General features: G+C 44.9%; 47 protein-coding genes and 5 pseudogenes (1 of these 52 only partly in view). 32 read left to right on the plus strand and 20 right to left on the minus strand.

Annotated elements, in window-relative coordinates:
- Together ONZ52_RS14045 and ONZ52_RS14050 are read left to right on the plus strand one after the other, a co-directional pair.
- Positions 1-642: the final stretch of an ABC transporter ATP-binding protein gene (locus ONZ52_RS14045; RefSeq protein ID WP_265219310.1), read on the plus strand. The gene continues 1,245 nt to the left of window position 1, outside the view; only the last 642 of its 1,887 coding nucleotides appear in the window; the start codon falls outside the window, past its left edge; its stop codon occupies positions 640-642.
- A gap of 35 nt (positions 643-677) precedes the next feature.
- Positions 678-1,007 carry a DMT family transporter gene (locus ONZ52_RS14050; RefSeq protein ID WP_111607737.1) on the plus strand — a complete coding sequence of 110 codons (330 nt, stop codon included), beginning with the start codon at positions 678-680 and terminating at the stop codon, positions 1,005-1,007.
- Positions 1,008-1,169: 162 nt separating this feature from the next.
- On the opposite strand, the gene ONZ52_RS14055 is transcribed toward ONZ52_RS14050, so the two are convergent.
- From ONZ52_RS14055 to ONZ52_RS14080, 6 genes and pseudogenes are all read right to left on the minus strand, one after another.
- Positions 1,170-1,391, minus strand: a complete 222-nt coding sequence (locus tag ONZ52_RS14055) for a hypothetical protein (protein WP_265219313.1) — start codon at positions 1,389-1,391, stop codon at positions 1,170-1,172.
- A gap of 1 nt (position 1,392) precedes the next feature.
- Entirely contained in the window at positions 1,393-2,037 is a 645-nt protein-coding gene (locus ONZ52_RS14060; RefSeq protein ID WP_265219315.1) for an ABC transporter substrate-binding protein, read from the minus strand.
- Between the two features lie 155 nt (positions 2,038-2,192).
- A pseudogene (locus ONZ52_RS14065) lies at positions 2,193-3,930 on the minus strand (alpha-amylase family glycosyl hydrolase); the annotation flags it as partial.
- Positions 3,931-4,053: 123 nt separating this feature from the next.
- Positions 4,054-5,282, minus strand: a pseudogene (locus tag ONZ52_RS14070) (glycosyltransferase family protein).
- A gap of 52 nt (positions 5,283-5,334) precedes the next feature.
- The gene (locus tag ONZ52_RS14075; protein ID WP_265219316.1) at positions 5,335-5,871 is read right to left on the minus strand and encodes an HAD-IIB family hydrolase; all 537 of its coding nucleotides are present in this window, start codon (positions 5,869-5,871) and stop codon (positions 5,335-5,337) included.
- Positions 5,828-6,157: an HAD-IIB family hydrolase gene (locus tag ONZ52_RS14080; RefSeq protein ID WP_265219318.1), complete on the minus strand. Its 330-nt coding sequence runs from the start codon at positions 6,155-6,157 to the stop codon at positions 5,828-5,830. Before ONZ52_RS14080 ends, ONZ52_RS14075 begins: the two co-directional genes overlap by 44 nt.
- A 138-nt stretch (positions 6,158-6,295) precedes the next feature.
- Between ONZ52_RS14080 and ONZ52_RS14085 the strand changes: the two genes are divergently transcribed.
- Both ONZ52_RS14085 and ONZ52_RS14090 read left to right on the plus strand, forming a co-directional pair.
- Positions 6,296-7,189, plus strand: coding sequence for a DMT family transporter (locus tag ONZ52_RS14085; RefSeq protein ID WP_265219320.1), 894 nt, complete (start codon positions 6,296-6,298; stop codon positions 7,187-7,189).
- A gap of 490 nt (positions 7,190-7,679) precedes the next feature.
- Positions 7,680-8,252 carry a GNAT family N-acetyltransferase gene (locus ONZ52_RS14090; RefSeq protein ID WP_265219321.1) on the plus strand — a complete coding sequence of 191 codons (573 nt, stop codon included), beginning with the start codon at positions 7,680-7,682 and terminating at the stop codon, positions 8,250-8,252.
- A gap of 274 nt (positions 8,253-8,526) precedes the next feature.
- Here the strand turns inward: ONZ52_RS14090 and ONZ52_RS24785 are convergent, their stop codons facing one another.
- On the minus strand, positions 8,527-9,744 hold the full coding sequence (locus ONZ52_RS24785; RefSeq protein WP_321160325.1) for a methyl-accepting chemotaxis protein: 1,218 nt from the start codon (positions 9,742-9,744) through the stop codon (positions 8,527-8,529).
- A gap of 451 nt (positions 9,745-10,195) precedes the next feature.
- Between ONZ52_RS24785 and ONZ52_RS14105 the strand changes: the two genes are divergently transcribed.
- Positions 10,196-10,426: a hypothetical protein gene (locus ONZ52_RS14105; RefSeq protein ID WP_265219324.1), complete on the plus strand. Its 231-nt coding sequence runs from the start codon at positions 10,196-10,198 to the stop codon at positions 10,424-10,426.
- Positions 10,427-10,443: 17 nt separating this feature from the next.
- On the opposite strand, the gene ONZ52_RS14110 is transcribed toward ONZ52_RS14105, so the two are convergent.
- A complete protein-coding gene (locus ONZ52_RS14110; protein WP_321160326.1) occupies positions 10,444-11,247 on the minus strand; it encodes an oxidoreductase in 804 nt (267 codons plus the stop codon).
- Positions 11,248-11,364: 117 nt separating this feature from the next.
- Here ONZ52_RS14110 and ONZ52_RS14115 point away from each other — a divergent pair, with 117 nt between their 5' ends.
- On the plus strand, positions 11,365-12,258 hold the full coding sequence (locus ONZ52_RS14115; RefSeq protein ID WP_265219325.1) for a LysR family transcriptional regulator: 894 nt from the start codon (positions 11,365-11,367) through the stop codon (positions 12,256-12,258).
- 112 nt (positions 12,259-12,370) lie between these two features.
- Here the strand turns inward: ONZ52_RS14115 and ONZ52_RS14120 are convergent, their stop codons facing one another.
- Positions 12,371-12,808 carry a DUF3010 family protein gene (locus ONZ52_RS14120; RefSeq protein ID WP_265219326.1) on the minus strand — a complete coding sequence of 146 codons (438 nt, stop codon included), beginning with the start codon at positions 12,806-12,808 and terminating at the stop codon, positions 12,371-12,373.
- A gap of 298 nt (positions 12,809-13,106) precedes the next feature.
- Here ONZ52_RS14120 and ONZ52_RS14125 point away from each other — a divergent pair, with 298 nt between their 5' ends.
- Positions 13,107-14,345, plus strand: a complete 1,239-nt coding sequence (locus ONZ52_RS14125; protein WP_265219327.1) for a pyridoxal-phosphate-dependent aminotransferase family protein — start codon at positions 13,107-13,109, stop codon at positions 14,343-14,345.
- A gap of 52 nt (positions 14,346-14,397) precedes the next feature.
- Here ONZ52_RS14125 and yddG read toward each other — a convergent pair whose 3' ends face one another.
- Positions 14,398-15,333 (minus strand): aromatic amino acid exporter YddG, encoded by a 936-nt coding sequence (gene yddG / locus ONZ52_RS14130; RefSeq protein WP_265219328.1) that lies wholly within the window; start codon positions 15,331-15,333, stop codon positions 14,398-14,400.
- Positions 15,334-15,609: 276 nt separating this feature from the next.
- On the opposite strand from yddG, the gene ONZ52_RS14135 reads away from it, so the two are divergent.
- The 7 genes and pseudogenes from ONZ52_RS14135 (at position 15,610) to ONZ52_RS14160 (ending at position 22,006) form a co-directional block, all read left to right on the plus strand.
- Positions 15,610-16,602: a Bug family tripartite tricarboxylate transporter substrate binding protein gene (locus ONZ52_RS14135; protein WP_265219329.1), complete on the plus strand. Its 993-nt coding sequence runs from the start codon at positions 15,610-15,612 to the stop codon at positions 16,600-16,602.
- A 99-nt stretch (positions 16,603-16,701) separates the two neighbouring features.
- Entirely contained in the window at positions 16,702-17,142 is a 441-nt protein-coding gene (locus ONZ52_RS14140; RefSeq protein WP_265219330.1) for a tripartite tricarboxylate transporter TctB family protein, read from the plus strand.
- A gap of 1 nt (position 17,143) precedes the next feature.
- The gene (locus ONZ52_RS14145; protein ID WP_265219332.1) at positions 17,144-18,664 is read left to right on the plus strand and encodes a tripartite tricarboxylate transporter permease; all 1,521 of its coding nucleotides are present in this window, start codon (positions 17,144-17,146) and stop codon (positions 18,662-18,664) included.
- A gap of 158 nt (positions 18,665-18,822) precedes the next feature.
- A pseudogene (locus tag ONZ52_RS24790) lies at positions 18,823-19,094 on the plus strand (response regulator); the annotation flags it as partial.
- A gap of 228 nt (positions 19,095-19,322) precedes the next feature.
- Positions 19,323-19,454, plus strand: a complete 132-nt coding sequence (locus tag ONZ52_RS24795) for a hypothetical protein (protein WP_321160340.1) — start codon at positions 19,323-19,325, stop codon at positions 19,452-19,454.
- A 12-nt stretch (positions 19,455-19,466) separates the two neighbouring features.
- A complete protein-coding gene (locus ONZ52_RS14155; RefSeq protein WP_265219334.1) occupies positions 19,467-20,945 on the plus strand; it encodes a sensor histidine kinase in 1,479 nt (492 codons plus the stop codon).
- Positions 20,942-22,006, plus strand: coding sequence for an ABC transporter substrate-binding protein (locus ONZ52_RS14160; RefSeq protein WP_265219335.1), 1,065 nt, complete (start codon positions 20,942-20,944; stop codon positions 22,004-22,006). Before ONZ52_RS14155 ends, ONZ52_RS14160 begins: the two co-directional genes overlap by 4 nt.
- Here ONZ52_RS14160 and ONZ52_RS14165 read toward each other — a convergent pair.
- The gene (locus ONZ52_RS14165) at positions 22,003-22,731 is read right to left on the minus strand and encodes a helix-turn-helix domain-containing protein (RefSeq protein WP_265219337.1); all 729 of its coding nucleotides are present in this window, start codon (positions 22,729-22,731) and stop codon (positions 22,003-22,005) included. The genes ONZ52_RS14160 and ONZ52_RS14165 overlap by 4 nt on opposite strands.
- Positions 22,732-22,867: 136 nt before the next feature.
- Between ONZ52_RS14165 and ONZ52_RS14170 the strand changes: the two genes are divergently transcribed.
- The 6 genes from ONZ52_RS14170 to ONZ52_RS14195 all read left to right on the plus strand — a co-directional run bounded on the left by ONZ52_RS14170 (position 22,868) and on the right by ONZ52_RS14195 (position 25,845).
- Positions 22,868-23,200, plus strand: a complete 333-nt coding sequence (locus tag ONZ52_RS14170) for a cupredoxin domain-containing protein (RefSeq protein ID WP_265219338.1) — start codon at positions 22,868-22,870, stop codon at positions 23,198-23,200.
- Positions 23,181-23,495: a cupredoxin domain-containing protein gene (locus tag ONZ52_RS14175; protein ID WP_265219340.1), complete on the plus strand. Its 315-nt coding sequence runs from the start codon at positions 23,181-23,183 to the stop codon at positions 23,493-23,495. The genes ONZ52_RS14170 and ONZ52_RS14175 overlap by 20 nt, the downstream gene beginning before the upstream one ends.
- Before the next feature lie 30 nt (positions 23,496-23,525).
- On the plus strand, positions 23,526-24,395 hold the full coding sequence (locus tag ONZ52_RS14180) for a DUF3034 family protein (RefSeq protein WP_265219341.1): 870 nt from the start codon (positions 23,526-23,528) through the stop codon (positions 24,393-24,395).
- Positions 24,389-24,820, plus strand: a complete 432-nt coding sequence (locus ONZ52_RS14185) for a group I truncated hemoglobin (RefSeq protein ID WP_265219342.1) — start codon at positions 24,389-24,391, stop codon at positions 24,818-24,820. The genes ONZ52_RS14180 and ONZ52_RS14185 overlap by 7 nt, the downstream gene beginning before the upstream one ends.
- A gap of 159 nt (positions 24,821-24,979) precedes the next feature.
- Entirely contained in the window at positions 24,980-25,378 is a 399-nt protein-coding gene (locus tag ONZ52_RS14190) for a VOC family protein (RefSeq protein WP_265219344.1), read from the plus strand.
- A gap of 125 nt (positions 25,379-25,503) precedes the next feature.
- Positions 25,504-25,845, plus strand: coding sequence for a carboxymuconolactone decarboxylase family protein (locus ONZ52_RS14195; RefSeq protein ID WP_265219347.1), 342 nt, complete (start codon positions 25,504-25,506; stop codon positions 25,843-25,845).
- 233 nt (positions 25,846-26,078) lie between these two features.
- Here ONZ52_RS14195 and ONZ52_RS14200 read toward each other — a convergent pair whose 3' ends face one another.
- Positions 26,079-27,557: a RimK family ATP-grasp domain-containing protein gene (locus tag ONZ52_RS14200; RefSeq protein ID WP_265219349.1), complete on the minus strand. Its 1,479-nt coding sequence runs from the start codon at positions 27,555-27,557 to the stop codon at positions 26,079-26,081.
- Positions 27,558-27,874: 317 nt separating this feature from the next.
- Between ONZ52_RS14200 and ONZ52_RS14205 the strand changes: the two genes are divergently transcribed.
- From ONZ52_RS14205 to ONZ52_RS14220, 4 genes are all read left to right on the plus strand, one after another.
- Complete coding sequence (locus ONZ52_RS14205; RefSeq protein ID WP_265219350.1) at positions 27,875-29,017, plus strand: GNAT family N-acetyltransferase/peptidase C39 family protein; 1,143 nt, start codon at positions 27,875-27,877, stop codon at positions 29,015-29,017.
- A gap of 127 nt (positions 29,018-29,144) precedes the next feature.
- Positions 29,145-29,765 carry a GNAT family N-acetyltransferase gene (locus ONZ52_RS14210; RefSeq protein ID WP_265219351.1) on the plus strand — a complete coding sequence of 207 codons (621 nt, stop codon included), beginning with the start codon at positions 29,145-29,147 and terminating at the stop codon, positions 29,763-29,765.
- A 92-nt stretch (positions 29,766-29,857) separates the two neighbouring features.
- The gene (locus ONZ52_RS14215; protein WP_265219353.1) at positions 29,858-30,058 is read left to right on the plus strand and encodes a beta-eliminating lyase-related protein; all 201 of its coding nucleotides are present in this window, start codon (positions 29,858-29,860) and stop codon (positions 30,056-30,058) included.
- Positions 30,025-30,927: a threonine aldolase family protein gene (locus tag ONZ52_RS14220; protein ID WP_265219355.1), complete on the plus strand. Its 903-nt coding sequence runs from the start codon at positions 30,025-30,027 to the stop codon at positions 30,925-30,927. Before ONZ52_RS14215 ends, ONZ52_RS14220 begins: the two co-directional genes overlap by 34 nt.
- Before the next feature lie 83 nt (positions 30,928-31,010).
- Here ONZ52_RS14220 and ONZ52_RS25420 read toward each other — a convergent pair.
- The 4 genes and pseudogenes from ONZ52_RS25420 to ONZ52_RS14240 form a co-directional block, all read right to left on the minus strand.
- A pseudogene (locus tag ONZ52_RS25420) lies at positions 31,011-32,605 on the minus strand (BCCT family transporter).
- A gap of 53 nt (positions 32,606-32,658) precedes the next feature.
- On the minus strand, positions 32,659-33,279 hold the full coding sequence (locus ONZ52_RS14230; protein WP_265219356.1) for an HD domain-containing protein: 621 nt from the start codon (positions 33,277-33,279) through the stop codon (positions 32,659-32,661).
- A 13-nt stretch (positions 33,280-33,292) separates the two neighbouring features.
- Positions 33,293-34,072 carry a TauD/TfdA family dioxygenase gene (locus tag ONZ52_RS14235; RefSeq protein ID WP_265219427.1) on the minus strand — a complete coding sequence of 260 codons (780 nt, stop codon included), beginning with the start codon at positions 34,070-34,072 and terminating at the stop codon, positions 33,293-33,295.
- A 105-nt stretch (positions 34,073-34,177) separates the two neighbouring features.
- Positions 34,178-34,354: pseudogene (locus tag ONZ52_RS14240) on the minus strand (gamma-butyrobetaine hydroxylase-like domain-containing protein); the annotation flags it as partial.
- Positions 34,355-34,508: 154 nt separating this feature from the next.
- On the opposite strand from ONZ52_RS14240, the gene ONZ52_RS14245 reads away from it, so the two are divergent.
- Positions 34,509-35,417 carry a LysR family transcriptional regulator gene (locus ONZ52_RS14245; protein ID WP_265219357.1) on the plus strand — a complete coding sequence of 303 codons (909 nt, stop codon included), beginning with the start codon at positions 34,509-34,511 and terminating at the stop codon, positions 35,415-35,417.
- A gap of 4 nt (positions 35,418-35,421) precedes the next feature.
- Here the strand turns inward: ONZ52_RS14245 and ONZ52_RS14250 are convergent, their stop codons facing one another.
- Positions 35,422-36,054, minus strand: coding sequence for an AraC family transcriptional regulator (locus tag ONZ52_RS14250; RefSeq protein ID WP_265219428.1), 633 nt, complete (start codon positions 36,052-36,054; stop codon positions 35,422-35,424).
- Complete coding sequence (locus ONZ52_RS25425; RefSeq protein WP_428981171.1) at positions 36,023-36,244, minus strand: AraC family ligand binding domain-containing protein; 222 nt, start codon at positions 36,242-36,244, stop codon at positions 36,023-36,025. Before ONZ52_RS25425 ends, ONZ52_RS14250 begins: the two co-directional genes overlap by 32 nt.
- 184 nt (positions 36,245-36,428) lie before the next feature.
- On the opposite strand from ONZ52_RS25425, the gene ONZ52_RS14255 reads away from it, so the two are divergent.
- Both ONZ52_RS14255 and ONZ52_RS14260 read left to right on the plus strand, forming a co-directional pair.
- Positions 36,429-37,367: an SPFH domain-containing protein gene (locus ONZ52_RS14255; protein WP_265219358.1), complete on the plus strand. Its 939-nt coding sequence runs from the start codon at positions 36,429-36,431 to the stop codon at positions 37,365-37,367.
- Positions 37,368-37,369: 2 nt separating this feature from the next.
- Positions 37,370-37,831, plus strand: a complete 462-nt coding sequence (locus ONZ52_RS14260) for an NfeD family protein (protein WP_265219359.1) — start codon at positions 37,370-37,372, stop codon at positions 37,829-37,831.
- 90 nt (positions 37,832-37,921) lie between these two features.
- On the opposite strand, the gene ONZ52_RS14265 is transcribed toward ONZ52_RS14260, so the two are convergent.
- Positions 37,922-38,275, minus strand: coding sequence for a universal stress protein (locus ONZ52_RS14265; RefSeq protein ID WP_265219360.1), 354 nt, complete (start codon positions 38,273-38,275; stop codon positions 37,922-37,924).
- 4 nt (positions 38,276-38,279) lie between these two features.
- The gene (locus tag ONZ52_RS14270; RefSeq protein ID WP_265219361.1) at positions 38,280-38,771 is read right to left on the minus strand and encodes a universal stress protein; all 492 of its coding nucleotides are present in this window, start codon (positions 38,769-38,771) and stop codon (positions 38,280-38,282) included.
- A gap of 264 nt (positions 38,772-39,035) precedes the next feature.
- On the opposite strand from ONZ52_RS14270, the gene ONZ52_RS14275 reads away from it, so the two are divergent.
- The 5 genes from ONZ52_RS14275 to ONZ52_RS14295 form a co-directional block, all read left to right on the plus strand.
- The gene (locus ONZ52_RS14275) at positions 39,036-42,395 is read left to right on the plus strand and encodes a retention module-containing protein (RefSeq protein WP_265219362.1); all 3,360 of its coding nucleotides are present in this window, start codon (positions 39,036-39,038) and stop codon (positions 42,393-42,395) included.
- Positions 42,382-42,708, plus strand: a complete 327-nt coding sequence (locus tag ONZ52_RS14280; protein WP_265219363.1) for an Ig-like domain-containing protein — start codon at positions 42,382-42,384, stop codon at positions 42,706-42,708. Before ONZ52_RS14275 ends, ONZ52_RS14280 begins: the two co-directional genes overlap by 14 nt.
- The gene (locus ONZ52_RS14285) at positions 42,695-43,645 is read left to right on the plus strand and encodes an Ig-like domain-containing protein (RefSeq protein ID WP_265219365.1); all 951 of its coding nucleotides are present in this window, start codon (positions 42,695-42,697) and stop codon (positions 43,643-43,645) included. Before ONZ52_RS14280 ends, ONZ52_RS14285 begins: the two co-directional genes overlap by 14 nt.
- Complete coding sequence (locus ONZ52_RS14290) at positions 43,632-43,958, plus strand: Ig-like domain-containing protein (RefSeq protein WP_265219363.1); 327 nt, start codon at positions 43,632-43,634, stop codon at positions 43,956-43,958. Before ONZ52_RS14285 ends, ONZ52_RS14290 begins: the two co-directional genes overlap by 14 nt.
- Positions 43,945-44,151 (plus strand): Ig-like domain-containing protein (locus tag ONZ52_RS14295; RefSeq protein ID WP_265219366.1); only part of this gene is annotated, 207 nt, incomplete at its 3' end. The genes ONZ52_RS14290 and ONZ52_RS14295, both read left to right, overlap by 14 nt.

The raw sequence follows: 44,151 nt of genomic DNA on the forward strand, positions 1-44,151 counted from the left end.
TCCGGTCAAATTCGCATTGACGGGCAAGACATCAGCGCGGTTAAACAAGACTCTTTACGTGCGCAAATTGGTATGGTGACTCAAGATACTTCCTTGTTACACAGAACGGTGCGGGAAAACCTACTATACGGCCGTCCCGATGCTACGGAAGAAGAGATGATTGCGGCGGCGAAAAAAGCCGAAGCTCATGAGTTTATTCAGGGACTAACCGACCCATTTGGTAATTCTGGCTACGATGCCATGGTAGGCGAGCGTGGGATCAAATTGTCTGGTGGTCAGCGTCAGCGTATTGCCATTGCTCGTGTCTTGTTAAAAGATGCGCCTTTATTGGTATTGGATGAAGCAACGTCGGCATTGGATTCTGAAGTGGAAGCTGCTATTCAGGACAGCTTGTACAAATTGATGCAGGGCAAAACGGTTATCGCCATTGCTCATCGCTTGTCGACCATTGCAGCCATGGATCGCTTAATTGTGTTGGACAAAGGCAACATTGTAGAGCAGGGCAGTCATGAAGAGTTGATTCAACATGCGGGGATTTATGCGTCACTGTGGGCGCATCAGACCGGCGGCTTCTTAGCAGAGGATATTGATTTAGACGAGGTTGATCTGGATGCGATTAAGCAAGAAGAGCCAATCAAATAGCCGTATTCGTTGAAAATCTAAGGCAGAGAAAGGTCATGACGTATTTAATTTTGTTTCTGGCGATATTGGCGGAAGTCATTGCAACCACGGCTTTAAAGGCGTCTGATTCTTTTACTAAATTAGGCCCTAGCATCGTTCTGGTTGTTGGTTATGGTGTGTCATTTTATCTATTAACCATTGTGATGCGCTCCATGCCAACGGGTGTGACTTACGCGATTTGGTCAGGTTTAGGGATTGTGTTGATTTCGGTATTTGGTTATCTATTTAATCATGAAAAACTCGACTTGGCGGCTTGCCTTGGCATGTCCCTGATTGTCGCTGGTGTGGTAGTGATTAATGTCTTCTCTAAAACGGTAAGCCATTAAAATACGGCCAAGCCGTTGCTGAGCTAATGTGATTTTAAAAGCACGACTGTACTTTGACATAAAAAGAACCCCCAATGTTGTTTGTCCAACAATTGGGGGTCACTTCATTGATCTTGGTCAGCGAGGGATTTTTTACATCGTTTGAGGTGGTTAAACGCGTAATTACAATGCGTCGGTGATTTCTTTGATTTGCATGTTAAGGCTTTGCAAGCCATTGCCTGACAAGTACCAAAGTTTCGGTGATAAATACGCGACCTTGATGGATTGACCACCTTGAGCGGCTAAGTCTGCTTTGAATTTTTCAATATCGAGCGCCTCTTTTGTGTTGCCAATGGCGGCACTGCGATCAATGATGAACAAAGTGGTGAGTGTCATTTCAGCCATATCAGCTTACGGTAAGCGAGGTAAAGGTCCGAGTGCCACGTTGTTGAGGCTTCACTTGGGCCGGAAGGGGGGACGTTGTTAAGCCCAATAGCTGGGTTGCAATGGGTTCATCGCGTAATCCAAAAGAACCATTATTATGGGTGACAAACAGTACAGTGGGTGCCCCTTCTATCGCCATTTTGCTGGTTTCTATGCTTGTGTTCAACGCAGCAAGGGCCGTGTCTGCTGAGGCTTTTGCATCAAATAAGGCTGCCAGTGAGGTCACGTTGTTACGTAAGCTTTGCCAGTAATCATCACTAGAAGCGTCCACTTGTTTCACCGTACTAACGGTTGCCAGTTCGGCTTTGCTGGCGGCTTGGCGACCGGTGATCACAACAATATCTGGGCTTAAGGCTTTTAGGGTCTCCATGTCTGGCGTCTTTAAGCCGCCAACATCAGTATAGCGTGCGTCTTTAAATTGCGTTAAATAATCCGGCAGTGTTTGTTTCGGGACGCCAACCACATGAGCCTCTAATCCAAGCGCCGCCATGGTGTCTAAGCTGCCAAGATCGAAGATGGCTGCCGTTGGTGAAGACGTTGCGGCTGTATTGAGTTGGCTGAAAGCCAGCAAGGTGCCAACAGCGAGTATTTTCCGTAAATTCATCATGTTCACAATTACCTATGTCCTGAAATAAAAATAACCATTATCAAGTTATGATAATGGTTATCATTGTCTCATCTTTAATGCTGAGTTTCTTGACCATAAGCTGGCACGATGTGTTGCTCAATGTGAAACAAAATTAATTGTCTTTGATTTTTCCCTTTTTTATTGGCAAGCCAAACGAATTGGTAAGGCATGAGCGTTACCTTGCCTAAATGATCTTCGTATACTTGTTCTGAGACGAGATCTGTCCAATCATCGGTGGCAATGAGATTGAGTTCTGATAGATTAAAGCTTTGCGGCTGGTCAGTCATGTTATACACGGCAAACAGGCTTTGTCTTCGGTCCAAACTTTGGCGCCAGAAAGCGAATAGGTTTTCTCCCATGTGTAATACATATTGAGTGGCATTGGGGTGAAAAGCTGGTTGAGCACGGCGAATTTTGGTTAACTTAGTGACATTCTGGAAGACTTTTTGATGATGCGTTGGCGTGTTTAACACATGTTCTAAATCTTCCATATCCCAAATATGTCGATTAATGGAGCGGAATTGTCCTGTATTTTCGACACGTTCTACATCGTTTTCGGTGCCAAACAAGCTGTGAATGTAAAAGGCGGGGACGCCTTCTAACGCCATCATCACACCAGCGGCACACAGAAAACGGGCAAACTGCCATTGATCAGGTCCTTGTTGTGCTGAACCTGACAACGCATTCCATAGACTGATATTAATTTCATAGGGTTTGGCTTCCCCTTGTGGCGTGGTACGAGAGCTAATTTTGCCACCAAAACGCTTCATGGTATTGATCAGCGTTTCTAGTTCCCATTCAGTCAGCAAACCTTCCGTTGGGCGCAGGCCAATACCGTCGTGGGAAGCAATAAAGTTGAGGTACGTTGTGCCTTGTTGGGCTGGGGTCATGCTCATTAGCCATTGTTTTAAATGGCGGCAATTGCCTGTCACCAAGCTATTGATTAACAGCGGAGGTAAAGAAAAGTTGTAGATCAAATGGGCTTCGTTGGCGTTGCCGAAGTAGGTTAAGTTTTCCTGATTCGGTATGTTGGTTTCGGTGATGATAACGGCTTCTGGTGCATAATGTTCAATCAGTAAGCGCAACAGACGAATCATTTCGTGAGTCTGCGGTAAGTTGATGCAGCTGGTACCGGGAATCTTCCATAAGAAAGCCACAGCGTCTAAACGAAACCAACGGATGCCTTTCTCAAGGTACAAATGAATAATGCGCAAAAACTCCAACAGCACGTCTGGGTTTTCGAAATTCAAATCTATTTGATCATGACTAAAGGTACACCAAACATGCTTGGTGCCATTTTTAGTTTGCACTTCTCTCAGCAGTGGCGAAGTTCTGGGTCGAACAACGGCACTTAAGTCCGCATTCGGGTCGGCCTCATAAAAAAAGCGTGAGCCGGGATCAACACCCGCTTTGTAATTTTCAAACCACATGCTTCGGCTGGAGCAGTGGTTAATCACCAGATCTCCCATTACCTTAAAGTCTTTTGATAAGTTGACAATATTGGCCCAGCGTCCACAGGATGGGTTAACGGTGGTGTAGTCCATCACACTAAAACCATCGTCTGAGCTGTAGGGGAAAAAAGGCAATAAATGCACCGCAGAAATACAATCCGATAACGTGCTTTTTACGAACTGGTGCAGTGTTTCCAGTGGTGCTTCTTCTTTTCTTCGTAAGGTATCCGCGTAGGTAATCAGCATGATGTCTGACTGATCCCACAGGTTTCTATGGGGGCGAGGGGATTCCGTCGCGGGATCGAGTTGAAAGGTGGTTAGGCATTTCTGAGCGAGCCTCTTTGTGATCTAAGTTCGGGTAAATGACGTGTAAATGAGCAATGATTCGCTGCTCTAAGGGCGATAAAGGCGCATTTTCCATGGTTACCTACTTATGTCTCGTTGAGTGAAAACCACGTAAAGGCGTCGACAAGGACGACGCTTTACGTTGACTGGGCGAATTTTTTTAGAGCCACCGTTTTGCAGGGGCTATTTTTATAGTGCGTTATTTTTTCGGCCCGTATTGGGCCATATCCAATTCAACTGCTTGGGCGAGTTGGCTCATCACACCCGGAAACGCACTGACAACACGGTTCCAGCTTGGAATAAAGGGCGTTTCCATTGGGTTATCTAAATATTGGTTGCCCGCTTTCATGATATTACTGGCAAACAATTCAACCGCTTGTTCTTCGGTATGAACATCTAATTTTAGACCATTTATTTCCGCATCGTTTTTATAGGTTTCAATGAAATCCAGCGCAACACGATAATAGGTGGCCTTGATGGTACGGAAGGTTTCTTGATTGAAAATAGTGCCATTGGTCGCGAGCTTTCTGAAAATGGCTTTGGTAATGTCGATGGACATTTTTGATAAACCGCCATCGTCGTTGTCGGCCGATAGGTCTTGGTGTTTATGATCGTAAATGTCGGCAATATCGACCTGACATAAACGGTTGGTCGAGTAGTTGCGGTACATTTCACTGAGTACACCAATTTCCAAACCCCAATCACTCGGAATGCGAAGGTCTGTCATCACATCACGACGGAACGAAAACTCCCCCGCTAGTGGATAACGGTAGCTGTCTAAGTAATCCAGATAATCTAGATGGCCGAAGACTTTTTGAGGGAGCATAGCAGTGGTGTAACCAGTAAACGGCTGACGCGGCCGTTCATCTTGCCATTGGCGGCACGAGCATAAAAACCCTTGCAGAATTCGTAGTTAAAATTTGGATTGGCAACGGGGTAAATCAGTCGCGCCAGCAGTTCTCTGTCGTAAGTGACAATATCACAGTCGTGCATGGCGATGGATTCAGCTTGACCAGCGGCTAGGTTATAACCCATACAAAACCAGACATTGCGGCCTTTGCCCGGATCCGAAGGAGAAAGATGTTCGCCCTTTAAGACGTTATCGATTTCTCTTAAACGTGGGCCATCGTTCCATAGTACCTTGACGTTTTGCGGTAACACACTGAAAAACTCAAGCGCATGTCGGTATTGTTCTTCCGTGGCGCGGTCCAATCCGATCACGATTTCAGACAAATAAGGCACTTGCTGTAAATGCTTGAGAATATTCGGCATGGCGTCTGTTTCCAGCTCGGAATACAGACACGGTAGGATAAGTGACATGGGCCGCGTTTTTGCGAACTCACACAGTTCTTTTTCCATTTCTTCTAACGGGCGGTGTGCCAGATTGTGAAGTGTGGTGATGATACCGTTTTGGTGAAAATCGCCCATGTTATTTCTCCTAGTTTCAAAATGACTATTGGTATTATTTTTGTGTCTGGATCTACAAAATACCTTGCTTAGTTAATGCTAAATTGATGGCTTGCGCCCATCCTTCTGGACCGTAGGCATCGCTCAACCACGCATCGCTGCGGTTGGGGATTTCTGGCGGAGCATGAACTGGTGAGCGAATCACCACAGGGATATCGGCTTTACTCAACATGCCGACATCGTTCTCGCCATCGCCTAGCGCCATGGTCGTAATCTCTTCATCGCTTTGCTCGGCGTATACAGTTTTTAGCCATTGCATGGCGTTGGCTTTGTCGCAGTTTTTTCCCATTAAATGCGCAAAACGGCCACCTTTTTGCACTTGCACATCAAACTTGGCAAGATCGTCGCGGAAAATACGCAACGCAAGATTGGAATCTGTCCACACCATCGGCTCAGTAAATTCACGCTGCATGGCAAGTTTGGCGTTGGTTTCGTTTAATCCGGTCAGAGCAACCAGCTCTTGCCACGTCATGTCACTAAAACGTTTAAAGGTGTATTGATCTTGCTTATCGTTCGTCAACGCGATGAGGCTCGGCTCGTGTTGGTCCAAATGACTTGCGCCAGTAATCGCCACAATCTTCTAACGTCTCGTTCACCGTGAGCGTTAAATGCTTCGGGATGTATACGGCAGCCCCGTTTTCTACGATAAACGGGTCTTGGTGATTGAGTGCTTTTCTCAGTGCCACAAGCTCCATAAACGTCTTGCTGGTATTGATCACACAGGGAATAGAAAAGGTCTTTAAAGACTGCATAGCCGCTTGCGCAGGCTGAAAACTGTAGGTGTGATGATCGAGTAAGGTGCCATCCAAATCGGTAAAAATTAAAAGCGTTGTCATATCGATTCCTTCTTGGGTCCATCAAGATACCACTGGTGGACGTTAGTCATAGTCTTGCAAATCTGGTGCCAGTGCGTAACAGTGGTGCTTTACTTAGGAGGTACATGCCCAAGACTAACTGGGCTAATAAACAACTATATGACAAGTTTGCTACGGTTATGTGTCTTGGTGATTCTGGCTTTGTTGGCCTTCGCTGCCAACTCGGTATTGTGCCGTCTTGCGCTTAACGGCGGTCTGATCGATCCGACGCAATTCACCGCTTGGCGCCTGCTGAGTGGTGCTGTGACCTTGGTCTTACTCTGTGTCTTGTCGTCGCTAACAAAGCCGCGTGGTGATTTGAAAACCGCCTGGCTAGAGGGGAGTTGGTTATCGGCGCTTGCGCTGTTTATTTACGCGTTAGGGTTTTCCTATGCCTACGTTACTTTATCGACTGGAATGGGCGCTTTGATCCTCTTTGGTGCTGTGCAACTGACTTTGATCTCATTGGCTATTAGGGCAGGGCAGCAGCTGGTTTGGTTAGAATGGTTAGGGCTGATGATCGCCTTTGCAGGCTTTATTTATTTAGTGCTTCCGACCTTGTCGTCACCTTCTGTATTGGGCTTTGTTTTAATGACGTTAGCGGGCATAGCATGGGGGGTGTACACATGGCGAGGCAAGGTATCAACTAAGCCGCTGTTTGCCACCACGTCAAACTTCGTTCGAACCCTTCCTATGTTGCTGGTTAACTTGCTGATTGTGTATATCAGCACTGAACCTGCGCAAAGTGCCCAACTTAAAGGCATTATCCTCGCCATCACCTCGGGCGCGATCATGTCTGGACTCGGCTATGCCATTTGGTACGCTGTCTTGCCTTATCTTAGTGCTTCTAGTGCTGCTGTTTTACAACTCTTAGTCCCCATCATCGCCACTATTGGCGGCGTATTTTTTGCCAATGAATCCATCACCTTACACTTAATCATCGCCACATTAGGCGTCCTAGGTGGCGTGTTATTAGTCATCCTTGCCAGAAACAGAGTACGCAGAAATGCCTAGTTTTGGTGCGTTTTTTCTGCGGCGCGCCATAATCGACAGGCTTGTGTTTGAAAATTGATCGCTTTTTTATAGTGTCGTTTGACTTCGTCCTAGGCGCGTTCGCTTTGCTCCTTACAGCTGCCGCCATCACCCGTTGGGCATGATAAGATAATTGGACTCCCCAACTTATGGAGCAGGGTTAATATTTTAGCTCTCCCAAAAAATGGATAAAAACGCCGCTTTGGCTGTTGCTCAGGCTTCCAACTTTTAGGCGTTTGATTTATTAACGGCAAATCAAAAGAACAGAAAGAACTGCATCAAGAAAGCCCAAGTTTTATTGTTACTTTTACAGATGGAACAACTGAGAAATTAACTGACTATGTTTTTAAGGCAATTAAATATTGGGTTGACTATTCATCCACCTCTAGCACCTCTAGAAGGCAGTCGTATCAAGGAAATAACGTAGTTGGCAATGCCGTCAGTGTGGTGTTAAATTTCTAAAGATTATTTGATGTCTGTTGAGGGTAGAGTGGTGCAAGAACGAGAAGTGATCCAAAAAATAAAGCTTGTCACAGCTGAGCCGAGCAGTCTCACCGAGTTTAAATTGGCGTTGCAGGATTCTTTCCGTGTGGCGGCAGAAGCTGATTTTGGGCATCCGCTTGAAGAGCCGATTCCCTCTGATGACGATATTGAAAAGTCATTCAACGCCACGGGGGCCGTGACTTACTGGATCATGGAAGACGAGCAACGTGTTGGTGGCGCTGTTTTGGTAATAGACCCCATCAGCGGTCGGAATAACTTATCACTTTTCTTCATTGCGACCAGCCAACAAAGTCGAGGTTTGGGGTTGAAGGCTTGGAAAGCAATTGAACAAGAATTTCCGTTTACCAAAGTCTGGGAAACGGTGACTCCCTACTTTGAGAAAAGAAATATTCATTTTTACGTAAACCGATGCGGTTTCAAGATTGTCGATTTTTATAACCGATACCATCCAGACCCTCATCAGGATTCACGCCAAATTCCTGATGAGGAAGATGATGAGATGTTTCGGTTTGAGAAGATAATGAAAAACGTGGATGAGTAATATCGGTGAGGTTGACTCGTTTTCCGTATTTAATAAGCCACTCATCTTTAGAAGGCAGTCATATCAAGGGAACAGCGTAGTTGGCAATGAAAATAACTGTGGTGATAAATTCCCCGAGCGTGGAGTCAGATAAAAAATAGTATTTTTCGTCTGACTCCACAAGAGCACTGTTTTCTCTATTTTAATTCGTTGGCAAAGCGGCCTACCGCGTGTACCACCTGTTTGGCACCTTCTTGAATCTCTACAATGACAGTACCTGACTGGTTTGCTAGTTCTAAACCTTCTTGGAGCTACTTTCTTGAGAGTTGAGCATTTGGCGCATGACGTCATCTGATAGCCCTTGGTTTTTCTTCACTACGCCCACAATCTCTTCGGTAGCGGAACTGGTACGTGCCGCCAATTTTCGTACTTCATCAGCCACAACTGCGAATCCTCGACCCTGCTCTCCGGCTCTGGCGGCCTCAATAGCCGCGTTTAGTGCCAGCAAGTTTGTCTGCTCTGCAATGCCCCCGATGGTTTGCACGATGGCGTTGATTTGTAAGGACTGCTTGCCCAGAGCCTCAATGCTTTCGGTCGCTGTCTGCATTTGTGCAGCTATCTGTTGCATGGTTTCGACAGTTTGTTGTACGACGATCGCACCTTTTTTGGCACTTATGTCCGTTTGTTGTGACACATCATAGGCAACGCTTGCGCCTTCTCTTACCTGCGTTTCTCGTGCCACTTGATCGGTGATGACGCTCGCAAATTTTACGATTTTAGTGAGGTTGCCCTCGGCGTCATAGACGGGGTTATACGTTGCCTCTAGCCACACATCGGCGCCTTTACTATCGATGCGTTTAAAACGGTCCGCCACATAAACGCCGTTATTTAATTTTTTCCAAAAGTTAGCGTATTCTGGCGAAGCACTTTCTTCAGTGGTGCAAAATATACGGTGGTGTTTACCGATGAGTTGATCTAACCGGTACCCCATAGCCTGTAGAAACTGCTCGTTTGCAGTGATGACAGTGCCATCTAGGTTGAATTGGATAACCGCGGTCGAACGGATCAATGCATTAATGAAAGACTCGCTTTCTTTTGCGCTGACTATTTCTTGTGTTACATCGCGACCATAACCCTTTATGAAGGCGAGCGTGCCATCTTCTCCTCGTACCGGAATCCACTGAATATTTATCCAAGCAAGAGTGCTGTCTACTCGACAGTAGCGGTAATTGTCACTGACGGGTTTGAACTTTGCTACGGCGTCATTAAAGTTTCGAAAACAGGGTAGTTTCGAAACGTAAGGCGGCACAATTTCTGATAATAATTTTCCTACGAGCTGCTCTTGCTTGAAGCCGAGTGCGTTCGCAAAGTCTTGATTGACGGCCGTGATTCGGAAGTCGGCATTTAAGGTAATGCACAGCATCCCCTGATCCATCTGGTTAGCTAGCTGGCGCAGAATCGCCAACTCTTTAAGTTGTGCTTCGTGTTCTTTTTTGAGGTGACCATTAAACATTAAGAAACTCCAATCAAACTCAACAATAGGCAGGCTGAACCGGATGTTGAATCTTTATTTAACTATTTAAGTTAAGGTGTATAAAAATACCCTTACGGTGCAAAGGTATCGCTCGGTTCTCATGTCGTCAGATCCTTAAAAAAACAATATCATCTGCAGAAAATAATTCCCCCTTCCAACGCAACTTTATGCTTGCTGTTTTTAAGGGGGAATTTGAGATAGCCAAAGTAAGAAAGTGTGACATGGCTGCAGCGATAAAGCGACAGGTAAGTTTGATGTTACCAATAGGGCTGTTAACAAGGGCAAGTATTACCAAGCCACTCACCTCTATAAGGCTGTCGTGTCAAGGAAGTAGCGTAGTTGGCAATAAAAATTATAGTGGTGATAAATTTTCCGAGTGTAGAGCCATGAAAAAATAGTATTTATATTTGGTCGTTTTTTTAGTCTGACGATGCCACAACTTCCTCCTAATGGTGATATACGTCATCACTCTCAAGGTAATGAATGCATTCAATTAGCGCTGTCCGCTCAACGACTAAAATACGAATCAGCATTGGTAAGTGAGTCTGAACATAAAACGATTCATCTAGAGATAGATGAGTCGTTTTATTTTACCAAAATTCAGATTTTTTTAGATACTAACGGCAATGTTATTCAATTTGGTAATGGCTTCACTTGGTAAGATCAATTCCGCTGCGGCTAAGTTTTGTTGTAGATGCTTAGCTGAAGATGTTCCGGGATTAATAAAATATTCGCTGAACGCTGAAGCAACCAAGCCAAAGCGACTTGCATTACTGTGGCATTTAGCGATGTGGCAACCTCTTCTAAAATGGAAGATTGTAGCGGCGTGAAGCCGCCAAGTGGAAAGAAAGGTACATAGGCAATACCTTCTTTTGCAAGCAGATCAATAAGTGTATCGTCTCTTCTATGAACCAAATTGTATTGGTTCTGTACACAAACAATAGGAGTAATACGGCGCGCTTCCTCGATTTGTGTGGCGGTAACATTACTGACGCCTAAGTGATTTATTAAGCCTTCTTTTTGCAACTCGGCCAGTATGGATAATGGTTCTGCTATCGAGCCTTCAGCTGGGCCATGTACATCAAACATAGCTCGCAGGTTGACTACCTCGATTTGTTCTATGCCAAGGTTGGTTAGATTATCATGCACGGCTTGAATCAGTTCAGGCTTTGAAAAAGCTGGCAACCAATCCCCTTTTTCATTGCGACGAGCACCAACTTTAGTCACTAATGATAGTTCTTTAGCATAAGGGTGTAATGCCTCACGAATGATTTGGTTCGTAATATGTGGGCCGTAAAAATCGGAGGTGTCGATATGGTTAACACCACTTTCTATGGCGGCTTGAAGGACAGCAATGGCTTCTTTTTTATCTTTAGGTGGACCAAAAACGCCGGCGCCTGCCAATTGCATAGCGCCGTAACCCATTCGGTTGATTGCTTTATTACCAAGTTTAAATGTACCAGCTTGTTGAATGTTAACCATGATGATTTTCCTGTGTGAGCTGTTGGATAGGTGATCTATTCTAGGTCCCATTAATTTGTGCGACAATCATGTTTAATTTGTACATATTGTGCGAGATTTAGAACAATGAAATCATCTATGAATGACATTACGGCATTTGTTGCTGTCGCCAGAGCCGGCGGTTTTCGAGAGGCTGCGAGAGTAGAAAATATAAGTGCTTCACGTTTAAGTGATGCCATACGACGCTTAGAAGGGGAATTGGGGGTAAGATTGTTTCATCGCAATACTCGCAGTGTTGTTCTTACTGAAGTGGGTATGGTGTTGTTAGAACGTATGAACCCTATTATGAGTGAATTTGATTCTGCGTTAGATATGGTCAACCTATATCGAGATAAACCTGCAGGTAAACTTCGTCTTAACGTACCTGTTAGTGCCGTAAAATTAATATTACCAGCTATTGTCCCTGCATTTTTGGAGGCCTATCCTGATATTGAACTGGAAGTGACAGCGGAGAGTAACGTTGTCAATATTATTGATGCAGGTTTCGATGCCGGTATTCGTTATGACGAGCGACTCGAGCAGGATATGATCGCCGTACCTATCGGCCCACGTCAACAACGGTATGCGTTAGCAGCTTCACCTAAATTGCTAGATAGATTAGGCCGACCAACTCATCCTCGTGACCTATTAAATTATCCTTGTTTAACCGGTCGGTTTCGATCAGGGGTAGCCAACACTTGGGAATTTGAGAAAGATAATGACACGATAGACATAAAGGTGTCAGGTCCTTTAGTGGTTAATATAGGTAGTGCTGTTGATCTTGCTGTCGATGCTGCGGTTGCTGGCACGGGGGTTATTTATTTGTTTGAGGAATGGCTGCAACCTTATTTTGATTCAGGGCAACTTGAACCTATTCTTGAAACGTGGTGGTTGTCTTTTAGTGGGCCGTATTTGTATTACTCTGGTCGAAGATTGGTGCCTACACCCTTACGAACTTTTATTGATTTTATAAAAGATATGAATAAAGAATGAGTTATAAGCAGCCCCGAGTTGTGGCTCTATTGTGTCTTTGCTTTAAGCATTGGAATATTAAAAAACGGACGCCATTCATGGCGTCAGTTTTTTTATTGCGAAATCTAACGACTTACGCTTCAGGAATGTGCTCTGAAAGTGCGGCATAAGCTACGGTGAAAGCGCTTTCTTGAAATGCACGTAATCCCGTTGCTTTAAAAGGAATAGGCATCGGGTTGTGTTGCAAGATGTCCTTCACTTTGGCTCCGCTGAATAAATCCACTTGAACGGTGTCGATCAGTTGAATTATTGCTTCGATTTTAAAGCCCACCGAGCCGCCAGCAAATTTGCCTTTGGTTGGGCGTTCGCGAATCACGGCTCTTTTTACTTTGTAATCTTCAAATAGCTTTTTCAGTAAAAACTGAAATTTACGCACGCTTTCGCTGTCGTTTGGGTTGTTCAGTGTGTGTCGAGTTTGGCGACAGTCGGCGATTTGAAACAATCCGTCTTGTTTAGACAGAAGGCAAAGAATCACTTCGCTGCCTTTGATTTCGATACCACAAGTAATCATAACGAGATCCTGAATAGGGAATTTCGCGCATTATCGCATACTTTATTCTCTTCTCGCAGAGTAAAAAATACTGCTTGTTGAAAAGGAAACACGTCAGATGTAAGGCGAAAGTGAAAGCTTGTGGTTTATTACACTCTTTTCATTTTGCCGTCTCTTATTATCACAATGAATAATGTACTATTTCAAAATATTATTTTGTAAAAATCATTTTCTCGACATTTTCTACTGTAAAAACGTGAAAACAGGCTTTTTACTCTAGATGTGTTTTTTTCAACTTTGATCAATTAGGCTGCATAAAATGACTGCTTCATCGCCAATGGGTATTCCTCGTCCCCAGGTGAAATCTTTAGACGAAATTCTTCCTCATGAACCTTTGTTAATGATGGGCGCAGGCCCTGTGCCTATTCCTGAACGTGTCGCCAAGGCCAACTCGGTGGTCATTAACCACCTAGGCAGTGTGATGGCACAGGTGATTGGCCAAGTTAAAACAATGGCGCGTTATGTGTTTCAAACTGAGTCTAAATGGGTGCTTGGCGTCGCGGGGCCAGCGTCAGCGGCGATGGAGATGGCGGTGGCCAATTTGTTGCAACCAGGCGAGCGTATTTTATGCATTAATAATGGCTTCTTTAGTCATCGCATGGCAGAAATGGCAACACGTATTGGTGCTGACGTGCATGAGTTGCATGTAGGGAACCATGAAGCGGCGGACCCAGAGCGTGTTCGTAAAGCCATTGAGGAAACACGTCCAAAAGTATTAACGCTGGTGCAAGGCGAAACGTCGAATACGGTGTTTAACCATACATTAGAAGACATCACTAAGATCGCTAAATCTTATGGTTGTTTGGTGGTGGTAGACGCTGTTTGTACACTCAGCACTATGCCGTTAAAAATGGATGCATGGCAAGTGGATGTGGTGATTACGGGTGGCCAAAAAGGCTTGTCGTCTATCCCTGGTGTGTCCTTGTTGGTGTTTTCTAATGAAGCTTGGGCCGCAGTAAAAAGTCGTACCAAACCCACTGCACAATGGTGTTTTGATGCGCAGTTAGCCGAGAATTTTTGGCACAACGATGGCTATCATTATACGGCACCCGTATCTGGCATCATGGCGTTGCATGAGGCATTAAAATTGGTGTGCGATGAAACATTAGAGCATCGTTTTTCGCGTCATTTGCGTTGTTCAAAAGCCTTGCAAGCAGGCATTGAAGGCATGGGATTAGAGTTGTTTATTCCGCCAGCATCGCGTTTGAATTCTGTGGTGGGTATTAACATACCGCAAGGGTTAACAGCCCCTAAAATTTGTCGACACATATCCGAAATGTACCGCGTTGAAATCGCGGACTCTTTTGGCCAGCCTATCGTGCGTATTGGGCAGATGGGTGAGCAATGTCGCGAGCATAACTTGTTCCGCACCTTGCATGCGTTGGGCAGTACCATGCGTGATTTGGGTGTAAAAGTTGATCAACCCAATGGCATGGCGGAAATGGAGGCGTACTTGCAAAAGATTCCACGTAACGCTTATCAGGTTCACGTTGCTTAGTGAAAAAAGTGGTAAAAACATCAGGCGCTTTATAATAAAAAGCGCCTTTTATTCAGATGCCTTTGGCTTCCTTTTCAGGGACCAAGGGCATTTTTTTGTTTGGCATTAAGCTGGCAAATAATGCCCCTGCGGTAATGAATAGGCAGGCGATGATTTGTCCTGTGGTGAGTTGTGCTTCGGTGAAAAGCCCAAGCCAAGCAGTGGATAGGGCAGGAGCGGTATAAGACAAGACGCCAAGCAAGGATAAGTTGCCTTTTTTTACCCCAAAATCCCAACAAAAAAACGCGATACCAACAGGGCCAAAGCCGAGTCCTAAAATGGCAATCCATGTGGAGGCTGGAAAAGAGGCTGCGGTGGTCCAGTTGTGTGTTTCTATTGCAAGATGGGATGCGCTTGCTAATAGTGTGGTGATGAGGCAATACCAGAGTACAGCGCTGGAAGGAACATCTTGATAGCGTCGATTCGCAACGGAATAGCTCGACCAAATAAACGCACAGGCGAAGGCGGCAGCGTATCCTGTCCAATGGTAAGCTGTGCTGTTGTCTGTGGTTAAGACTTGTGCCTTTGATTGTAACATGATGCCGGTACCAATAAACGCGACCACTGCACCGACTAAGTGTGTCCATGACAGAATATTGCCTTTTGTCATGCCTGCCATTAAGACAATCAGCAACGGCCAAAGGTAAGCAATGAGTCCCGCCTCTACTGGAGGTGCGTGTTGAAATGCGTAAAAATAGCAAAAATGGTAAAAATAAAAGCCGAGTCCCCCCATTAATATGGCGTTTTTCGGTGTTTGCCTCCAAGAACTTTTTATTTCACCTTTAAATAGATACACGATAAAAAAGAGTAAGCTGGCAACACCAAATGTAAGGGCCAACAACAATAGTGGCGGCACTGAGTTGGCTTGCGTGGTGAAGAGCGCAAGGCTGCTCCATAGCATGATGGCGATGCTGCCAATGAGAGTGGCTTGTGTATTATGTGCGGTCATCTTGTTGTTTCCTGAAACCTGTCCTAGTCTAATAAACAACAGATTACCGTGTCAGGGCGTTAAAAACATTGTCAAAAATGCGCAATGTGTTTTGTCAAAAATGCGCAATGTGTTTTGTCAAAAATGCGTTTTTAATCACAATTCTGTCAGAAATGTGTTTTCTGACAGGGTGGTGACAGGTTTGACAGGTAATGTTTGTTCATCGAGTTTTCTAAAATAAGCGTTTCAGGAACTCGAATAGCTAACAACAAAAAAAATAACAAGCAGGAGATAACCATGCTTAATACCCTTTCTTTGAAGTCTATCCTAATTTCTGGTGCTGTCGCACTAACCATCGCTGGACAAGCTCACGCTTATGAACCCGCTCGTAGTGCAGAATGTATTGCGCCAGCAAACCCTGGTGGTGGCTGGGATTTTACTTGCCGTAGTGTTGGTCGAGTATTGGTTGACCAAGGATACTTTAAAGGCAATGTTCAAACCGTCAACATGACAGGTGCTGGTGGCGGTGTGGCTTACGCTCATACCATCAGTAAACGCGATAAAGATGATAATCTTATTGTAGCGGCTAGTACGGCCACGACGACTCGCCTTGCACAAGGTCAGTTCCCAGGTATGGATTCCAAACAAGTTAAATGGATTGGAACCTTGGGCGCAGACTACGGCATCATTGCAGTAGGCAAAGATTCAAAATACACCACACTGACTCAACTGTTAGATGCGTTGAAAAGCGATCCAACATCAGTGAAGTTTGCCGGTGGTAGTGCTTCTGGTGGTTGGGACCATTTAAAAGTCTTGATGACTGCTCAAAAAGCAAACGTAGGCGATTTGCCTAAAGTGCGTTATTTGGCTTTCAGCGGCGGCTCCGAAGCCCTAGTTCAAGTGGTTGGCGGACACGTTGATGCCTTTACTGGTGATATCTCTGAAGTAAAAGGCTTTATGGATTCCGGTGATTTACGTGTGTTGGCGGTGCTTTCTGAAGAGCGTTTACCAGAACCATTTGCTGCGATTCCAACAGCAATGGAGCAAGGTATTGATTCCGTTGCACCAAACTGGCGCGGTTTTTATATGCCAGGAAATTCCAGTGCGGAATCTTACGATTGGTGGGTTAAAACCATGGACGAACTTTACAAAACAGAAGAATGGAAAGACATCATGGTGAAAAACGGTGTGATGCCATTCCATAAATCTGGTGAAGAGTTCACACAATTCGTTAACAACCAAATTCTAGATATTCAAATCTTATCTAAAGACATCGGTTTGATTAAATAATTTAGAACCGCTATTTGGAGGGGGATTTGTTTTGACACAATGACCCCTCCTGTTTTTACTTATTACTCACCCTTTGATTTACTGACACGGAGCAGAGACATGCGTATTAATGATCGTGTGTTTGGCATGCTGATGCTGATTCTTGCCGTTGCTTACGGCTGGGAAGCAACGCAATTTCCCATTCCATTTGGTGGACACGAAAGTGTCGGGCCTGAAACCTTTCCTATTATGCTATCAATCATCTTAGGTATTAGTTCTATCTACATGATTGTTCGTCCTGATCCGGATGAGAAATGGGCGCCATCTGCTATGTTGATTGAGCTTACTATCGTTGTGCTTTCTATGCTTGCTTTTGCATGGGCGATTGAACCAATCGGTTTTATGCCAGCCGCTGCGCTTGTGGTGAGTTTTTTAAGTTGGCGCATGGGGGCGAATATAACTAAGAGTATTATTACGGGTGTGGCAAGCTCTGTGGTTATCTTCTTCCTTTTCAATACTGTGCTAGAACTAGCACTGCCTCTAGGTCTATTGGAGTTTTAATATGGAGACTATGAGCTTATTAATGCAAGGCTTTGCCGTCGCATTAACGCCAGAGAGTATTATGTTTGCGGTCATTGGTGCCATATTGGGTACTTTGATTGGTGCTTTACCGGGTCTTGGTCCTGCAAACGGTGTGGCTATTTTAATTCCGTTGGCATTTAGTTTGGGTTTGTCTGCTACATCTTCTCTTATTTTGTTGACGTCGGTGTATGCCGGTGCCATGTATGGCGGTCGTATTTCGTCTATCCTGCTGAATATTCCAGGTGATGAGCCTGCCATGATGACCTGTTTAGATGGGTATCCAATGGCGGTAAAAGGTAAAGCGGCTGAGGCTTTGGCGATTTCTGCGATTGCTTCTTTTATCGGTAGCTTTATTGCAACTGTTGGTTTGGTTATTTTGGCGCCTATTTTAGCGAAATTCGCCTTGAGATTCGGCCCGTCTGAATACTTTGCCTTGTTTGCTTTGGCCTTTGCAACGTTAGGTGGCATTACTGGTAAAAACCAATTTAAGACGCTCATGGCGGCGGCTATTGGTTTGATGATTGCGTCTGTGGGGATTGATATCTCTACTGGTGTTCAGCGTTTTACTTTTAATTCGCTTGAGTTGTTTGAAGGTGTTGATTTCATTATCGCGATCGTGGGGTTGTTTGCGATTAGTGAGTTGTTGTTTTTCTTGGAGCGTCATGCTGGTGATGGTCTCAAGCAAGTAGCAGTTAACAAATTAAAACTTACTGCAAAAGATATTATTCAAGTATTACCTGCTTCCTTGAGAGGTGCGGTATTAGGCTTTATTGCTGGTGTTTTGCCTGGCGCAGGTGCGTCTTTGGGTAGCTTTGTTAGTTACACCTTGGAGAAACGTTTTTCCGATAAAGGTGAGTTTGGTAAAGGTGATCCACGTGGTGTAGCGGCTCCTGAAGCGGGTAACAATGGCGCGGCGTCTGGTGCACTTGTGCCTATGCTAACGCTTGGTGTGCCAGGTAGTGGTACGACAGCGGTGTTGTTGGCGATGTTGATTTCATTAAACATCTCTCCTGGCCCGATGTTATTTCAACAAAACGCAGACCTTGTTTGGGGCGTTATCGCTGCCATGTTCGTGGGCAACCTTGTGTTGTTGTTGCTAAACATTCCAATGGTAGGCATTTTCGTCAAACTGTTGAGTATTCCACCTAAATACTTGATGCCGATTGTGACTCTTGTGGCATCTGTGGGTATTTATTCTGTTAGTCACAGTGCGTTGGATTTGTATTTCATGGTTGGTTTTGGCGTATTGGGTTATATTTTCCGTAAGGTGGATATCCCATTAGTTCCTATCATTTTAGGCATGTTGCTTGGGCCTGAAATGGAGAAAAGTCTTCGTCATGCCCTTGTACTTTCTGATGGCGATTGGTCTGTGTTGTTTAATAGTGGATTAAGCATTGGTCTTTGGACTGTAGCGATACTTGGTTTGATTTTGCCTATGATCGTAGGTCCCATGGTACGTGCTAAAATGGCAAGAGCAAAAGTGTCTGAAAAGGACGACTAGGTCGACATACTATTCGGTACTATTGTCTGCGCTAAGCGGTTACTATTAATACGTAAAAATGGAATTCGAACAGTTTAGGCTGTTCGAATTTTTTGCTTTTTATTATTTAAGGTTTTTAATATTTTATAAAAAAATAATAACGATATGGCTGACGTGTTATGCGAATTTTAGTGGTAGAAGATACTCAGGTTTTAGGGCAGGCGATCTGTGAACGATTAACTAGTCTAGGACACGGCGTGGATTTGATGGGCGATGGCAAAAAAGCGGATGAGTTATTAAGGTATCAATCGGTCGATTTGATTTTATTGGACCTGAATTTGCCTGGTTTGTCTGGTTTACAACTGCTGCAGAAACTGCGCCAGCGTGACGACGATACCCGGTTCTTATTATGACAGCCCGAGATCAGATAGAGGACCGTATCCGTCTTTTGGATGAAGGTGCAGACGACTATCTTACGAAACCGTTTGATTTTGGTGAGCTTGAAGCGCGTTGTCGTGCGCTGTTGCGTCGCAAACAGGGCTACGCTGCCAATGTCACTGAGCATGGCAATATTGTGGTAAACAGGGACAGTCGACAAGTATTTATTGAAGGTGAGCTGACGGCGATTACTAACCGTGAATTTCGCTTATTGGAAATATTTCTCGGGCATCTAGGCCGAGTGTTAAGTAAAGATGAGATCACCGATCACTTATTTAATTTTAATGAAACCCCAGGCCCTAATGCGATTGAATTGTATGTTGGGCGTTTGCGAAAAAAATGGTTAAAGGGGATTTGGCGATTAGTACTCTAAGGGGCATTGGTTATGTGGCAGAAATCGCTCGACCACCAAAACCTGAGTGAGGAAGAGGAAAAGCGGGCGTTAGCTAAGGCGCCTTCGTTACGCTTTCGTTTCATCTTAGCGGGTGTTCTAGTGATTGGTATTATCGCTGGTTTGGCGATTAATTTGATTTTTGATTACAGTCAGAAGCTTGCCGATTTGTCTTATGATCGTCTGCTGCGCAGTGCTTTATTGCAGATAGATGAAAATGTCAGTTTAATTCGCAACGAAGTCAGTATCGATATCCCTTGGTCAGCTTTTGCGACATTGGCGCAAGCAGATGAAGATCGTGTCTTTTACAAGGTGGAAAGTTTGGAGCAAGGCTTTATAACAGGCTACCAAGATCTAAACAGTACGCCGCCTAAGCCACCAGAGTTGGATCAAATACAGTTTTATAATCAAGAGTATTCCGGTGAGATGGTGCGATTTGCGTGGTTAGAACGCAGTTTGACTGATCCTGAGACGTCGCAAACCGTTCGTATTGTATTGGGACAAACTCGATTATCACGGGAAGCCATGTCGACGGCGGTGACGCAGCGAGCGGTTGAGGTGGTTGTGTTTATTGCTTTGGTCGCCATTACTTTGATTGCTATTGGCAGTCATTTAGTCCTTCGGCCTTTGCACCGTATCGAAAGGGCATTAGAAGAAAGGGCAATGGGAGACCTCACGCCATTAGATATCAATACACCAAAAGAAACGCATCACCTCAAAGTGGCGATTAACCACTTTATGGCTCGACTACAGACCAACTTAGAGCAACTGGAGAATTATACGGCTGATGCGGCTCATCAATTGCGCACACCTTTAGCCAGTTTAAAAGCTTTAGCCGAAAATGCACGAGACAATACCTCGGGTGACAGTGGCTCGCCACAAGCACAGCAGCAAGCTCTAGAAAACATTGTCAAGCAATGTGACGCGTTGAGTCAGACAGTGACTTTGTTGCTTAATCAGGCGGTTGTCTCTCATCGTTTACAGACCCATCGCTTGGAACCCACGAGTCTACTGGAACCAATTAGGGCTTCATGCCGCGCACAAGCGGTCACCGCGTTGCATCAGGGTGTTCAGCTTTCGCTTGATTGTGAGTTAAACAATGCTTTTGTATTGGGCGACAGTTTTTCGATTCAACAGATGATGCAGAACCTTATTGAAAATGCTGTGCGTTATAGCTCATTGGGTATGAACAATGCTACTGAGGTCATCGTGCAAGTGAGTGAGTTTGAACGCTTTTATCGGATAAAAGTCATAGATTATGGCAATGGTATTCCTGAGATAGAAAAGGCGCGTGTCTTTGAGCGTTTTTATCGCGGCCGATACGACATTGCAGGCAGTGGGGTGGGTTTGGCGATGGTGAAAGATATCGTTGATCATCATTCGGCCAGAATTGAGATCTTAGATACACATCCCAAAGGCACCACTTTTCAGGTGGATTTTGCCAAATTTATTTTTGATGAGGGGACTGTATGAGATCCGTAATCGCTTTTCTTTTTTATATCTTAATCATGATGTCTTCTAAACTCTGGGCAGCCGAGCCTGTATGGTTTGGTAATACGAACGCGCCAAGGGTTTTGGCTATTGATTCTGCTATGGATTTGGCGTCGTTTGAGCCTATTCTGAAGGCTTTTGTCGCACTTCATCCGGATGTACGAGTGGCATATCGTGATGTGAATACGCTGGAATTGTATTACCTAATTATCCAAGAACAGAAGCATCCTGTTGCGAGTTTGGCTATTAGCAGTGCCATGGATTTGCATTTGAAACTGGTCAATGACGGTTATGCACAGACCTATCAGTCTGATTTTACGGATAATTTGCCGGATAATTTTAAGTGGCGTAATCAGTTGTTTGCTTTCTCTATTGAGCCGATTGTGATGTTAGTGAACAAAAATGCTTTTCCTGGCGAGTTGCCTGATGATCGTCAGTCGTTACTGCAGACTATTCGACAAAATGAGAAAAGCATGACCAAGCGAATCGGTACTTATGACATTCGAGAGAGTGGTGTCGGATACTTGTTGGCAAGCCAAGATGCTCGTCAGGCGGATGTGACCTGGGGACGTTTGTTGGAGGCATTTGGTAGTCATGATGTGCAAACTTACTGTTGTACACACGACATTATTGATGATGTTGCTTCAGGTAAATTGGTGTTAGGTTACAACTTGTTGGGTTCTTATGCGTCACAAAGAGCTCGTGATGATAATCGATTGAAAATGATCCTTCCAAAAGATTACACATTAATGCTGATGCGTGCGGCTCTGATTCCTAAAGGTGCACCTAATGCGGCGGATGCGGGTGTTTTTTTAGACTTTTTGCTGTCGGACAAAGCGCAAAAAATGATGCAGACTCAAGGCTTGTTGTTCCCCATTCGACCAGATATGAATAATGCGAACGACCCTTACGTAGTGAGTGCCCCAGGACCAACAGGGGTCATTGAATTGGATCAGCAGTTATTGGTAGGGCGAGATTACGCTAAGCAAAAACGTTTTATTCGTAACTGGGAGATGGCGCTCGAAATCAGTTCAGAAGATTAGTTTTTCTTGTCTTGGTGACTTTTTCTGATGCTTCCTGGTGTGGCGTTGAAGTGTTTCGTAAACAAGCGAACAAGACTGCTGGCGTCGTTTATTCCAACTTTTTGTGCAATGCAGTCTAAGTTTTTATTGCTTGATATTAGCCATCGTTTGGCTTCTGTCAGGCGACGTTGCTGAAGGTATTGTTTAGGTGTCATGCCGAGATGACGTTTGAACAAAATGCTAAGTTGGCTTGGACTTAAGTGCACTTCTGTTGCCAGTTCGCTCAAGCTCCATGGTTCCTGAAAGGCATGATCGAGCCGTTGTTTTGCCTTAGCTAAGCGAGCGTCTGCTTGGATAATTTTCTCTTGTGGAATGGGCAATAAGTGTTCCAGTAAATTTAACGCCTGATGTGTTTTTATCTCGCTGGGGTCGCTGATCAAGCTAGATAAAAAAGGCAAATAGGTTTTAGCTTGATCGCTTAGGGTGATAAAAATCGACGAACTTTGTAGTTGGCTGTTCCATGCCGGTAAAGAGTTCAATACCAAACAACGGTTCTCTTCTCTGGCTAAATGGGAATGTGGTTGGCTGGTAGAAATAAGGCAGGCTTGACCAAATTCCACCGCTTGCTGGTGGTTATCCACATCAAGTATTAGACGTCCTGAAAGCGGCAAGACAATTTGCGTGTGGTGATGTGAATGGGCATGAGCTGTGTCTTGGTAGGTAATGACTTCGATCAGATCACGCATTTTTTCCTTCCTTCTAAATCGCTTTTACTTGAATGGTGAATAATATTACAGAAAGCATAATGATCTGCTAAATACTTTAAAGTAATCATAGTAATACTTAAACGAATTAAACAAAGGCGACTGTTCCTAAGGAAAAATGATGCGTTATCTAATTGTACTGATGTTTGGTTGTTTTTTGTCTAGTGTTTGGGCTGAAATGACCTTGAGTGTTGTCGATCAAGATAATCTACCTGTTTCAGACGCAGTTGTGACAGTTTCCAAAAATGTTGTGGGCACACCGAGTATGGTCGCTGTTATGGATCAGGTTGATGAGTCCTTCTTGCCACGCGTGCTTGTGGTGCAAAAAGGTCAATATGTTAACTTTCCTAACAGTGATGATATTCGACATCACGTTTACAGTTTTTCTGAGCCTAAAACGTTTGAAATTAAATTGTATAAGGGCACAGACGTTGAATCCCATATTGTTTGATACCCCTGGTCTGGTTGTGCTCGGATGTAACATACATGATGACATGATTGGTTACATTATCGTGGCAGACAATATGCTTACCTTGAAAACAGATAAAAATGGTCAAGTTCGGTTACCAGTAAAACAAGGTGACAAGGTGTCAGTGTGGAGCGAAAGATTGATTGATGGTGTGAATGCACTAGAGTCTATTGATATTACGAGTGACGCAGAACAAACCGTGGTATTGGAACTATTACCACCGATTGAAGTCATGGATCATAGTTCGCATACCAGATTCGGTAAAAAGAAATGGTGAAAGCCAATATACTTGTAACGAAAGAAGGACATGATGAATAAAAGACAAATCAAAATACTCATCGCTAGTGGCACTTTGTTGTGTGCTATACCTACCATGGCAGCTGATGGTAAATTGCTGGCCACCGCAGGGCTTTCGCAATTAGAGGGTAGTGGTGGTGGCGGTCTTGTGCCTTGGGCTACGTTGTCTGGATACGATAGCCGTGACGAGACTGCAGCGTCGTTATTTATGACGGATGTGAATATTACGGATTATCGATTGTCATCGATCGGTGTGGCGACGAGTTTCTACGACAGAGTTGAATTAAGCTATGCTCAACAAACGTTTGATTTGCCTGTTGGTTTGGTGAAGCAACTAAGTGTTGGCGAGATCAAACAAAACATTATTGGTGCAAAAGTTCGTTTATATGGTGACGTTGTTTATTCAACTTTTCCTCAGCTGAGTATAGGTTTACAGCATAAGCAATTAGATGACGACTCTGTGGCGACAGCCCTTGGTGCAAAAGACGATAGTGGCACGGATTTTTATGTGGCTGCGACTAAGGTGCATTTAGGGGCGATTGCGGGTTACAACCTGGTTTGGAACGTAACTGCTCGTGCTACCAAGGCCAATGAGATGGGGTTGTTAGGTTATGGTGGACCGGACAATAATGGTTATCAAATGATGATGGAGGGCAGTGTCGGCTTACTTCTATCACCTAATTGGGTAGTTGGCATGGAGTATCGTCAAAAACCAAATAATCTATCCAGCGTCAAAGAAGACGATTGGAAAGATCTGTTTGTGAGCTATATGCCAAACAAACATGTTAATGTTACCGCGGCTTATGCTGACTTGGGTACGGTTGCTACGCAGAAAAATCAAAAAGGCTTTTATTTATCTATGACGGGGTATTTATGGTAAACCTTGTAAAAAACGCATGTATTACGTTGAGCTTTTTTCTTGTTGCTTGTGCCTCACTAAATAAAGCGCCGCAAAGTTTGTACGATGAAATTGGCGGTCAGCCAACCATAGAAGCGATTACCGATAACTTTATTGATGAGATTAGTTTTAATAAAGACATCTATCGCTATTTTGAAAAAACCAACATTAAACGCTTTCGAGAAAAATTCATTGAACATCTTTGCGTTGACACTGGCGGTCCTTGTACTTACACCGGTGATACTATGTTGAAAGTCCATCAAGGGCAGAAGATTAACGAAGCCGATTTCAACTTGACGGTCGACTTATTAGTGAATGCTATGAAAAAGGCTGGGTTAACGTACCCGCAGCAAAACCGTGTATTGAAGGTGCTTGCGCCGATGCGTGGTGAGATGCTGTATAAGTGATCGAAGTGTTTGAATAGACATTATTCAGTAATGGATGTTGTATTTCGTTTTATTGTAACTTACATCATAGGTCAGGGAAGACGAGTGATTGAACAAACTGGATTGCTCCTGCTTTTCTCGGCTGAATTATCAAGCTAGCTACGAAAATAGGCGTCTCTTATGATCCCCAAAATAACTAAAATGCGTGTCGCAAGACCAACGGATAACCTAGGTAAAATAACGGATATGTACATTCATGGTCTGGGTTTTAAACTGCTTGGTCGCTTTGAAGGACACAATGGCTTTGATGGCTCGATTATCGGTCATGAACAACATAATTATCATTTAGAATTCACCCACCATAAAGGCACTACCGTCGGTAAAGCCCCAACCCAAGATAACTTACTTATTTTCTATGTTACGGACGCACAAGTGTGGCGACTATGTTGCGAGAAAATGTTGTCTGCGGGTTTTGTTCATGTGTCATCCTATAATGACTACTGGGATGTTGTGGGGAAAACTTTCGAAGACATAGATGGTTATCGAGTGGTACTGCAAAACCGAGAATGGACCGCTTAGTGGCGACAGAGTCATTCTTTTAACCTTGCTGTAGATCAGCCTTTGTTCGAAAGCTGCTTCTTTCTTTTGGCTTTTTATTTTAAATTAGCTTTATCTAATGTTTTGTCTAATCATAAAGGTGAGCTATGAAAAGTTATAAAGATATTAACAAAGAACAAAACGCTTTCGCTCGAGAGTATCGTAAAGCCTCTCCCGGAATATTGGACGGCTTCATGGCCATGCATAAAGCCGCGATGGAAGAGGGGGCGCTAACCTTAAAAGTAAAAGAAATGATGGCCTTGAGCATAGGTATTGCCGCCCGTTGCGATGGTTGCATCGCTTCCCACGCTAAAGCCGCACTTCGCGCTGGCGCCACTCGGGAAGAACTTATTGAAACCATAAATGTCGCACTCATGATGGGCGGTGGTCCTGCCGTAATCTACGGTACACAAGCTCTCGCCGCAGTAGATGAATTTTTGGCAGAGTGATTTACACTCATATCATCACTGAGCATTGTTTCTTTTCGACACTATCGTCTACCTCATCGACATGCTGCTTAATATTGACATGTTATTTGGTGGTGACTGCTTCATTATTTTCAATAATCCATATTGGAAACCTGAATTCTATCGGGGTGAAAAGAGGTTTTACCCCTTGGCGCTGAAAAACAAAAAAGGCGACTCATCGTCGCCTTCCATATTTCTAGATCACTAATTTGCCCTTAGGCTTGGTGGTCGCCTCGTTTTACCTGCATGCGGCGTAAGAATTCTGACATGATTTGCATGTAGAGTTCGTCGCCGATGTATTTGTCTTCTACACCACGGTCGATGCTTGGGTTATCGTTCACTTCGATAACGTAGCCTCGGCCATTGATTTCTTTTACGTCTACGCCATATAAGCCTTCGCCAATCGGTTTGGTGGCAGCAATAGCGGCTTGTAACACGCGACGTGGTACTTCAAAGGTGGGTAAGGTATCAAAACCACCACTTTGGCTTTTGCTGCCTGTGTGTTGGTAGATTTGCCAGTGATTTTTCACCATGTAGTAACGGCAGGCAAAAATCGGTTTGTTGTTCAGTATGCCGATACGCCAGTCAAATTCCGTGTAGAGATACTCTTGCACTAATAGCAAAGACGATTTCTTAAACAGAGTATTTAAGCTCTCGGTTAAGGCTTCACGGTTTTCAGCTTTGATCACGCCTTTGGAGAAGGCACCATCAGGGATCTTCACGACCATTGGGTAACTGATTACAGCTTCCAAGGCATCTTCTACGTTGCTTTCACCTTTATGAACGATGCGTGTTTTTGGGCAAGGCACTTTATGGGTGTTAAACAAATCGGCTAAGTAGACTTTGTTGGTACAACGCATGATGGATTGTGGGTCGTCCATAACAACTAAGCCTAGGCCTTCTGCTTTTTTCGCGAATCGATAGGTATGGTGGTCGATGTTGGTGGTTTCACGAATAAACAAGCCATCGTATTCAGGTAGACGCATGATGTCTTTCGGGCCAATAAGGTCAACATGAATGCCAAGTTGCTTACCCGCTTGGATAAACTTTTTAATAGCCTGGTCGTCGCTGGGAGGCATGGCTTCTTCTGGGTTAACCAGAATAGCCATGTCAAATTTCGCTGCGCGCTGGATACGGCCTTTGCTCCACACTTTGTTGCTAAAGGCTTCTAATGATTCTGCGAAGAGCGTTTCTTCTGCGTCGGTCAGTTTGCTTTGTGATGTAGAAAATAAGGCGGTGACTTGCCACTCTTTGCGGAATTTTAAAGTAACTTCTAATACTGGGCTTGGGAAACTTTCAAACAGTTTGCGTGCGAATTCCTTCATCTCTGGATGAACGGTTTTGCCGAAAACACAGTGGAATTTCATTTCCATGGGCGCTTCTGGTTTAGCGAGTTTTTTCGCGAGCAATGGCAGCCACTGTGAGATCTCAAGCTCATAAAGATCTTTTTTGCTTAGGTCGTTCAGTACACGCACAGACGGCATAACGTGATGACCTCGGCTTTCTGCTAATAAAGAGCAGTAGTAGCCGTCTGATAGGTATTTGCTGTTTTTACAAAGATTGATGATTCGAATGCGGCCTTGGCTTTTTGTTGCTGCCAAGTTGAGGTATTGAGTAAAGGTGATTACGCGGTCGCTGGGCAAAAAGGCTGACCAATCTTTTGCCTGATCAACAACAATGTACGTCTGTGACATTGGCTTTATTTTTCCTTATAAAATAGCGCGTTAACGCGCTTCATAGCCTAGTATTAAGGCGTTTTGGTGGTTTTATACACCCTGAATTTGTGCGGATAGTGCGCTTGTTTTACTGTTTTAACAATAGACTAATATAAAAAAATAAAAAGTCTTTTTAGGAAAAAAATGGTCTATCTTTTGCTATCTTTTACATAAGTTTCGCCCTAGAATGCGCGAAAATTCCTCTATTCATTGGTTGGCTTATTCTATTCTGCTTGGGTTTGAATGATCAGCCATTGGATGGCCCTAATGGCTTTTTGCCCCTCTGAGACGATGTCATGAGCACCAGTACTTCTGCAAATATTGAGATACGTTTAGCCAGTTTAGACGATTTAAAAGCTCTGCTTATTTTGGAAAGTAAGTCGTTTTCCGGTGACCGTTTGAGTCGTCGTAGCTTTCGTCATGCGATTACCAGTTCCGGCTCAGCTTTATTTGTTGCACACCAAGAAGAAGGCGAACTTTTAGGTTATGCCCTGTTACACCTTCGTCAAGGTACTCGTTTGGCACGTTTGTATTCCCTTGCCGTTTCGCCTGACGCACGAGGTCTTGGAATTGGTAAGTTGCTAATTCAAGCATGTGAGAAAAAAGCCCTCAAGAAAGGTAAGATGTTACTGCGCTTAGAAGTTAGTGATGTGAATCATAATGCCATCGCTCTGTATCAGAAAATGGGCTATAAGGAATTTGGCCACTACGATGCCTATTATGAAGACCAAACGGATGCGATTCGTATGCAAAAACGTTTGCGTCATGCGGGTAGCGAGCAAACCACGCGAGCTATGCCTTGGTTAGCACAAGGTACACCATTTACTTGCGGACCCGCTTCTTTGCAAATGGTGCTGTCGGCGTTACATGCGGATTATCAAGCAACACCAAACGATGAATTAGAGATTTGGCGTGAGGCCACGACGATCTTTATGACCTCTGGTCATGGCGGTTGCCATCCTATGGGGTTGGCGTTGGCGGCGAAGAAACGCGGTTTGTCAGCGGACGTTTGGCTGAGTGAAGAGGGACCGCTGTTTGTCGACAGCGTGCGTAACGAGCTGAAAAAAAGCGTCATTACTCGCGTACATGAAAGTTTCGCCCAACAATGTGATGAGGTTGGTGTTCCCTTGCACTACAGTGCGATGCCCTTGGCTCAGTTGATCGAAGCATTTGATGATGGTGCCTTAGCGATTATCCTGATTAGCACCTTTAGGATGGACGGTAAAAAATCTCCTCATTGGGTGGTGATGTCGGGTTACGATGAGCATTGTATTTTAGTGCACGACCCTGATTTAGATGATGATAAAAAATTGCCTGATGATCCGCCAAGCCCATTAGATTGCCAGTTTGTACCCATTGCTCGTGATGAGTTTGAGAAAATGTCGCGCTTTGGGCAAAGTCGTTTACAAGCCACTGTTGTGCTATGGCCAAAACCATAAGGTGTTTTGGCCGTTATTGGTTTTGACTGAAGCTCACGTTACACTGTTGGCACATTTAGCCGATAGGCTGTTTTATCGATGAAGGTATTGGTTCGCGTCTGCTTGCCAATACAGAGTAGGCGACCTTATGCAGTATGTTTCCACCCCTCGACTGATACTCCGCAACTTTCTTCCAAGCGATGCTGAGGCATTATTTGACTATCTTGCTGACCCCCGTGCTAATTGTTTTCTGGATGAAAAACTGAATAGTCTTGACGAGGCGAGAGCCGATGCAGAGCAACGCAGCAAAAGCAATAACCACTTGGCAGTCTGTTTAAAAGACACTGGGCGCGTGATTGGCGATCTGTTTCTCTACCCTGAAGAAAAGTTCATGCTAGAAGAGGCTAAAGGGTTATCTGTTCAAGCTCTAGAGCCTGTTGAGGCAGATACCTACTCGGTTGGCTGGAATTTCAATGCTCAATTCGAAGGCAAAGGTTATGCTTATGAAAGCGCAGCCGCTTTATTTGAGTATTTGTTTCAGCAAAAAAATGTCAGACGCATTTACGCTTATGTGGAAGACGATAATCATCGCTCTCAAGCTTTGTGTGAAAAACTGGGCATGCGTCAAGAAGGTTGTTTCATGGAGTTTGTGACGTTTGTTAATCATGACGATGGCACGCCTAAATACGAAAATACCTACCAGTACGCCATCTTGAAAAAAGAGTGGCTAAAGCAAAGAAGTCTAGAGCAAGAAAGCGAAGAGCGTTAGCTTTTCATTATTGCACAAAAATACAAGTGAACCTTCTTTAGACTTGTTATGGTCTAATTCATTACAGGACATTGAGTCGTAAGGAGAATTTTATGACGTGTGCTTTTTTTAGTGACAACATGGCAGGTGCGTCCGAAGCCGTATTTAAAGCCATGATGGAAGCCGCGCAGGGTGATGCGATGCCTTATGGTGGCGATGATGGTACGGCACAAGTAACACGTATGTTGTCGGATTTTTTGAATGCGATGTGGATGTTTTTTTGGTATCGACTGGAACGGCGGCGAACGTGTTGAGTATAGCAGCATTGACCCCGCCTTGGGGCAGTGTGTTGTGTCACTCTGAAAGCCATTTGTTGAATGACGAATGTACTGCGCCGGAGTTTTATACCAGTGGTGCACGTTTTGTTGGTATTGGTGGTGCTGACGCGAAGATGGATCCAGCTCAGCTGCAAAAACTGGTGGCTCAAAAAATCGGTGATGTGCATTCTTGTCAGCCGTCTGTGATTAGCTTGTCACAAGTGACGGAAGTGGGCAGTGTCTATTCATTAGAGGAAATTAGAGCCATTACGGATGTGGCAAAAGTGGCTGGTCTTCCTGTTCATATGGATGGTGCACGTTTTGCCAATGCTTTGTTGGCCTTAGGTTGTACCCCAGCAGAAATGACATGGAAAGCGGGTATTGATATTTTGTCTTTTGGGGCGACCAAGAATGGTGTGATGACTGGTGAGGCGATTGTTGTTTTCAAATCGTCATTCGAAAGCAAGGGCATAGACAGTAATAAAGTGGCGCAAGAGTTGGCTTATCGTCGTAAGCGTGGTGGTCATTTATTATCAAAAATGCGTGTGGTTTCCTCGCAAATGATGGCTTATTTAAGCAACGATGAATGGCGACGTAATGCGACCCACGCCAATGCCATGATGGCTTTATTACAGGAAGGTTTGAAAACCGTTCCTGGTGTAAAAATTAATACGCCAGCTCAGGCGAACATGCTGTTTTGTACCTTGCCTTTGGACATGATGCGACATCTTCAGGCGGAAGGTTTTGGCTTTTATACTGGGCGCTGGGAAGAGGGCGTTATTCGTCTGGTTACTTCATTCCAAACGCCAAAAGCGGGTGTGGAGGCTTTTATTGACAGTGCTAGACGATTCTCTCTGCTTTACTAGGTGTTCGCTTTTATTAAGTTGCTAAGGGAAAAGGCTATTCCCAACTGATTTCTGTGTTGGAAAATAGCCTTTTTATAATTGTTTTATTTCATTTCTGACATCAGCCCTTTAAGTAAGCTATAACAGAGTATGATTAAAATGACAGCAAAGGGTAGTCCTGTGGTGACAACGCCAGCTTGAAGTGCCTGTAATGCTTGCGAACCTCCACCGACCAGCAATCCAATGGCAATTAGTGCAATCATTGATGCCCAAAATACTCTTTGGCGTACCAGGGTATCAACTTTACCACCTGAGGCAATGCTATCAATTACGATAGCCCCAGAGTCTGCAGAAGTGACGAAGAATATGACTAGCAGTACAATAGATAAAGCCGATAAAAAACCAGACATTGGTAATTCACCATACATTTGAAAGAGCGCAAGGGATACGCTTGAAATACCATTAGCTAATTCACCACTATTGCTTTCTACTAGGTCTATTCCTGTACCGCCTATAATGCCAAACCAGATACCGATGAAGATCGATGGAACGATAAACACTGCAAGGAAAAACTCTCGAATGGTACGTCCTTTAGAAATACGTGCCATGAACATACCAACAAATGGTGACCAGCTAATCCACCAAGCCCAATAAAAGATAGTCCATCCATGGAACCAAGTAGAATCATCACGGCCTATCCAATTAGATAGAGGGAGTATTTCTTTTCCATAGGAAATAAACGTATTTCCTATGGAATGAAGTAATCCTAATGTATTACCGATAACGAGTACTATTGCTAGCAAAACAATGGCTAAGATAATATTCAAATTACTTAAAAAACGAACGCCTTTATCCATTCCTCTGATAATAGAAAAAAAGTAATTATTGTGATTAGTATAATGACAATAACTTGTGTTGTTGTGGTATCTGGGATGTTAAATAAGTAATTTAAGCCACTTGCTGCTTGTTGTGCGCCAAGACCAAGTGATGTTGCCAGACCAAAGACCGTGGCAATAGCGGCTAATATGTCAATGATATTGCCCATTGTTCCCCAGCATTTCTCGCCTAGAATAGGGTAGAAAGCAGAACGAATGGTAAATGGCATGCCTTTATTGTAACTAAAGAAAGCCAGAGCAAGGCCTACTATTCCAAACGTTGCCCAACCATGAATACCCCAATGAAATAGAGCGGAAGATAGAGCAAGATTTTTTGCTTCAGGTGTTCGTGCTTCTACATTTAATGGAGTACCGTACCAATCTGTATAATAGGCAACAGGCTCTGCAACGCCCCAGAAAAGCAGCCCTATGCCGACACCAGATGCAAATAACATGCAGTACCAAGAAAAGGTTGAGAATTCTGCTTTTGAGCTGTCTCCCCCTAATCTAATTTTCCCTAGAGGGGAGGCTGCAATTGCAATACAGAATAGTACGATGGCATTCACGGAAATCATAAAAAACCAATCAAAGTTATTAATTACCCAAGTTCTAGAGGCTATTAATATTTCATTTGCTTTACTGGGCATGAGTAAAGTGAAAGTTATAAAAATGGCCATTAATAAAGCGCTTGTGCTAAATACAGGGTTATGAATATCAAAACCTAGAAAACGGACGTTATCTTGTCCCGCTTTGTAGTTTGTTGTGTAATCTAGCGACCTGTTTTTTGATGATTTTTTGAGCTTGTCATTATCTGTTTGTTCCATTGTGATTCTCTCTTTTTAGTTATTAAAACGACCAGGTTAGCCGAACGTTCTTTTTATGCACTTACTCCTGACATAGCGATATCAATTGAACTTTTTCCCATGGTTTGGGAGCCTACATATTGTTTAGAAAAAGCGGGTCTTGAGAAAATTTTACGAACTAATGGCTCAAAGTATTCTAAAGGTTTGGTTGGATAATCTGGGTCGAATGATGCTTGGTCCCATTTTTCGCAAAACTCAACACACTTTTGGTACCAAGGGTGATCCTTAAGATAGTCACGTTCATTTGGGTTACCACCAAAAAAGTGGATGTAGTAATAGTTTTGAAATAAACCGTGCTGGTTGATAATCCAAGTTACTTCTGGTCGTACGTATGGCCGTATGATCGAGGCGGCAAGTTGAGAATGGTTATATGGTGAAAGGTCATCTCCTATATCGTGTATAAGGGCTGCAAGCACCATTTCTTCATCTGCTCCATCTGCTTCGGCCCTTGTTGCTGTTTGTAAGGAATGTTCTAGTCTGGAAACCTGATAACCCGATAGGGTATTTTCAAGATTTCTGAGAGCAGTAAGAATGCGATCAGGTAAACCAGCAGCGTATTCGCTCTCGTGTTTTTCTAAAAATTCATATTCTTCTTTTGTGCCATCTTTCATTTGGCGGAATTGTACTTTGTGCATTTATTTCTCCTGCTTATTGCTTGTTCATGCTAAGAGCTTTTTTTTTGAGGGCGATATAGCGTCCTTTGAACTCATCAAGGTCAATATAGGCACCTTGTAAATGTCGATATCCTTCATTGGGATCAAAAGAGGTACGACCATGTAATACACGAGTGTTGTGAAACATTTGAAGCTGACCAGGCTCCAACTTAAAACGCCATTCAAAGCGTGGGTTAGAGAATAATTGTCCTAACCTTTGACGTGCACGATGGAAGACTTTCAGTTCTTCTGGTTTTAGTAGAGGTAGAAAATCTAGTCTAGGACTGTAGGCGACCCCTTCGACTCGTCCAGTTGAATCTAGCTGAATCATGGTGCGTCGTTCGATAAGGTCGACATCTTGGTCGAAGTGACGATATCTAACTGGTATTTTGCTAAGTAATTCAACACCATGAGGGTCTTCTTTACGTAATTGCTCAACAACCGCTAAACTATCAACTAGTGTGGATAGGCCGCCAGTGGTTTCATTTTGAATACAGTGCAGTAGCTGAACACCAGGCATTGGATCACGATAAGGGTTGTCTGTATGTGCCCCAAGAGATATTGAGCGATATGCTAAATCGTTTGAGTCTGGCCGTGTGTATACTTCAAAGTATTTCCCAAAGTTGGTTTGACGCACGTGCCCAAAAAACTCAGCCACTTCTAGCACTGCATCAGGACGTTCAGGCACGCCATTTATGATAACGAGACCATACTCTAAAAAAGTTTCTAGTGCTTTAAAGAGTCCAGTTGGGGATTTTAGATCTTCATATTCCACATAGAAGATAGATTTATCAACATCACTTAACCATGATGTTGTCGCAGGAGTCCCATCCCAATAGTCAAAATCTGCATAGAATTCTCTAATGTCATAAGTTCCTGTATAACCGTCGCTAAATGATATTCTTAGTTTATTTTCTGATATAAACTCTATGTGATTAATGCAAAGGTCTTCGGGAAGCTGATGTGGATCGAAAAGACGTTGTTTGGTTACTTTGTCTAAATTGTGTTCGTCTTGGCAGCGTTCTCGTAGCCATAAAGCGTGCAATTCAGTGGTTTCCCCATCAAAATTGCTGAATAGAGCATTATTATCTTTGTTAACTGAAAAAGGTTACTTGTTTCATATTTGCCCCTCTTTTGTGTAAGGGGAAGTATCTCTTTTATTACGGTTACAAGGCAGGCTTAAACTCTAATAGATAACATGCGAAACTCTAATGATAAAAGAAACTGACTTTCCATCCATCTCGGCACTTATTGCATTTGAGATGACTGTAAAAAAAGGCTCAATGACTAGCGCGGCTGAAGAATTAGGAATCACTCAGCCGTTAGTCTCCCAACGTATTCGAGCGTTAGAGGAATATGTTGGAGGGGTTTTACTAGATCGATCTAAGAAACCAGTGGTAGCAACTGATGCAGGCCAAAAATTTTATAAGGAGATGAGAAATGGCTTAGGACCGCTTTTGTCTTCGTTAGAAACAATAAGATCTAGCTTGGTTGAGACAAAGGTAAAAGTGTCTATTAGTGCTTATTTCGGTTTTGCTTTTTATTGGTTGATGCCAAGGTTGACTGAATTACAACGAGAGTTTCCCGATTATTTGTTTGAAATTCGTCCTACGAATAGCAAGCAGGATATGCTTTTGTTGAATTCTGACATCTCGTTTCATTTTTGTAATGAATTGGGGCAGTATAAGTTTGAGAAATTACTTATAGAAGAAGAGGTGTTTCCGGTATGCTCCCCAGACTTGGCAAAAAAATTAAACCTCTTCCCAGGAAAAACATTGGGAGACCTCAGGTCGCTGCCACTTTTGCATAAAGATCAAAATGATCCTAGGTGGATAAATTGGTTTAACTGGGCGTCTACTTTAGGTGTTTGTATTTCGGATCAGCCTATTACTTTTTGTTATCAAAATTATCCACTTGTTGTGGAGGCGGCCATTGCTGGACAAGGCATTTGTCTGGGGTGGGGAGGTTTGTTAGATAGACAAATTAAGGAAGGAAAACTGATCGCACTCAATCCGGTCCTTAAGTCACCAAGACGCGGTTATCATATTTGTTCTGACTATAAATCTACCGCAACAATAGGGTTGGTCGTTGACTGGTTTATTAATGAGGTAAGTAAATAATCAGTTAATCTCGATAGTTTGATGGGGTTACGCCAAAGGCCTGCTTAAATACTCGGTTGAAGTGGCTCTGGTCATAAAAACCGACATCAGTGGCGATGTCGGTAATCATCGCATTCTGTTTTGCTAATTGGGCGCAAGCCCGCTCCAACCTTAACCGCATTAACCAAGCATGTGGGGCCAATCCTGTTTGTTTTTGGAAGCGTCGAATAAATTGAAAACGCGTTAGTTCGCATAATTCCGCGAGGTTGTTGAGTGATATTTTGCTGGATAAGTTGGCTTCGCAATATTCTCTAATGGTTTGTAATTGCGTACTCGTTAGGCCAAATGTTTCTTGAGTAAGTGATTTTTTCTCTGCCGCAAGTAGTAAGTTTGACAGCGCGTTGGTCCATAATGTGTCTTTGTGAAGCTGGCTGGTATATTGGCTTGGATCGAATGCTTGAATGAGCTGTAAAAACGTATCGTTGTGTGTGGGTTGTGTAATTAATGACGGTGCCAGTTGAAGGTGTGCTTCTCTATTTTGGCTATCAAGCAAGGCGGCTTGCATTAACTCTGGTGGAACACGGAAAGTTTTTAAATGGCGTGTTGTTTTATCCCGACCAGCGCCGTCATGTACTTCGCCGGGTGGCATTAGGCAAATTTGTCCGAGGAATTAAGTCTAGAATTTTGTGCTGAACTTTTTGATGCTGAGTGCCTTGAGTCACAAGCCCTATGTGGTAGTCCAAGTGATAGTGCGGCTGAAAATGAAACTCAGTGAGGGTGGCTGCGCTGATGACAAGGCCGGGTAACTCTTCAATGTGTTGATAGCGAAAGGATTCATTGCTCGACATCGTACAAACGTCTCATTGTTTCTTTGATTAATCTCGTATTATTGGTGACTTTTGTCCCTTAACAGTGCTTACTTATGGTAGCGATAAATTTGTCGTTCCGCTTGTATTTTTGTGCGTGGTGATTCATAGCATCATGGAAAGGAAATTAAGTCGGGTATGTTTTGAAAATTAAGGATTCATTGTTATGGAAGAGTTATTTGGCTATATATTGAGCGTTCAGACTCTGGTACTTGTGCTGGTGGTTGTGCTGTTAAAAACCTCAATCAAGTTTGTACCGCAGAATCAGGCGTATGTGATTGAGCGTTTTGGGAAGTACCAATCCACAAAAGAAGCAGGGTTGAATTTTATCTTTCCTTTTATTGATCGTATTTCTGCCGATCGTACCTTAAAAGAGCAGGCGGTGGATGTGCCTGAGCAAAGCGCTATTACCAAGGATAATATTTCTTTGCGTGTTGATGGCGTATTGTATTTCCGTGTATTAGACCCTTATAAAGCAACGTATGGCGTAGAGAATTATGTCTTCGCTGTTACTCAGTTGGCGCAAACGACCATGCGTTCTGAGTTAGGTAAGATGGAATTGGATAAAACGTTTGAAGAGCGCGATGTGCTGAATACCAATATTGTGGCGTCGATTAACGATGCGGCAGGCCCTTGGGGGATTCAAGTGTTGCGTTACGAAATAAAAGACATTGTTCCACCACAATCTGTGATGGAAGCAATGGAAGCTCAAATGAAAGCGGAACGCGTAAAACGTGCGCAGATTTTGGAGTCGGAAGGGGATCGTCAAGCGGCGATTAACCGTGCTGAAGGTCAAAAAGCGTCTGTGGTTTTGGCGGCAGAAGCGGATAAAGAAGAACAAGTGTTACGTGCTGAAGGTGAGGCGAAAGCCATTGTTGCCGTCGCTTCAGCCCAGGCTGAGGCATTGCGTCAGGTTGGTGAAGCGGCCAATACAGAAGCCGGTCAAAAAGCCATACAATTAGATTTGGCAACCAAAGCCATTGAGGCGAAGCACGCCATTGCAGAGGAATCGTCCGTGGTCTTGTTGCCGGATGGCGCGACAGAAGCATCGGCGGTGGTTGCTCAAGCGATGACGATTATTCAGAAAATGTCGAAAGGGAGCTAGTTATGGACATCATTGCCAATAATCTGGCCCAAAGCTTGTTTATTGTTGGTTTGATTCTACTAGCCATTGAAGTGGTAGTGCTGGGGTTTTCTACCTTTGTGTTGTTCTTTGTTGGCTTGGCTGCCATGGCAACAGGTGCTTTGGTTTATATTGAAATATTGCCAAATAGTTTGTTGAGTGCTTCGTTGAGCACTGGCGTGATTACGGTGGTGGCAGCATTGGTTTTGTGGAAGCCAATGAAGCACATGCAATCTAAGGTGAGTACAAAAAAAGCCAAAAGCGAATTTGCGGATCATCAGTTCTTTTTGACGGAATCAGTGTCACCTACTCAGTCGCCTAAATATCGCTATTCTGGTGTGGAATGGTCTTTGGTCAGTGAAGAGTTCATTGAAGCCGGAACGAAAGTCGAAGTGACTGAGGCTGAAGTCGGTAAATTGCATATCAAAGCGATTGATTTGAAGTAACAGTTTTTTGTTTTTCTCAAGAAGCGTCAAGTGGATAATGTCTCACTTGACGCTTTTTTTGTCATATGGCTTTCGCCCGATGGCGATGGATTAACGAAGGATGAGCAAAGGAATATCACTTTCAATAATCATTTTACTGGTGTTGCTGCCTACGAAAAACTGCCGTAGTCTTGAATGGCCGTAAGCTCCCATTGCCATCAATTCTATCTGATTTTCTTCTTTGTACAGGGTTAATGTAGGGTAAATTTTGCTCGGTTTAATAGAAGCGATTACCTCAAAACCTTCTTCTTCAAGAATTTGCTGCGCTTCATCTAATTTCTGGCGCCTTTCTGGCGTCTCTTCTCCTACCATGACCAAGTGGCAGGGTAATCCAATTAATAGCGGGCTTTGTGCAATACGCGAGATGGCATTATCGGCTGCTTCTCGACCATCATAAGCAATCATAAAATTACGAGGGGGTGAATTTTCCTACGTTGATAAGAATGGGACGATGTGATGTTCGAGCGACTCTCTCTATATGTGAGCCAATGGTATGGGCGTCCATGGTATGGTTACTACCAAGGCGTCCAACCACGATAAGACGTGTTTCGTCCTCTAAATGCAGTAAATTGTCGACTAGGTCTCCATGACGTTGGAGTAATGCAATTTGCTTCGCGCCTGCGTTTTGCGCGAAGTCTTTGGCGTTTTCGAGCACCAGTTTGCCATGTTCCAACGCAAGTTTAGCTCGCTTTTCATCAAGAGCAACCAGTTCATCGAGCAGATGCTCTCGACTACCAAGACCAATTGAACCAGATAAATCCTCATCGGATCTGTTGGCTTCTTTTTCTAAAGAATGTAGCAATATTAACGGTGATCCCATTTGTTTTGCAGCCCAAACTGAGGCTGTAGTGACGTGCTCAGATAAAGAGGATCCATCAATACAGGCGATTATGTTTGTCATAATTATGCTCCTTGTCTTTATTCTAAAGCCTATTTGTGAGGGCTTTATCAGCATCATTAATAAGAATAGTTCATAGGCAGTGTTTTTACCGCTTAGAAATAAGACTGAAGCTGTGTTGTCTTGCTCGAGATGAATAAAAAATACCCAGACTGTACCAAGGTACAATAGCGGCCTTGTTATTAATCTCCTATCTTGTGGGTAATCATAAAATTATTGCGTCTTTTTTAAGGCTCTTTTAAAGACTTCTTTTCTAGGGAAAATACCATGAGCGACAGTCAAGTTTCATTTGCAACACTAGGTAACGCGATCGGCTTTATTACAAAATTAAGCGGATCGGTTACTGTTCAATCGATTGATGGGCAAGAGCGAGTGGTTAAAATCGGGGATCCGATTTTCTTTGGAGAAACCGTCATTACTGGAGCTAACGGCAGCGCGGCTATTGCATTTATTGATGGTACAGAGGTTGTCATTGGTAATGATGCTGTGGTTGAAATCACTGATGAAGTTTACAACAGTGGTGATAACGCTGACCTTGTTGCAGACTCTTCTGCCGATGTCGATGCCTTGCAAGAAGCGATTTTAGCGGGTGATGACCCGACGCTTATTCAGGATGCACCTGCGGCAGGTGAAGCGCAAGGCTTCGAACAACAACGTGTCGATGTTGATATTGATCGAAATGACAACAGCGCACTGCCTACGTTTGGTAATGATACCTCTAGTGTATTACCAACATATGGTTATGACACAGACAACGGTAGCGGCGGACAAACAGGACAAAACCAATACTCCGCTCCTTCTAGTTCAAACAGAGCATCCTCTGAGACAACCTCAACAACATCCTCTGAGACAACCTCAACAACAGCATCTCCTGTTGCAGCCGTTGCTGGTACTGTGACGGTTAATTCTATCACCTCCGACGACATGATTAATGCGACCGAAGCAACCAGTACCATTACCGTGTCTGGTACGGCGACTGGCGGTGATATTGCTCAAGGTGATCAAGTTGTATTAGTGATCAATGGAACGACTTACACCACGACCGTCAGTGCTACTGGTACTTGGTCGGTTGGCGTTGCAGGCTCTGATCTGGCTGCGGATACCGAATTTGATGTGGTTGTAACTTCTAGTAATAGCTCTGGTGACACAGTTGAGAGCATTGGTACTTCGACGCATACCGTGGATCAAAGCGCTTTGCTTGTTAACCTTGATATCGATCCTATTACGGAAGACAGTACTATTAATGCTGCTGAGAGCAACGCTACTGTTACGATCACGGGCACGGTTACGGGTGATGCATTTGAAAGTGGTGTTGTTACTCTTGTTATCAATGGTGTTAGTTATGAAACACAGGTAGAGAGTGATGGCACTTGGTCTGTTGATGTGGCAGGGTCAGACCTATCCGCTGATTCAGATCGTATTGTTGAAGCCAGTGTTGTTGTTTCCAATAATATTGGACAACAAGGAACAACAGATACAACAGAAAGCTACCTCGTTAAAACAAGTTCCAGAGCAAGTATTAGCGTCAATAGTATTACTTCTGATGATATTATTAATGCAGAAGAAAGCGAAAGTAACGTTACTGTTTCCGGTCGAGTTGGTTTTGATGCATCCGCTGGCGATGTTGTTTCAATGACCATTAACGGCACGCTCTATACTGCGGTTGTTTTAGCGAATAAAACTTGGAGTGTCGAAGTTGCGGGTTCTGACCTTGCTCAAGATACTTCTTTCCAAGCCAGTGTCACAGGGCAAGACAGCGCGGGCAACTCTTACAGTGCAACAACAACGTCAACTCATACGGTTGACCTTGCCGCGACAGCGGGTACGGTGACAGTGAATGCGATCACATCTGATGACGTGATCAACGCGAGCGAAGCGGCTGGCACAGTGTCCGTGACAGGTACAGCAACAGGTGGCGACATCGCAGAAGGCGATACCGTGACCTTGGTGATCAACGGCAAGACTTACACAACCGCAGTGGATGAAAACGGCGAATGGTCTGTAGACGTAGCGGGTTCTGACCTTGCCGCGGATACGGCGTTCGATGCGGTCGTGACGTCTTCTGATGCCGCGGGCAACACAGTCGATACAACAGGTTCTTCAACTCATACGGTTGACCTTGCCGCGACAGCGGGTACGGTGACAGTGAATGCGATCACATCTGATGACGTGATCAACGCGAGCGAAGCGGCTGGCACAGTGTCCGTGACAGGTACAGCAACAGGTGGCGACATCGCAGAAGGCGATACCGTGACCTTGGTGATCAACGGCAAGACTTACACAACCGCAGTGGATGAAAACGGCGAATGGTCTGTAGACGTAGCGGGTTCTGACCTTGCCGCGGATACGGCGTTCGATGCGGTCGTGACGTCTTCTGATGCCGCGGGCAACACAGTCGATACAACAGGTTCTTCAACTCATACGGTTGACCTTGCCGCGACAGCGGGTACGGTGACAGTGAATGCGATCACATCTGATGACGTGATCAACGCGAGCGAAGCGGCTGGCACAGTGTCCGTGACAGGTACAGCAACAGGTGGCGACATCGCAGAAGGCGATACCGTGACCTTGGTGATCAACGGCAAGACTTACACAACCGCAGTGGATGAAAACGGCGAATGGTCTGTAGACGTAGCGGGTTCTGACCTTGCCGCGGATACGGCGTTCGATGCGGTCGTGACGTCTTCTGATGCCGCGGGCAACACAGTCGATACAACAGGTTCTTCAACTCATACGGTTGACCTTGCCGCGACAGCGGGTACGGTGACAGTGAATGCGATCACATCTGATGACGTGATCAACGCGAGCGAAGCGGCTGGCACAGTGTCCGTGACAGGTACAGCAACAGGTGGCGACATCGCAGAAGGCGATACCGTGACCTTGGTGATCAACGGCAAGACTTACACAACCGCAGTGGATGAAAACGGCGAATGGTCTGTAGACGTAGCGGGTTCTGACCTTGCCGCGGATACGGCGTTCGATGCGGTCGTGACGTCTTCTGATGCCGCGGGCAACACAGTCGATACAACAGGTTCTTCAACTCATACGGTTGACCTTGCCGCGACAGCGGGTACGGTGACAGTGAATGCGATCACATCTGATGACGTGATCAACGCGAGCGAAGCGGCTGGCACAGTGTCCGTGACAGGTACAGCAACAGGTGGCGACATCGCAGAAGGCGATACCGTGACCTTGGTGATCAACGGCAAGACTTACACAACCGCAGTGGATGAAAACGGCGAATGGTCTGTAGACGTAGCGGGTTCTGACCTTGCCGCGGATACGGCGTTCGATGCGGTCGTGACGTCTTCTGATGCCGCGGGCAACACAGTCGATACAACAGGTTCTTCAACTCATACGGTTGACCTTGCCGCGACAGCGGGTACGGTGACAGTGAATGCGATCACATCTGATGACGTGATCAACGCGAGCGAAGCGGCTGGCACAGTGTCCGTGACAGGTACAGCAACAGGTGGCGACATCGCAGAAGGCGATACCGTGACCTTGGTGATCAACGGCAAGACTTACACAACCGCAGTGGATGAAAACGGCGAATGGTCTGTAGACGTAGCGGGTTCTGACCTTGCCGCGGATACGGCGTCTCGATGCGGTCGTGACGTCTTCTGATGCCGCGGGCAACACAGTCGATACAACAGGTTCTTCAACTCATACGGTTGACCTTGCCGCGACAGCGGGTACGGTGACAGTGAATGCGATCACATCTGATGACGTGATCAACGCGAGCGAAGCGGCTGGCACAGTGTCCGTGACAGGTACAGCAACAGGTGGCGACATCGCAGAAGGCGATACCGTGACCTTGGTGATCAACGGCAAGACTTACACAACCGCAGTGGATGAAAACGGCGAATGGTCTGTAGACGTAGCGGGTTCTGACCTTGCCGCGGATACGGCGTCTCGATGCGGTCGTGACGTCTTCTGATGCCGCGGGCAACACAGTCGATACAACAGGTTCTTCAACTCATACGGTTGACCTTGCCGCGACAGCGGGTACGGTGACAGTGAATGCGATCACATCTGATGACGTGATCAACGCGAGCGAAGCGGCTGGCACAGTGTCCGTGACAGGTACAGCAACAGGTGGCGACATCGCAGAAGGCGATACCGTGACCTTGGTGATCAACGGCAAGACTTACACAACCGCAGTGGATGAAAACGGCGAATGGTCTGTAGACGTAGCGGGTTCTGACCTTGCCGCGGATACGGCGTTCGATGCGGTCGTGACGTCTTCTGATGCCGCGGGCAACACAGTCGATACAACAGGTTCTTCAACTCATACGGTTGACCTTGCCGCGACAGCGGGTACGGTGACAGTGAATGCGATCACATCTGATGACGTGATCAACGCGAGCGAAGCGGCTGGCACAGTGTCCGTGACAGGTACAGCAACAGGTGGCGACATCGCAGAAGGCGATACCGTGACCTTGGTGATCAACGGCAAGACTTACACAACCGCAGTGGATGAAAACGGCGAATGGTCTGTAGACGTAGCGGGTTCTGACCTTGCCGCGGATACGGCGTTCGATGCGGTCGTGACGTCTTCTGATGCCGCGGGCAACACAGTCGATACAACAGGTTCTTCAACTCATACGGTTGACCTTGCCGCGACAGCGGGTACGGTGACAGTGAATGCGATCACATCTGATGACGTGATCAACGCGAGCGAAGCGGCTGGCACAGTGTCCGTGACAGGTACAGCAACAGGTGGCGACATCGCAGAAGGCGATACCGTGACCTTGGTGATCAACGGCAAGACTTACACAACCGCAGTGGATGAAAACGGCGAATGGTCTGTAGACGTAGCGGGTTCTGACCTTGCCGCGGATACGGCGTCTCGATGCGGTCGTGACGTCTTCTGATGCCGCGGGCAACACAGTCGATACAACAGGTTCTTCAACTCATACGGTTGACCTTGCCGCGACAGCGGGTACGGTGACAGTGAATGCGATCACATCTGATGACGTGATCAACGCGAGCGAAGCGGCTGGCACAGTGTCCGTGACAGGTACAGCAACAGGTGGCGACATCGCAGAAGGCGATACCGTGACCTTGGTGATCAACGGCAAGACTTACACAACCGCAGTGGATGAAAACGGCGAATGGTCTGTAGACGTAGCGGGTTCTGACCTTGCCGCGGATACGGCGTCTCGATGCGGTCGTGACGTCTTCTGATGCCGCGGGCAACACAGTCGATACAACAGGTTCTTCAACTCATACGGTTGACCTTGCCGCGACAGCGGGTACGGTGACAGTGAATGCGATCACATCTGATGACGTGATCAACGCGAGCGAAGCGGCTGGCACAGTGTCCGTGACAGGTACAGCAACAGGTGGCGACATCGCAGAAGGCGATACCGTGACCTTG

This window comes from Marinomonas rhodophyticola (assembly GCF_026113935.1).
Lineage (GTDB): Bacteria > Pseudomonadota > Gammaproteobacteria > Pseudomonadales > Marinomonadaceae > Marinomonas > Marinomonas rhodophyticola.

Bases quoted from the DNA above. Each gene is read 5' to 3' on its own strand.
- ONZ52_RS14050 (WP_111607737.1), top strand. From the start codon at position 678: ATGACGTATTTAATTTTGTTTCTGGCGATATTGGCGGAAGTCATTGCA.
- ONZ52_RS14055 (WP_265219313.1), bottom strand. From the start codon at position 1,391: ATGGCTGAAATGACACTCACCACTTTGTTCATCATTGATCGCAGTGCC.
- ONZ52_RS14060 (WP_265219315.1), bottom strand. From the start codon at position 2,037: ATGATGAATTTACGGAAAATACTCGCTGTTGGCACCTTGCTGGCTTTC.
- ONZ52_RS14080 (WP_265219318.1), bottom strand. From the start codon at position 6,157: ATGACAACGCTTTTAATTTTTACCGATTTGGATGGCACCTTACTCGAT.
- ONZ52_RS14085 (WP_265219320.1), top strand. From the start codon at position 6,296: ATGACAAGTTTGCTACGGTTATGTGTCTTGGTGATTCTGGCTTTGTTG.
- ONZ52_RS14090 (WP_265219321.1), top strand. From the start codon at position 7,680: ATGTCTGTTGAGGGTAGAGTGGTGCAAGAACGAGAAGTGATCCAAAAA.
- ONZ52_RS24785 (WP_321160325.1), bottom strand. From the start codon at position 9,744: ATGTTTAATGGTCACCTCAAAAAAGAACACGAAGCACAACTTAAAGAG.
- ONZ52_RS14105 (WP_265219324.1), top strand. From the start codon at position 10,196: ATGCCACAACTTCCTCCTAATGGTGATATACGTCATCACTCTCAAGGT.
- ONZ52_RS14110 (WP_321160326.1), bottom strand. From the start codon at position 11,247: ATGGTTAACATTCAACAAGCTGGTACATTTAAACTTGGTAATAAAGCA.
- ONZ52_RS14115 (WP_265219325.1), top strand. From the start codon at position 11,365: ATGAATGACATTACGGCATTTGTTGCTGTCGCCAGAGCCGGCGGTTTT.
- ONZ52_RS14120 (WP_265219326.1), bottom strand. From the start codon at position 12,808: ATGATTACTTGTGGTATCGAAATCAAAGGCAGCGAAGTGATTCTTTGC.
- ONZ52_RS14125 (WP_265219327.1), top strand. From the start codon at position 13,107: ATGACTGCTTCATCGCCAATGGGTATTCCTCGTCCCCAGGTGAAATCT.
- yddG (WP_265219328.1), bottom strand. From the start codon at position 15,333: ATGACCGCACATAATACACAAGCCACTCTCATTGGCAGCATCGCCATC.
- ONZ52_RS14135 (WP_265219329.1), top strand. From the start codon at position 15,610: ATGCTTAATACCCTTTCTTTGAAGTCTATCCTAATTTCTGGTGCTGTC.
- ONZ52_RS14140 (WP_265219330.1), top strand. From the start codon at position 16,702: ATGCGTATTAATGATCGTGTGTTTGGCATGCTGATGCTGATTCTTGCC.
- ONZ52_RS14145 (WP_265219332.1), top strand. From the start codon at position 17,144: ATGGAGACTATGAGCTTATTAATGCAAGGCTTTGCCGTCGCATTAACG.
- ONZ52_RS14155 (WP_265219334.1), top strand. From the start codon at position 19,467: ATGTGGCAGAAATCGCTCGACCACCAAAACCTGAGTGAGGAAGAGGAA.
- ONZ52_RS14160 (WP_265219335.1), top strand. From the start codon at position 20,942: ATGAGATCCGTAATCGCTTTTCTTTTTTATATCTTAATCATGATGTCT.
- ONZ52_RS14165 (WP_265219337.1), bottom strand. From the start codon at position 22,731: ATGCGTGATCTGATCGAAGTCATTACCTACCAAGACACAGCTCATGCC.
- ONZ52_RS14170 (WP_265219338.1), top strand. From the start codon at position 22,868: ATGATGCGTTATCTAATTGTACTGATGTTTGGTTGTTTTTTGTCTAGT.
- ONZ52_RS14180 (WP_265219341.1), top strand. From the start codon at position 23,526: ATGATGAATAAAAGACAAATCAAAATACTCATCGCTAGTGGCACTTTG.
- ONZ52_RS14185 (WP_265219342.1), top strand. From the start codon at position 24,389: ATGGTAAACCTTGTAAAAAACGCATGTATTACGTTGAGCTTTTTTCTT.
- ONZ52_RS14190 (WP_265219344.1), top strand. From the start codon at position 24,980: ATGATCCCCAAAATAACTAAAATGCGTGTCGCAAGACCAACGGATAAC.
- ONZ52_RS14195 (WP_265219347.1), top strand. From the start codon at position 25,504: ATGAAAAGTTATAAAGATATTAACAAAGAACAAAACGCTTTCGCTCGA.
- ONZ52_RS14200 (WP_265219349.1), bottom strand. From the start codon at position 27,557: ATGTCACAGACGTACATTGTTGTTGATCAGGCAAAAGATTGGTCAGCC.
- ONZ52_RS14205 (WP_265219350.1), top strand. From the start codon at position 27,875: ATGAGCACCAGTACTTCTGCAAATATTGAGATACGTTTAGCCAGTTTA.
- ONZ52_RS14210 (WP_265219351.1), top strand. From the start codon at position 29,145: ATGCAGTATGTTTCCACCCCTCGACTGATACTCCGCAACTTTCTTCCA.
- ONZ52_RS14215 (WP_265219353.1), top strand. From the start codon at position 29,858: ATGACGTGTGCTTTTTTTAGTGACAACATGGCAGGTGCGTCCGAAGCC.
- ONZ52_RS14230 (WP_265219356.1), bottom strand. From the start codon at position 33,279: ATGCACAAAGTACAATTCCGCCAAATGAAAGATGGCACAAAAGAAGAA.
- ONZ52_RS14245 (WP_265219357.1), top strand. From the start codon at position 34,509: ATGATAAAAGAAACTGACTTTCCATCCATCTCGGCACTTATTGCATTT.
- ONZ52_RS25425 (WP_428981171.1), bottom strand. From the start codon at position 36,244: ATGTCGAGCAATGAATCCTTTCGCTATCAACACATTGAAGAGTTACCC.
- ONZ52_RS14255 (WP_265219358.1), top strand. From the start codon at position 36,429: ATGGAAGAGTTATTTGGCTATATATTGAGCGTTCAGACTCTGGTACTT.
- ONZ52_RS14260 (WP_265219359.1), top strand. From the start codon at position 37,370: ATGGACATCATTGCCAATAATCTGGCCCAAAGCTTGTTTATTGTTGGT.
- ONZ52_RS14265 (WP_265219360.1), bottom strand. From the start codon at position 38,275: ATGATTGCTTATGATGGTCGAGAAGCAGCCGATAATGCCATCTCGCGT.
- ONZ52_RS14270 (WP_265219361.1), bottom strand. From the start codon at position 38,771: ATGACAAACATAATCGCCTGTATTGATGGATCCTCTTTATCTGAGCAC.
- ONZ52_RS14275 (WP_265219362.1), top strand. From the start codon at position 39,036: ATGAGCGACAGTCAAGTTTCATTTGCAACACTAGGTAACGCGATCGGC.